At 56.7% G+C, this 56,130-nt stretch carries 59 protein-coding genes and 1 riboswitch (1 of these 60 only partly in view); of the genes, 4 read left to right on the plus strand and 55 right to left on the minus strand.

Going from position 1 to position 56,130, the window contains the following annotated elements:
• Positions 1–497: 497 nt before the first annotated feature.
• The 16 genes from ACQ4N8_RS01790 to ACQ4N8_RS01865 all read right to left on the minus strand — a co-directional run bounded on the left by ACQ4N8_RS01790 (position 498) and on the right by ACQ4N8_RS01865 (position 16,233).
• Positions 498–983, minus strand: coding sequence for a DUF5590 domain-containing protein (locus ACQ4N8_RS01790; RefSeq protein WP_430702602.1), 486 nt, complete (start codon positions 981–983; stop codon positions 498–500).
• A 318-nt stretch (positions 984–1,301) separates the two neighbouring features.
• Positions 1,302–2,600, minus strand: coding sequence for an amidohydrolase (locus tag ACQ4N8_RS01795; protein WP_430702603.1), 1,299 nt, complete (start codon positions 2,598–2,600; stop codon positions 1,302–1,304).
• The gene (locus ACQ4N8_RS01800) at positions 2,597–3,241 is read right to left on the minus strand and encodes a redox-sensing transcriptional repressor Rex (RefSeq protein ID WP_430702604.1); all 645 of its coding nucleotides are present in this window, start codon (positions 3,239–3,241) and stop codon (positions 2,597–2,599) included. Before ACQ4N8_RS01800 ends, ACQ4N8_RS01795 begins: the two co-directional genes overlap by 4 nt.
• Before the next feature lie 40 nt (positions 3,242–3,281).
• Entirely contained in the window at positions 3,282–6,137 is a 2,856-nt protein-coding gene (gene dinG / locus ACQ4N8_RS01805) for an ATP-dependent DNA helicase DinG (protein WP_430702605.1), read from the minus strand.
• 186 nt (positions 6,138–6,323) lie between these two features.
• Positions 6,324–6,953 carry a tetratricopeptide repeat protein gene (locus ACQ4N8_RS01810; RefSeq protein WP_430702907.1) on the minus strand — a complete coding sequence of 210 codons (630 nt, stop codon included), beginning with the start codon at positions 6,951–6,953 and terminating at the stop codon, positions 6,324–6,326.
• 310 nt (positions 6,954–7,263) lie between these two features.
• Positions 7,264–7,647 carry an aspartate 1-decarboxylase gene (panD, locus tag ACQ4N8_RS01815; RefSeq protein WP_430702606.1) on the minus strand — a complete coding sequence of 128 codons (384 nt, stop codon included), beginning with the start codon at positions 7,645–7,647 and terminating at the stop codon, positions 7,264–7,266.
• Positions 7,647–8,549 (minus strand): pantoate--beta-alanine ligase, encoded by a 903-nt coding sequence (gene panC, locus ACQ4N8_RS01820; protein ID WP_430702607.1) that lies wholly within the window; start codon positions 8,547–8,549, stop codon positions 7,647–7,649. The genes panD and panC overlap by 1 nt, the downstream gene beginning before the upstream one ends.
• On the minus strand, positions 8,546–9,424 hold the full coding sequence (gene panB / locus ACQ4N8_RS01825) for a 3-methyl-2-oxobutanoate hydroxymethyltransferase (RefSeq protein ID WP_430702608.1): 879 nt from the start codon (positions 9,422–9,424) through the stop codon (positions 8,546–8,548). The genes panC and panB overlap by 4 nt, the downstream gene beginning before the upstream one ends.
• 306 nt (positions 9,425–9,730) lie before the next feature.
• Positions 9,731–10,711 (minus strand): biotin--[acetyl-CoA-carboxylase] ligase, encoded by a 981-nt coding sequence (locus tag ACQ4N8_RS01830; protein WP_430702609.1) that lies wholly within the window; start codon positions 10,709–10,711, stop codon positions 9,731–9,733.
• Positions 10,689–12,116 (minus strand): CCA tRNA nucleotidyltransferase, encoded by a 1,428-nt coding sequence (locus ACQ4N8_RS01835; RefSeq protein ID WP_430702610.1) that lies wholly within the window; start codon positions 12,114–12,116, stop codon positions 10,689–10,691. The genes ACQ4N8_RS01830 and ACQ4N8_RS01835 overlap by 23 nt, the downstream gene beginning before the upstream one ends.
• A gap of 44 nt (positions 12,117–12,160) precedes the next feature.
• Positions 12,161–13,321 carry an N-acetyl-alpha-D-glucosaminyl L-malate synthase BshA gene (gene bshA, locus ACQ4N8_RS01840; RefSeq protein WP_430702611.1) on the minus strand — a complete coding sequence of 387 codons (1,161 nt, stop codon included), beginning with the start codon at positions 13,319–13,321 and terminating at the stop codon, positions 12,161–12,163.
• A 41-nt stretch (positions 13,322–13,362) separates the two neighbouring features.
• A complete protein-coding gene (gene bshB1, locus ACQ4N8_RS01845; protein ID WP_430702612.1) occupies positions 13,363–14,073 on the minus strand; it encodes a bacillithiol biosynthesis deacetylase BshB1 in 711 nt (236 codons plus the stop codon).
• The gene (gene mgsA, locus ACQ4N8_RS01850; protein WP_430702613.1) at positions 14,070–14,492 is read right to left on the minus strand and encodes a methylglyoxal synthase; all 423 of its coding nucleotides are present in this window, start codon (positions 14,490–14,492) and stop codon (positions 14,070–14,072) included. Before mgsA ends, bshB1 begins: the two co-directional genes overlap by 4 nt.
• Before the next feature lie 17 nt (positions 14,493–14,509).
• Positions 14,510–15,313: a 4-hydroxy-tetrahydrodipicolinate reductase gene (gene dapB, locus ACQ4N8_RS01855; RefSeq protein WP_430702614.1), complete on the minus strand. Its 804-nt coding sequence runs from the start codon at positions 15,311–15,313 to the stop codon at positions 14,510–14,512.
• Positions 15,314–15,333: 20 nt separating this feature from the next.
• Positions 15,334–15,867, minus strand: coding sequence for a tetratricopeptide repeat protein (locus tag ACQ4N8_RS01860; RefSeq protein WP_430702615.1), 534 nt, complete (start codon positions 15,865–15,867; stop codon positions 15,334–15,336).
• 57 nt (positions 15,868–15,924) lie between these two features.
• Positions 15,925–16,233: a nucleotide pyrophosphohydrolase gene (locus ACQ4N8_RS01865; protein WP_430702908.1), complete on the minus strand. Its 309-nt coding sequence runs from the start codon at positions 16,231–16,233 to the stop codon at positions 15,925–15,927.
• Between the two features lie 207 nt (positions 16,234–16,440).
• On the opposite strand from ACQ4N8_RS01865, the gene ACQ4N8_RS01870 reads away from it, so the two are divergent.
• A complete protein-coding gene (locus ACQ4N8_RS01870; RefSeq protein ID WP_430702616.1) occupies positions 16,441–17,310 on the plus strand; it encodes a YitT family protein in 870 nt (289 codons plus the stop codon).
• Positions 17,311–17,700: 390 nt separating this feature from the next.
• On the opposite strand, the gene ACQ4N8_RS01875 is transcribed toward ACQ4N8_RS01870, so the two are convergent.
• The 6 genes from ACQ4N8_RS01875 to ACQ4N8_RS01900 all read right to left on the minus strand — a co-directional run bounded on the left by ACQ4N8_RS01875 (position 17,701) and on the right by ACQ4N8_RS01900 (position 22,184).
• Positions 17,701–18,624 (minus strand): sporulation protein YpjB, encoded by a 924-nt coding sequence (locus ACQ4N8_RS01875; protein WP_430702617.1) that lies wholly within the window; start codon positions 18,622–18,624, stop codon positions 17,701–17,703.
• 56 nt (positions 18,625–18,680) lie between these two features.
• Positions 18,681–19,307 (minus strand): DUF1405 domain-containing protein, encoded by a 627-nt coding sequence (locus ACQ4N8_RS01880; protein ID WP_430702618.1) that lies wholly within the window; start codon positions 19,305–19,307, stop codon positions 18,681–18,683.
• Between the two features lie 94 nt (positions 19,308–19,401).
• Complete coding sequence (locus ACQ4N8_RS01885) at positions 19,402–20,277, minus strand: c-type cytochrome (protein ID WP_430702619.1); 876 nt, start codon at positions 20,275–20,277, stop codon at positions 19,402–19,404.
• 68 nt (positions 20,278–20,345) lie between these two features.
• Positions 20,346–21,017: a menaquinol-cytochrome c reductase cytochrome b subunit gene (gene qcrB / locus ACQ4N8_RS01890; RefSeq protein ID WP_016311825.1), complete on the minus strand. Its 672-nt coding sequence runs from the start codon at positions 21,015–21,017 to the stop codon at positions 20,346–20,348.
• Between the two features lie 16 nt (positions 21,018–21,033).
• Positions 21,034–21,576, minus strand: a complete 543-nt coding sequence (locus tag ACQ4N8_RS01895; protein WP_430702620.1) for a ubiquinol-cytochrome c reductase iron-sulfur subunit — start codon at positions 21,574–21,576, stop codon at positions 21,034–21,036.
• Positions 21,577–21,752: 176 nt separating this feature from the next.
• Complete coding sequence (locus ACQ4N8_RS01900; RefSeq protein ID WP_430702621.1) at positions 21,753–22,184, minus strand: DUF2487 family protein; 432 nt, start codon at positions 22,182–22,184, stop codon at positions 21,753–21,755.
• Between the two features lie 168 nt (positions 22,185–22,352).
• On the opposite strand from ACQ4N8_RS01900, the gene ACQ4N8_RS01905 reads away from it, so the two are divergent.
• Complete coding sequence (locus ACQ4N8_RS01905; RefSeq protein ID WP_430702622.1) at positions 22,353–22,832, plus strand: ArsR/SmtB family transcription factor; 480 nt, start codon at positions 22,353–22,355, stop codon at positions 22,830–22,832.
• Positions 22,833–22,933: 101 nt separating this feature from the next.
• Complete coding sequence (locus tag ACQ4N8_RS01910; protein ID WP_430702909.1) at positions 22,934–24,166, plus strand: MFS transporter; 1,233 nt, start codon at positions 22,934–22,936, stop codon at positions 24,164–24,166.
• 93 nt (positions 24,167–24,259) lie between these two features.
• On the opposite strand, the gene ACQ4N8_RS01915 is transcribed toward ACQ4N8_RS01910, so the two are convergent.
• The 11 genes from ACQ4N8_RS01915 to ACQ4N8_RS01965 form a co-directional block, all read right to left on the minus strand.
• Positions 24,260–24,445 carry an IDEAL domain-containing protein gene (locus tag ACQ4N8_RS01915; RefSeq protein WP_430702623.1) on the minus strand — a complete coding sequence of 62 codons (186 nt, stop codon included), beginning with the start codon at positions 24,443–24,445 and terminating at the stop codon, positions 24,260–24,262.
• Between the two features lie 218 nt (positions 24,446–24,663).
• A complete protein-coding gene (locus ACQ4N8_RS01920; RefSeq protein WP_430702624.1) occupies positions 24,664–25,170 on the minus strand; it encodes a gamma carbonic anhydrase family protein in 507 nt (168 codons plus the stop codon).
• Positions 25,171–25,314: 144 nt separating this feature from the next.
• Positions 25,315–26,403, minus strand: a complete 1,089-nt coding sequence (locus ACQ4N8_RS01925; RefSeq protein ID WP_430702625.1) for a DUF5302 domain-containing protein — start codon at positions 26,401–26,403, stop codon at positions 25,315–25,317.
• 113 nt (positions 26,404–26,516) lie between these two features.
• On the minus strand, positions 26,517–27,116 hold the full coding sequence (locus ACQ4N8_RS01930) for a histidine phosphatase family protein (protein ID WP_430702626.1): 600 nt from the start codon (positions 27,114–27,116) through the stop codon (positions 26,517–26,519).
• Positions 27,117–27,185: 69 nt separating this feature from the next.
• Positions 27,186–27,785, minus strand: a complete 600-nt coding sequence (locus ACQ4N8_RS01935; RefSeq protein WP_430702627.1) for a zf-HC2 domain-containing protein — start codon at positions 27,783–27,785, stop codon at positions 27,186–27,188.
• Positions 27,782–28,375, minus strand: a complete 594-nt coding sequence (locus ACQ4N8_RS01940) for an RNA polymerase sigma factor (protein ID WP_430702628.1) — start codon at positions 28,373–28,375, stop codon at positions 27,782–27,784. Before ACQ4N8_RS01940 ends, ACQ4N8_RS01935 begins: the two co-directional genes overlap by 4 nt.
• Positions 28,376–28,685: 310 nt before the next feature.
• On the minus strand, positions 28,686–29,396 hold the full coding sequence (gene thiE, locus ACQ4N8_RS01945) for a thiamine phosphate synthase (RefSeq protein WP_430702629.1): 711 nt from the start codon (positions 29,394–29,396) through the stop codon (positions 28,686–28,688).
• Positions 29,393–30,208 (minus strand): bifunctional hydroxymethylpyrimidine kinase/phosphomethylpyrimidine kinase, encoded by an 816-nt coding sequence (thiD, locus tag ACQ4N8_RS01950; protein WP_430702630.1) that lies wholly within the window; start codon positions 30,206–30,208, stop codon positions 29,393–29,395. The genes thiE and thiD overlap by 4 nt, the downstream gene beginning before the upstream one ends.
• The gene (gene thiM, locus ACQ4N8_RS01955) at positions 30,205–31,053 is read right to left on the minus strand and encodes a hydroxyethylthiazole kinase (protein ID WP_430702631.1); all 849 of its coding nucleotides are present in this window, start codon (positions 31,051–31,053) and stop codon (positions 30,205–30,207) included. Before thiM ends, thiD begins: the two co-directional genes overlap by 4 nt.
• A gap of 85 nt (positions 31,054–31,138) precedes the next feature.
• The gene (gene tenA, locus ACQ4N8_RS01960) at positions 31,139–31,846 is read right to left on the minus strand and encodes a thiaminase II (protein ID WP_430702632.1); all 708 of its coding nucleotides are present in this window, start codon (positions 31,844–31,846) and stop codon (positions 31,139–31,141) included.
• Positions 31,847–31,998: 152 nt separating this feature from the next.
• A riboswitch (TPP riboswitch) is annotated at positions 31,999–32,102 on the minus strand.
• A gap of 59 nt (positions 32,103–32,161) precedes the next feature.
• Positions 32,162–35,284: an alpha-mannosidase gene (locus ACQ4N8_RS01965; RefSeq protein WP_430702633.1), complete on the minus strand. Its 3,123-nt coding sequence runs from the start codon at positions 35,282–35,284 to the stop codon at positions 32,162–32,164.
• Between the two features lie 142 nt (positions 35,285–35,426).
• On the opposite strand from ACQ4N8_RS01965, the gene ACQ4N8_RS01970 reads away from it, so the two are divergent.
• Positions 35,427–36,356, plus strand: a complete 930-nt coding sequence (locus ACQ4N8_RS01970) for a helix-turn-helix domain-containing protein (RefSeq protein ID WP_430702634.1) — start codon at positions 35,427–35,429, stop codon at positions 36,354–36,356.
• A 778-nt stretch (positions 36,357–37,134) separates the two neighbouring features.
• Here ACQ4N8_RS01970 and ACQ4N8_RS01975 read toward each other — a convergent pair.
• From ACQ4N8_RS01975 to ACQ4N8_RS02080, 22 genes are all read right to left on the minus strand, one after another.
• A complete protein-coding gene (locus tag ACQ4N8_RS01975; RefSeq protein WP_430702635.1) occupies positions 37,135–38,229 on the minus strand; it encodes a prephenate dehydrogenase in 1,095 nt (364 codons plus the stop codon).
• Positions 38,230–38,265: 36 nt separating this feature from the next.
• Positions 38,266–39,363: a histidinol-phosphate transaminase gene (gene hisC / locus ACQ4N8_RS01980; protein ID WP_430702636.1), complete on the minus strand. Its 1,098-nt coding sequence runs from the start codon at positions 39,361–39,363 to the stop codon at positions 38,266–38,268.
• 40 nt (positions 39,364–39,403) lie between these two features.
• The gene (gene trpA / locus ACQ4N8_RS01985; RefSeq protein WP_430702637.1) at positions 39,404–40,225 is read right to left on the minus strand and encodes a tryptophan synthase subunit alpha; all 822 of its coding nucleotides are present in this window, start codon (positions 40,223–40,225) and stop codon (positions 39,404–39,406) included.
• Positions 40,222–41,421, minus strand: a complete 1,200-nt coding sequence (gene trpB / locus ACQ4N8_RS01990) for a tryptophan synthase subunit beta (protein ID WP_430702638.1) — start codon at positions 41,419–41,421, stop codon at positions 40,222–40,224. The genes trpA and trpB overlap by 4 nt, the downstream gene beginning before the upstream one ends.
• Positions 41,418–42,086 (minus strand): phosphoribosylanthranilate isomerase, encoded by a 669-nt coding sequence (locus ACQ4N8_RS01995; protein WP_430702639.1) that lies wholly within the window; start codon positions 42,084–42,086, stop codon positions 41,418–41,420. Before ACQ4N8_RS01995 ends, trpB begins: the two co-directional genes overlap by 4 nt.
• Positions 42,079–42,921, minus strand: coding sequence for an indole-3-glycerol phosphate synthase TrpC (gene trpC, locus ACQ4N8_RS02000; RefSeq protein WP_430702640.1), 843 nt, complete (start codon positions 42,919–42,921; stop codon positions 42,079–42,081). The genes ACQ4N8_RS01995 and trpC overlap by 8 nt, the downstream gene beginning before the upstream one ends.
• Positions 42,911–43,951 (minus strand): anthranilate phosphoribosyltransferase, encoded by a 1,041-nt coding sequence (gene trpD, locus ACQ4N8_RS02005; protein WP_430702641.1) that lies wholly within the window; start codon positions 43,949–43,951, stop codon positions 42,911–42,913. The genes trpC and trpD overlap by 11 nt, the downstream gene beginning before the upstream one ends.
• A 19-nt stretch (positions 43,952–43,970) precedes the next feature.
• Positions 43,971–45,533: an anthranilate synthase component I gene (gene trpE / locus ACQ4N8_RS02010; protein ID WP_430702642.1), complete on the minus strand. Its 1,563-nt coding sequence runs from the start codon at positions 45,531–45,533 to the stop codon at positions 43,971–43,973.
• A 397-nt stretch (positions 45,534–45,930) separates the two neighbouring features.
• A complete protein-coding gene (gene aroH, locus ACQ4N8_RS02015; protein WP_430702643.1) occupies positions 45,931–46,305 on the minus strand; it encodes a chorismate mutase in 375 nt (124 codons plus the stop codon).
• Entirely contained in the window at positions 46,298–47,401 is a 1,104-nt protein-coding gene (aroB, locus tag ACQ4N8_RS02020) for a 3-dehydroquinate synthase (RefSeq protein WP_430702644.1), read from the minus strand. Before aroB ends, aroH begins: the two co-directional genes overlap by 8 nt.
• Positions 47,401–48,570 carry a chorismate synthase gene (gene aroC / locus ACQ4N8_RS02025; RefSeq protein WP_430702645.1) on the minus strand — a complete coding sequence of 390 codons (1,170 nt, stop codon included), beginning with the start codon at positions 48,568–48,570 and terminating at the stop codon, positions 47,401–47,403. Before aroC ends, aroB begins: the two co-directional genes overlap by 1 nt.
• Before the next feature lie 103 nt (positions 48,571–48,673).
• A complete protein-coding gene (locus tag ACQ4N8_RS02030; protein WP_430702646.1) occupies positions 48,674–48,862 on the minus strand; it encodes a hypothetical protein in 189 nt (62 codons plus the stop codon).
• 4 nt (positions 48,863–48,866) lie between these two features.
• Complete coding sequence (locus ACQ4N8_RS02035; RefSeq protein ID WP_430702647.1) at positions 48,867–50,198, minus strand: hemolysin family protein; 1,332 nt, start codon at positions 50,196–50,198, stop codon at positions 48,867–48,869.
• Complete coding sequence (locus ACQ4N8_RS02040) at positions 50,191–50,376, minus strand: hypothetical protein (protein ID WP_430702648.1); 186 nt, start codon at positions 50,374–50,376, stop codon at positions 50,191–50,193. Before ACQ4N8_RS02040 ends, ACQ4N8_RS02035 begins: the two co-directional genes overlap by 8 nt.
• 177 nt (positions 50,377–50,553) lie before the next feature.
• Positions 50,554–50,721: a hypothetical protein gene (locus ACQ4N8_RS02045; RefSeq protein ID WP_430702649.1), complete on the minus strand. Its 168-nt coding sequence runs from the start codon at positions 50,719–50,721 to the stop codon at positions 50,554–50,556.
• A gap of 160 nt (positions 50,722–50,881) precedes the next feature.
• Positions 50,882–51,715: a CheR family methyltransferase gene (locus tag ACQ4N8_RS02050; RefSeq protein WP_430702650.1), complete on the minus strand. Its 834-nt coding sequence runs from the start codon at positions 51,713–51,715 to the stop codon at positions 50,882–50,884.
• Positions 51,706–52,149: a nucleoside-diphosphate kinase gene (ndk, locus tag ACQ4N8_RS02055; protein WP_430702651.1), complete on the minus strand. Its 444-nt coding sequence runs from the start codon at positions 52,147–52,149 to the stop codon at positions 51,706–51,708. Before ndk ends, ACQ4N8_RS02050 begins: the two co-directional genes overlap by 10 nt.
• A 109-nt stretch (positions 52,150–52,258) precedes the next feature.
• Positions 52,259–53,233: a polyprenyl synthetase family protein gene (locus ACQ4N8_RS02060; protein ID WP_430702652.1), complete on the minus strand. Its 975-nt coding sequence runs from the start codon at positions 53,231–53,233 to the stop codon at positions 52,259–52,261.
• Complete coding sequence (locus ACQ4N8_RS02065) at positions 53,230–54,096, minus strand: menaquinone biosynthetic enzyme MqnA/MqnD family protein (RefSeq protein ID WP_430702653.1); 867 nt, start codon at positions 54,094–54,096, stop codon at positions 53,230–53,232. Before ACQ4N8_RS02065 ends, ACQ4N8_RS02060 begins: the two co-directional genes overlap by 4 nt.
• A complete protein-coding gene (locus ACQ4N8_RS02070; protein WP_430702654.1) occupies positions 54,077–54,694 on the minus strand; it encodes a UbiX family flavin prenyltransferase in 618 nt (205 codons plus the stop codon). The genes ACQ4N8_RS02065 and ACQ4N8_RS02070 overlap by 20 nt, the downstream gene beginning before the upstream one ends.
• Positions 54,694–55,566 carry a UbiA-like polyprenyltransferase gene (locus ACQ4N8_RS02075; RefSeq protein WP_430702655.1) on the minus strand — a complete coding sequence of 291 codons (873 nt, stop codon included), beginning with the start codon at positions 55,564–55,566 and terminating at the stop codon, positions 54,694–54,696. The genes ACQ4N8_RS02070 and ACQ4N8_RS02075 overlap by 1 nt, the downstream gene beginning before the upstream one ends.
• On the minus strand, positions 55,559–56,130 hold the 3' portion of the coding sequence (locus ACQ4N8_RS02080; protein ID WP_430702656.1) for a demethylmenaquinone methyltransferase. The gene runs 157 nt beyond the window's last position; the window shows 572 of its 729 coding nt (coding positions 158–729); the start codon falls outside the window, past its right edge — the gene reads right to left on this strand; it ends in the stop codon at positions 55,559–55,561. Before ACQ4N8_RS02080 ends, ACQ4N8_RS02075 begins: the two co-directional genes overlap by 8 nt.

Below are 56,130 nucleotides of genomic sequence, written 5' to 3' on the forward strand. Positions count from 1 at the left end.
CTTTCATCGCATCGACTCTCCTTTCGGTCTGTACTCAAGACTTACGATTGTTCAGCCCTTCCGCTCGCCGTCGCGGCAAGCGTACGACTTCTCACAGCAAGCTTTACTCCATGTTTCGGATTTTTTTTCCTTCCTACTCCACGTCTGTGAGACCTCCCCGGGTAAGGGCGATAACTTTCCCCTCATCCATCTGCCACATCTACATGATGAGATTCGGGCAGTATTGGACTTTACTTTGACGTGCAAGCTCGTCCGTCTCATCATGCCTTATATGTGATTTCTGTTCGTCAGACCAAGGGTTTGCCTCCGGCTTCCTTCAGATTCGGCCTCGCGATCGACACCCTTGCCTTCAGCTAACAGTTCCTACTGCCAAGCCTGTAGCGGACTTTCACCGCCTAGTTATCAACCATGCCGGGCGCACACGCCCAAAAAAAGATGACTCCCGAAATATTTTCGGAGTCATCTTTTTTTAGGCTTGCGTCGATATATTATGAGCGTCAGCGGTTCGGCAAAGTGAAGACCTCCGGCAGCGCTGCGCCCGTGCTGAAGCTGAAAAACCGGTAATAATGATGATCCTTTTGCTTGTAGAACAGCTGCCATACCAGCTGGTCATTGTAGATGCCCGGAAGCAGCCGGACGATCGCGATCCCCGGCAGCGTGTCCTTGATGATGGCCCGCATCTGGCTTTCGGATTTGCCTTCCGACAGCATGCGTACCTCGGGGGCCTCGCCTTCCCGCAGCCACACCATCATCTCCGAACCCGATTCGTCTTGGCCCTGAACGACCCAGGTCACTTCATCCCAAACCGACTTCCATACTTCATCGCCCCGGACCAGTTCCGTCTCCTGCTTTGCCTGCTGGATGGCGGCTCGTTCGGCTTTCCAGGTATCCTCATGAATGTATATATAAAACCGGTGGAGGCCGATGAGCACGATCAGCAGGATAACGATGGAGAGCAGGATCCACTTCGTTCGCTTCCTCAACCTTCTCTTCCTTTCCAAATAATTCATACAAAACGGGATCAGGCAAACAAGCTTATTTGAAAGGCGTACGCTTAAACCAATTTCAAAAATAGGGGCATTTTATGGCTCTATTTGGCGCATCCAACGCTTTTCGAACCCAATAGCGGTATTCTTTGTCCTTATTTTTAAGGTGGACGGCTTTTTACCCCTGATTCCATCGTTTTGTCAGTAAATAAGGGCTAAAAAGGGCTCTATTTGTGCTAAAAGCCACTTTTCTTCGCAAATAAGGTCAAAATTTTCCTTTATTACCTCGCCCCATTGAGAGCGCCCCGCGAAACGTCAACGCGCCAGCAGCCCCTCAAACGCCGCCTGGGCGTCATGGCGGATGCGCTCCTCATCGAGCGTCAGGCAGGCCCCGTGCTTGACTACCTGCTTGCCGTTGATCCACACATGCTCCACGTCCTTCGGACCGGCGGAGTAAACGGCATGGGAAATAAAATCGGTTCGCGGCAGAAAATGCGCCTGCTCCGTATTCAAGGCGATAAAGTCCGCCTTCATGCCAGCCGCGAGTTTCCCCGTGTTTGGCAAAAAGACCGATTTCGCGCCGTATTCCGTCCCCATCTTCAGCGCTTCCAGCGCCGGAACCGCCGTCGGATCGCCGGAGACGCCTTTGTGGATCAGCGCGGCGAGGCGGACCTCCTCGATCATGTCGAGGTTGTTATTGCTGGCGGCGCCGTCCGTGCCAAGCGAAACGGTCACGCCTTTCTTCAGCAGCTCCGGCACGCGGGCTACCCCGCTCGCGAGCTTCAGGTTGCTGCCCGGGTTGTGCGAAATCGTCACCTGGTGTGCGGCCAGGATGTCGATTTCCTCATCGGTCAAATGCACCGCATGGGCCAGCAGCGTCGGCCGCGAGAACATCCCGAGGTTCAGCAGATGCTGAACCGGGCGCACGCCGTAATCCTTCACGTTTTGCTCGACTTCCGCTTTCGTCTCCGACATGTGCGTATGCATCGGCAGATCCAAATCATGCGCAGCCTGCACGAACTTCTCGATGAATTCCGGCGGACAGGTGTAAGGAGCATGCGGCGACATCATCGTCGTAATCCGTCCGTCCGCTTTCCCGTGCCAGTTCCGGGCATACGCAATCGCTTCGTTCAGCTTCTGCTCCTGCACTTCCGGCGGGCAGAGGCCGATGGCCCCGCGCATCAGCACGGCGCGGATGCCGGATTCCTGAACGACCTTGGCCACTTCATCCATATGGTCGTACATATCCAGAAAGGTCGTGGTCCCGCCCTTCAGCATCTCCAGCACGGACAAAGCGGTTCCGGAGTACACGTCGGCGGAGGTAAACTTGGCCTCCATCGGCCACATTTTGTCCTGCAGCCAGGTTTGCAGCACCATATCGTCCCCGTAGCCGCGCAGAAGCGACATGGCCGCATGGCCGTGCGTGTTGACCAGACCCGGAAGGAACAGCAGCCCCTTGCCGTCAAAGGTCTCCGCGCCTTCCACGCCCTCGGGGCGTTCTTCTCCAATGTAACTGATCGTTTCGCCTTCCACGAGCATATATCCGTGAATGACAGGACGGTTCTGATCCAGTACCGCGAAGGTCCCGTTTTTGATTAACCATTTGCGACTCATACGTTAGCGTGTTCCTTTCCGTCTCCCAGATAATAAGCCAGGCTCAGCAGGTCCGTCGTGAAGTCCGCGGCGTGAATCCGCACCTCCGGCGGCACCTTGAGGATCGTTGGCGCAAAGTTCAGAATGGCCCCGATTCCCGCCGCAACCAGTTGATCCGCCACGCGTTGGGCCTCAAAGTCCGGCACCGTAATGATCCCGATGCGGACATGCTTCTCCCGCACCGTCTCCACGAGCTCTTCGATCGGCTGGATGGTGATATTGTTAATCTGCGTGCCGATCTTCGCCGGCGAAGCATCAAATACCGCCACGATCTTCATATTATCCTTCAAATAGGCATTATAATTCGAAAGCGCGTGGCCCAAGTTACCTGCTCCGACAAGCGCCACGTTGATTTGCTGATCAAGGTTCAGGATTTGCTGGATTTTCTCGATCAAGTAGGCGACGTCGTAACCGATGCCTTTGCGTCCAAAATCGCCGAAATAGGCCAGATCCTTGCGAATTTGCGCCGGATTCAAATCCAGCTTCTGCCCCAGCTCCTGCGAGGATACCGTCGGTACCTCCCGGCGGCTCAGCTCGTTCAGAAACCGCAGGTAGACCGGCAATCGGCGAACGACGGCGTCGGAAATTTTTTCTGACTTCATATTAGTTCCCCCTATTCTTCACACGAATATATGAAACGGTTCATTCGTCGGCTTTCAACCATTCCGAGATCCGCGGCACCATCTGTCCCATCGGCATATGCTCCATCTTCGGCCCGGGCAAGGAATACAAAAAATATTTCCCGTAGTAGGATTCCAGGATGCGGGTATCGTAAACAATCACGATGCCGCGATCCTGCGAGGAACGGACCAACCGTCCAAACCCTTGCTTAAAGCGAATTACCGCCTGCGGGACAGACAGCTTCATGAAGGGATTCTTCTTCTCCTTCTGCAGCCGCTCGCTTTTCGCTTCGACCAATGGATGGTTGGGAGGCTGGAAGGGCAGGCGAACGATCGCCAAACTCGTCAGCGCTTCGCCAGGAATGTCCACGCCTTCCCAGAAGCTGCTCGTTCCCAGAAGGACGGAAGCGTTCTGCCCTTGGAACCGCCGAGTCAGCTTGGTGCGGCTGCCGCTGTCCATACCCTGTCCGATGACGGTGATGCCCTGCTGGGACAATCGCTCCTTCAGCGGATCATACACCTGGCGCAGCATCCGGTAGGACGTGAACAGCACCAGCATCCGTCCCTGCGTCGCCACGGCCGCATCCGCAAGCGATTGCACCAGCGTGCTCACGAAATGATCGTCTCCCACGCTGCCTTTCACGCTGGGAAAATCCCGCGGAATCACGAGCAGCGCCTGATCCCGGTAATTAAACGGCGACGGAAGCATGGCGGTAATCAGCCTGTCCTCGTCCGCTGCCTCCGACAAGCCCAACTGCTCGATCATATACTGGAACGATTTATCGACCGATAACGTGGCCGAGGTCATCACGACGCTTTTCTTCCGATCGAAGAAAAACTCCTTCAGCTGCGCGCTGACGTCAATCGGCACCGCGTACATTTGCAGCGAACGGCTGCGATAGTTGCCGTTGGCCTCCATCCAGTAGACCGTCTCGTCGCTCTCCAGCTTCATAAAGAATCGCAGCGCTTCGCGTTCGCTCGCCAAATCCTTGAACAGGCCGCTGATGTCCGTCAGCAAGCTTTCGGCGGCGTAATCGTCCTGCTCCTCGCGAATTTGACTGAGCATCCGTTCCCCCTTGCGGAGCACGTCGCCCAGCGAGACGTAAATCTGGTTCTCCAAGACGGCAAGCGTATCCCAATCCTTTGGCCTCTTGTCCGGTAATAACCGGTACACGAATTGTCCGGGATCGCCCGGCGCGGCATCGCTCCGTTCCGGCATCAGACTGAACAGCAGCTCGCTCAGCTTGTCCCAGCTTTCCTTCACATCCACCAGTTCGGGATAAATCCCGTCGATGATCGAGCACCATTCCGCCGCCTTCTCCCCGGCCGAAGCCTGCAGGGCGGTACGGAGGTTGGCCAGTTGCCCCGTCTTGCTGTCTTTGAACAGCCGGGTTAAGGTGTGAATTACCGTAAAATACTTCATATGAATGCCCAAATGCTTGCCGGCCACATCCTCCAAGTGATGGGCTTCGTCGATTACCAACCGCTCGTAACCCGGCAACAGTTGGTGACCTGCCTGAATGTCCGTAAATAACTTGGAGTGGTTCGTCACAACGACATCCGCCACACCGGCTTCATGCTTGGCGCGATGATAGAAGCATTTGCGGAACCAAGGGCAGGAGCGGCCCAGGCAGGAATCCGATTCGCTGGCGACTGTCTCCCAAAAATCGCCGCCGCGGTTCCCCAGGTTCAGTTCCTCATCGTCGCCGTTCGTCGTTTGCGTCAGCCACACAATCATTTGCGCGGCCGTCATCACCTCTTCTTTAGGTGTACCGAAGTCTTTCCTATTTATTTTATGTTCAAATTTGCGCAAGCACAAATAATGTTGCCTTCCTTTGAATACGGCAGCCCGGAAAGGAAACGGCACGACCTCGGTCAACAGCGGCACGTCCCTTTCCCTAAGCTGCTCCTGCAGGTTGATGGTATGGGTGCTGACCATCACCTTTTCTTCGTTCTTTACGCTGTGATAAATCGCCGGCAGCAGATAACCCAGCGATTTGCCGGTTCCGGTTCCCGCTTCGAGCAGCAGATGCTTGTCTTCGTCAAAAGCCCGCATCACCTCGTGCAGCATCATATTCTGGGCTTCCCGCTCTTCATACAGCGGCAGGCGTTCGCGCAGCCGTTCACGGACCTGGTCCATAAACTGTTCGAAGGTCACGTCGTCGAGCGGATTCCCTTCCATCGGGTCCCGCGGCGCTTCGATATCCATCCAATCCTCCGCCTGCAGCGCAAACTGGCGGTAATACGTATAGCCGTCGTCGCTTGGCAGCGCCTCGCGTTCCTTCTCCTGCACCATTGCGTCGAAAAACCAGCCCAGGTCGCTGTCCTCGCCGGCGAATAAATCGGCCAATCGCTGCAAGGTGAGCAGCGGAAGCTGCACGCATTCCTTCAGACACTTGAGGAAAATGAGCGCCGTCGCCAACGCATCGCTGTCCGCCTGGTGCGGACGGTCATGCTGCACTTCGAACTCGGCGGCGACGAGTCCCAGCTGATAAGAGGTCAGCGAGGGAAACAGGATTTTCAGAAAGTCCATCGTATCGAGAATCCGGCCCGTAAACGGCAAATAGCCCGTTTTGTCCAAAGCGCTCTGCAGGTAATTGAAGTCGAACGCCACATTGTGTCCGACCAGCACCACATCGTTCAGGAGCGGTACCATGTCTACCATCACTTCGTCCAATTCCGGAGCGTCCTTGACGTCCTCTTCCGTAATCCCGGTCAATCCCGTAATAAACGGAGGGATGGGTATCCCCGGTTTGACGAAGGAATGATACACTTGCGAAATCGTCATATCCGGTTCTATAATGGCAAGTCCTACTTGAATGATTTCGTCGGAGGACTGGTTACCCGTCGTTTCAAAATCGAGTACGGCATATTTCATTTTCTTTTAAAAGTTCCCTTCTTCCAGTCTCTCTACAGCATAACAGAAGATAGCCCATTTGAAAATTAATACAAATGAATCTGTAATTTAAATCACAAAATAAATAAAAGAAGCGATGCGCCGCACCGGGGCGGTTGTTCGCATCGCTTCCTTTGGGATTGAAAATAGTGCGAAACCGAAAAGCAGCTACAATAATGAGGTCAATTCATTGCCATAATGCAATTTCCCCTTACTATGCAGGCAAGCCTCCAGATTGGCTAAAGGCTCGGCCAGGGACGGATCGCTGTGATGAGCCAAGGTAAAATACTCCTTCGCTTTGGCAAATATCCCTTTTTGCGCTTCGATGCAGCCAAGAGCGTTGTAAATAATGGAGCGCATCCGTTTATTGCCCGCCTTTTCCAGCACAAGCCAGAAATGTTTGGCGGCTTTCTCGTTATGCTCGAGATGCAAATGGCACATCGCCAGATAGGTCCGGCCCAGCACGCTGTCCGGAAACTGCTTCATCACCTGTTCAAACTGCTCCAAAGCTTGGGGAAACATCAGCAGTTTGTAGTACCCCTGCCCTTTAACGAAAATTGGCGAGTCCAATTCGGGAAGCTCGGGAGCGTCCCGGGCATCCAGATTGCCGAAGGTTTGGCGGATATGCCCCATCTTCTCTTCGAAACAAAGCCATTCTTCAATGATACCGTCGCTCATGTGCTTGAGGAGATGCCATTTTTGCGCAAGCTCCTGCTTTTGGACGCCTTTGGCCAGCGGATATTTACGGGAAATTTCATCCAACATCTCATTCATTTCCGCAAAAACATGCTGAAACATCATTCGCATCCCACCCTTAACGAAAATGAAATCAGTCCGAGCCTTACGTACATTTTTTGTTTCGGACGCACATTTCATTCCCGCAGGGAGGAATTGCATAGTCGGCTTTTGCCGAAGCACAATTTAAATAAGTGATCAAAAAGTCGACTTTTCAGCACCGAGAAGGTTGGGTGAAGCTTAGGGACTGAGTAGCGCAGCGTAGCTGGAGGCTACGTGAGCAACGGAAGGCCCGGCTGAATTCAAGATTCGACGTCGAATCTGCTTCCGTGCTCAACTTCGTGATCAAAAGTTGACTTTTTGACTTCCACTATTAGCGAATCATTGCGTGCAGCTCTTGGCTTGCTTTCTCCACGGGACGATTGTTCTCGTCGACGAACACGACCGTCGGTTTATGGCTGCGTACCTCTTCCGGCGACATTTGCGCATAGGAAATAATGATGACGTTGTCGCCCGGTTGCACGAGACGCGCCGCCGCGCCGTTCAGGCAAATGACGCCGCTGCCGCGAGGCCCCGGAATCACGTACGTTTCCAGACGGGCACCATTGTTGTTGTTGACGATTTGAACTTGTTCGTTCTCCAGCAAATCGGAGGCTTCCATCAGATCCTCGTCGATCGTGATGCTGCCGACGTAATTCAAATTGGCTTCCGTTACGGTTGCGCGGTGGATCTTCGATTTCATCATCGTTCTATACATCAGTCCATCACCTTCTTGGTTAAAATGACGTTGTCGATCAGCCGGGTCGAACCGAATTTTACAGCTACGGCGATCAACACGTTTCGTTCGCGGCCGTCTGCATCCAGGCGGTCCGCATCGGCCAGCGGCATCAGACCCGGGAAATCGGCGATCTCCACGTAATCGATAACCGCGAGCGGCTCGGCGCTGATAGCGCGCCGAAGATCGACGCGGAGCTCGCCGGCGGTAACATGCTCCATGGTTTCCGCGTGGGTCTGCGCTTCCCGAAGGCTTCGGGACAAGACCAGGGCCGCCTGCCGCTCCTCCGCGCTCAGATAAACATTGCGCGAACTGAGGGCGAGCCCATCTTCTTCCCGGACGATCGGGCAAGGGACGATATTCACGTCAAGGTTGAGATCCTGCACCATTTGCGCAATGACCGCTACCTGCTGGGCGTCTTTTTGCCCAAAATAAGCCTGGTCGGGCTGCACGATATGAAGCAGCTTGCTGACGACGGTCGTAACGCCGTCGAAATGCCCGGGCCGCGACGCGCCGCACAGGCGCTCCGTCAGCTCCGATACCTTCACTTTCGTCTGCGTCGTTCGCGGATACATCTCCTCAACGCCGGGCATGAACGCGATGTCCACGCCTTCCCGTTCGGCAAGGGCCAAATCCTTCTCGGGATCGCGCGGATAACGCTCATAATCTTCCCCCGGCCCGAATTGGATCGGGTTGACGAAGATGCTGAGCACGACGAGGTCGTTTTCCGCCCGGGCTTTTCGCAGCAGGCTGGCATGACCCTCATGCAAATACCCCATCGTCGGCACCAACGCCACCTTCAGTTCCTTGCCTTGTCTTGCTGCCGCAAACCGCGCGTCCTTAACCCATTCCCGGACCGCACGAATTTCCGTAAAGGTCTTCATGGCCGTGCTTCCACCTTTCCCTTGCCGTAAAGCGTATCGAGCGAGTCCTGCACGCCTGCTTCCGCCCGGAATACGTGCTCCTCCGCAGGGAATGAGCGGTTCTTGACGTCCGACACGTACTCCGAGATGCCTCTGCGGATTTGCGAACCGATGTCGGCGTAGGTTTTGACGAAACGTTTGTCCCGGTAGTCCGGGCTATATTTCAGCACATCGTGGTAAACCAGCACCTGGCCGTCGCAGCCGCGGCCCGCTCCGATCCCGATCGTCGGAATGGAAAGTTCCCTCGAGATGGCGGTCGCCGCTTCTTCGGTCACCAGCTCCAGCACGACGCCAAACGCGCCGGCGCGCTCCAGGGCCTTGGCATCCTCCATCAACCGCTTGGCGTCGGCGCGGTCCTTGCCCTGCACGCGGTAACCGCCGATCTGGTTGACCGACTGCGGCGTGAGTCCGATATGTCCCAGCACGGGAACCCCGGCTTGCACGATGGCTTGCACGGCCATGGCGATTTCGGCTCCGCCTTCCATTTTGACGGCGTGGGCATGCCCTTCCTGCATCAAACGGCGTACGTTCCGCAGCGTTTCATCGATGCTTCCGTGATATGTCATAAACGGCATGTCGGCCACGATGAACGTGTGCTGCGCGCCGCGGGCAACGGTACGGGTATGATACACCATATCGTCCAGCGTTACGGGGATCGTCGTATCGTATCCCAGTACAACGTTGCCAAGCGAGTCGCCGACCAGCAGCAGATCCGCGCCCGCTTCCTCGGCCAACTGGGCCGACGGATAGTCGTACGCCGTAATCATGGCCAGCGGCATGCCGTCCTGCTTCATTTTTTTCATTTTCACGATATTCAATGCTTGTTTTCCTGCCATTTCATCCATCTCCTCCGGTTTGCCCATCGTGCGGCTAAGGAAAGAAAAACGCGCACAACAAAAAAAACCTTTTAGTTTGGCACTAAAAAGGTCCGAAATCCAAAGAAGGAGTCGCTTTCTTCGTCCCTTCTGTCTCGGTCCTCTTCGGCTCAGAGCAGAATCCAACGTAACTTTAAAGAGGTTGTTCAATAAGCCAACTTATTGAACTCGCACTTATAAAAAACCTCCGACCGGCGCCCGGAGTGCAGTTCGGTCTACCGCCGATACCGCCTCCTGTGCACAGTATAACAAATTACGTTACTTTTTTCATCCGCCAAGTTGTACTTCTCCAGAAAAAATCGTGAAAACTTTTCCGGCATGATCCTCCAAGAGGAGCGCGCCGTTCGGATCCAGGCCGGTAGCCAGCCCCGTGACGTCTCCGTCCGGCGTTTTTACGGCGATTTGCCGGCCCAAGGTCACCGATAGCGCCTCCCATAAATGACTGACCGGGGAAAAGCCTTCCTCCATATACAGCTCGTACAGCTGCTCCATTTCCGTCATGACGGCCCCGATCAGCTCCGCGCGGTCGATCCGCCGCCCGCTTTCGATTTGCAGTGATGTCGCTACGGACTTCAATTCGGCTGGGATGTCCTGCGCCTCCAGGTTCACGTCGATGCCGATGCCTGCAATCGCATACCGGATCAATTCGTCTTCGGCGATCGATTCGACGATGATACCGCACAGCTTGCGTCCGTTCACCATCAAGTCATTGGGCCACTTGATGCCGGCATCGACCCCGCTCGTTTTGCGCACCGCACGGCAAACCGCGACCGCGGTGAGCAGCGTCAACTGCGAGGCAATCGACAACGGCTGCCGGTCGGGCCGCAGCAGCAAGCTCATCCAAATGCCTTTGCCGGGCGGGGAGTACCAGCGCCGGCCTTGACGCCCGCGTCCCGCCGTCTGTTCCTCGGCCAGGACGAGCGTGCCGTGCGGCGCACCTTCCTCCGCCAGCCGGCGCGCTTCCTCCTGCGTGGAGACGACCGATTCCAGCAGCTTGAGCCGCTGCCCGAACGTTCGGTTCCCTTGCAGCGCATGCAGCAATCCGGCAAGGTTCAGCTTGTCCGGCTTGCGGGTCAAGCGGTAACCCCGGCGCGGGGCCGACTCGAACTCGTAGCCCTCTTCGCGCAGCTTGGCGATTTGCTTCCATACCGCCGTGCGGCTGATCGACAGCCGGCGGCTTAGCTCCTCGCCAGATATATATTGCCCCGGATGCTCCAGGAGCATGTCAATCAATCGGTTTGCTTCCATCTTCCTTCACCATCGCTTCCACATGATCCAACAGCACTTGCCGTTCGTTGGGCAGCTCGCCGACGGCGACCGCCAGCAGCAGTTCTTTCATCAACTCGCCGAGCCATGGGCCGCCTTTGCGCCCGGTTATCTGCAGCACTTCGCCGCCATTGACGGCAAGCTCGGGCAGCGTATGTAGGGGCACTTCGCGATGCCAGCCGGCCGCAAGCTCCAGCAGCGACAGGGCGGCCTCCCGTTGCGCAACGCCAAGCGCGGCCGTTTGTAGCATCGCCCGCTGGCGGAGCAGCCATAACGCGGCGGTCTGTCGGCCGAACGCGACCTGCAGGCCGATCCAGCCGCGCCGCAGCTGCGGCTTGCCCAGCGCCTCGGCTTGAGCGGCTTGCCACGCTTCGTCAAAGCGGACGATTCCAGCCGCTTCTTGAGCGGTCTGGTTCGGAAACGTCCAGCTTTTGAGCAGCGGGGCAGCTCCCTCGCCGGGGGCGCCCAGGCCCTGCAGCAGCAGCGACCAGCGCAAGGCCGACGGCTCCGCCGGGAGCAGCGGCAGCGCGGCGAGCAGGTCGCGGCGCGGAGCGCGCTGCAGCAGGCGCCGCATCAGCGCCGCTTCGGCGCTATGCCCCGAAGCGGCCGGCGCACCCGCTCCCAGGGGCGCATCCCCGGCGGCGACCCTCGGCCCGCTCTCCTCCTGCGGTTCCGGGAGCTCCTGCGCCGCCTTCGCGTACCGCAGCAGCCCGCTCCGCTCCAGCAGCGCCAACCCGCGCAGCGGATCAGCGCCCAGCACGATCTTCTCCAGCTCCATGCGCACCCGCTCCGTCGCGATATAGGCGAGCTTGTCCCGGCCACGAAGCAGCGCCTTCCACAAGCTCTTCACCGGCCGGAACCCGAACGCCGCAGCGAACCGGATCGCCCGCATCATGCGCAAGGCATCTTCCTCAAAGCGCTCCTCGGCCACGCCGACGCAGCGGATCAAGCCTCGCCCAATGTCGGACCGCCCCATAAAAGGGTCGGTCAGCTCCCCTTCGATTCCCCTGGCGATCGCGTTCATCGTAAAGTCGCGGCGCTGCAAATCCTCTTTGACCGCGTCGACAAACTCCACCGATACGGGTCTGCGATGGTCCTCGTACCGGGATTCCTTGCGGAACGTGGTCACCTCGAATGCATAGGGTTCCATGAGCACCGTCACGGTGCCGTGCTGAATGCCCGTCGGCACCGTCCGGTCGAACAGGGAGATGACCTCCTCCGGTTTGGCGGAGGTGGCGATATCCATGTCGTGAACCGGACGGCCCATCAATTCATCACGCACGCAACCGCCGACAAAAAAAGCCTGGTACCCGCCGTCCAGCAAGGCACGCAGCACTTTTTCCCCCTGATCGAGCATCAGGGGGTCTACCTGTCTCCAACGATTCATATCTCACGGACACCTCCAACCTGGGGTTCATCCACCTAGCTATATTAGCTGCAAGCCGGGTTCAACGTCGGCAACTGGCGGTTCAACACGCGGTAATAAATCTCCTCGTACGTCGAGGTCGTCAATTCGCTGCTGAAATCCGTTCTAGCCCGATGCAGGCACGCTTCGCGGACCCGCGCGGATAGTTCCGGATTTTTGAGCAGGGTCAGGCAATGTTCCGCCATCTGCTCCGTATCGCCGATCGGCGCCAAGAATCCGGTTTCGCCATGCTTCACCAGCTCGGGAATCCCGCCGGCGATCGTACCGACCGTAGGCACTCCGCAAGCCATCGCTTCCAGCGCCACCAGTCCGAAGCTTTCCTTCTCCGAAGGAAGCAAGAGCACATCGGCCATGCTAATGACATGGGCGATATCATCCTGCTTGCCGAGAAAATGCACCCGGTCGCTGATGCCCATATCTTTGATTTTGCATTGGATTTTCGGCAAATCCGGCCCTTCGCCGACAAACAACAATTGTGACGGAACTTCCTGGTTCACAAGGTGAAAAATGTCAACGACATCGCCGACCCGCTTCACCGGCCGAAAATTCGATACATGCATCAATACTTTTTCGCCCGGTGCGGCAAAATCCATCCGGCAACCTTTGGCGTCCCGCGGGTAGTACACCCGCTCGTCGACGAAATTGTACGTCAGGTCGATATCCCGGACAATATCGAGGACTTCCCTGGTTTCGCGCATCAGATCGCGCGAGACCGACGTCACCGCATCGCTTTCGTTGATCGCCAGCCGAATCAGGTCCTTCAGCGATTCGTCCTGCGCCAGCACGGTAATGTCCGTCCCGTGAAGCGTCGTCACGACCTTCAAGGAGTCGCCGACCATCTGTTTGGCCAAAAAGGCGCAAACCGCGTGAGGAACCGCATAATGGACGTGAAGGATATCGAGCCCTTCGTTTTTGGCCACTTGGGCCATTTTCGTCGCCAGGGATAAATCGTAAGGCGGGTAGCGGAATACGTAGTAATCGCTGACTTCAACTTCATGATAAAAAATGTTCTTATGGTAACTTCCCAAACGAAAAGGGACGCTATGCGAAATAAAATGTACCTCGTGGCCCTTTTCAGCCAGCAATTTCCCCAGCTCGGTGGCCACAACCCCCGATCCGCCCAAGGAAGGATAACAGGTAATGCCTATTTTTAAAAATGGGTCCATTTGGTGGGGGCCTCCTTTATGATGTAGTTCCCTTGTTCAGCTTATGAGCGAAGGGACCCGAATAGATGTACCGGAAATGCTGTTTTTGTCATGAAGCCTTCGGCATATGGGATCAAGCTGCGCTGCCCGATCAAGGAATCCCGGGCCTTCACCCGTTCGACATATCCCTGGTTTAGCGGTGTTTGCGCGATATCCTCTCCCGAAGTTTGCTCGAATTGGGAACGATAACAGCGAAGGGCCTGCTCCTTCAGGTCATAGGTTGCGCTCACATCCACCACCAGGTCCGGCGTTTTCCAGTCATTGATGAAATAGAAATAAAGCTCCGGCACCGGCACCGCCGGCTTGTCCAGCATGTATCGCCGCAGCTTGGCGTTAAACGCCGCCGCTTCCACCAGCTTGCTGCAGGCGATATGGTCGGGATGGCGATCCTCCCAATAAGGCGCAAACACAAGCCTGGGCGCAAAATCGCGTATCACCCCGGTTACGGCGGCAATCTGTTCCTCCGAGCCGGTGAGTCCCCGGTCCGGCAAACCCAAATTCAGGCGTGCCGCCAACCCCAACGCCTTGGCAGCCGCATCCGCTTCCTGCTTGCGGAGAGCGGGGTTGCCGTTCGAGGACAGCTCGGCCTCCGTCAGATCGCAGAGGCCGACGCGGTATCCTGCCGCCGTATGCTTGGCGATGGTCCCGGCCATGCCGATTTCAGCATCGTCGGCATGCGCGCCGAAGATCAAAATATCGAGCGGGCGGTTCATTTCGTGAGCCCCGGCTTGTGCATCTCTACCAGCTCGCGCCAGCCGAAATCGCCGCGGTCCAGCGCTCGCACGAGAATTTCCGCCGTGGCCATATTGGTGGCCACCGGAATGCCGTGCACATCGCAAAGGCGAAGCAGAGCGGTGATGTCGGGTTCATGCGGTTGCGCCATCAGCGGATCGCGCAGGAAAATGACCAGGTCCATTTCATTTTGGGCGATCAGGGAGCCGATTTGCTGGTCTCCGCCCAGCGGCCCCGAAAGGAAGCGATGGATGGTTAAACTGGTGTTTTCCATGATTTGCTGGCCGGTCGTCCCGGTGGAATACAATTTCTTGTCCTTGAACACATGTTCATAGGCGATGGCAAAATTGACGATATCTTCTTTTTTACGGTCATGAGCGATAAATGCAATGTTTAACATAAGCCTGATCCCCTTTATTAATCCATAAAATGGTCGAACCCGTAAATCATACCTTTGCACTCCAACACTTTTTTGACGGCCAGATTCACGCCCGGCATATACCCCGCCCGTTCGTACGAGTCATGGCGGATCTTCAGCGTTTGGCCAAAGCCGCCGAAAATGACCTCCTGCTGGGCAAATACGCCCGGCAGACGTACGCTATGTATCCGGAATCCGTTATAATACCCACCGCGGGAGCCTTCGATCGTCTCCTCCTCGTTCGGGTTCCCCTGGCGCAGCTCCTGACGGTTTTGCGCGATCAGCTCGGCCGTCTTCACCGCGGTTCCCGAAGGAGCATCCAGCTTCTGGTCGCCGTGATATTCGATGATTTCCAAATGGGGGAAATACTTGGCGGCCTGCGCCGCAAACCGCATCATCAAGATGGCCCCGATGGAAAAGTTCGGCGCGATCAATCCGCCGATCCCCTGGGCATGGCACTGCTTGTCCAGATCCTCGATTTGCTCCGGGGTAAATCCGGTCGTGCCGACGACCGGAGAAACGCCGTACCGGATCGCCAGCTCGGTATTGGCATAAGCGGACTGCGGCGTCGTAAAATCAACCAGCACCCGGGGCTGCGTTTCGGCCAAAGCGCTCTCCAGATTTTCCGAAAGCGATACGCCGCAGGCCGGCAGCCCGACCATCGTGCCGGCATCCAGGCCGGGATCCGACAGGTTCACGGCTGCCACCAGCCGGAGCTCCGGATCCTGAAGCACCATTTTGACCACTTCCCTGCCCATTCTGCCGGCGGCGCCGGCCACGGCTACTTTAATAGGTTCCGACATCATAAATCTCCTCGCATTCTCTACTGTGATGAGTGATCGATCTTCGACTTGAATCGTTGTTCCATTTCTTTGAGCTGCTTCGCTACGGCGTCGTCCAAAGGGAGCGCGGACGCTTCCCGAACGGCCTGCAGCGCCGATTCGTACCATTCCAGCTCGCCGTAAGCGATCGCCAGCCACACCTGGGCATCCACCGACAACGGATCGAGCTCCACCGCCCGTTTCAACATGCGCGATGCCGGCTCCGCCGCCGGTTTCCGTTTGCCGTCCGTCTTCTCCAGCTGCTTTCTGGCCATGCGGGTCAATTCCATGGCCTGCAGGCGGGCATCATGCAGTTTATATTCCTCCTGCGCGGGATCCAGTGCCGCGGCCAGGCGCGCATGCTGGAGCGCTTTATCCAGCCGGCCGCTGCGGGCGCAGGTGATCGAGTAACGATAGTGCACATCCGCGTGATCGGGCTGGATCGCAAGCGCCTGCTCGAACCAGGCGAGCGCTTGCTCGAAATCGTTTTCGTAGATGCTTCGGTAAGCTTTTTGCAAATAATCCTCCACCTTCATCTGCCGTCCCCCCCTTACTGTAGGGATGATCATACTAACAGCATATGAAGGATAACCCTATTCGGTGTCCTTTTTCGTCCACCGGTCCGCATCGCGGGTCGCAAACTTATGCATCACCTTATCATGGGCCGCCGTTAAATCGATGCCCAGCGAATTGGCGAAGCAGATCGTGATGAATAAAATGTCGCCAAGCTCAAGCTCGATGGAATTATCGGGTTCATCCGCTTTTTTCGGCTTCTCGCCGAAGGTATGGTTGACCTCGCGGGCCAGTTCGCCCACTTCCTCGCTCATTCGGGCCAGCATGGTCAAGGGGCTGAAATATCCCTCTTTGAATTGCGATATGTAACGGTCTACTTCGCGCTGCATTTCCGCGAGAGATTTGTCTTTGAATGCTTCCAAGCGCCAGTCCCTCCGTGATTTTTGTCCCGTTTTTCCCTATGTTATCGTAAGTAAGGGGTGAAAACAAATCATTTTTTAATCCCCGCGGAAAAAGGTATACTAGGAGAGGCGGTACAGGCCGATGGATCATTGTTGATGTTTGATTCTAATTTCGGGACAGGTGAGGGACTTTCTATGGCTTCGGACAAATTGACCGGTTTTATCAAAACGCTACTGCCGATCTTGCTGGGCACCGCGATATACGCGTTTGGACTACTTTATTTTATATTACCCAATCATCTGATGGAAGGCGGGGTCACCGGCATCACGCTGCTGCTGAATTATGCGTTTAACATTTCGCCGTCGCTTTCCAACCTGCTGCTGAACATCCCGCTGTTTCTGCTGGGCTGGAAAATCCTCGGCGGCCGGCAAATCATCCTGACCGGGATCGGGATCGGGTCGCTGACCTTTTTCCTGTGGTTGTTCGAACGGATGATCAAAGGCGGTTGGATTTTGCCGTTCGTGACGGAGACGGATTATATTCTGGTCTCCTTATATGCGGGGGTAACGCTCGGGGCGGGGCTCGGGATCGTCTTCCGCTTCGGCGGCACGACCGGGGGCTCGGATATCGTCGCGCGGATCCTTGGACGCAAATACGGGTTCAGCATGGGACAGGTCATCCTGACGCTGGATATCGTCATTATCGGGTTATCGTTGTTCTATATTAGGAAGGAAAATATTTTGTATACGCTGGTAGCGGTGTTTATCGCCTCCAAAGTCATCGATTTTATTCAGGAAGGCGCTTATTCCGCCAAGGCGTTTACGATCATCAGCGACCATGCGCCGGCCATCGCCGACATCATCACCAAGGAGATGGATCGCGGCGTCACGCTGATCCCGGCGGTCGGCGCCTACTCCAAGCAGGCGAAACATATGGCCTACTGCGTCGTATCGCGGCAGGAAATCCGGCGGCTGCAGGGCATCGCCAAATCGGTGGACCCGCGGGCGTTCATCATCATCAGCGATGTGCACGACGTGCATGGGGAAGGGTTTAAGGAGGAGTAAGGGCCATCGAACAACACGTGCGGATTCCATATGGTTTACGTATGGAAAGGAATTGGGTATGGAGTGGAACCCCATACCCATCTGCTTCTGATATCGCCTTATAAATAGCGGTAAATTATGGCCTTATTCTATTGGAAAAGACCCTATCTCGATAAATTGGGGACATTTAGGGCCTTATTTTCTATCCATCCTTCAATTTCCCCCGTTCTAAAGCGTCCATGGAGAAAATAAGACCATTTCATTCCCTTATTGTAGCGAAATCCGAGGAATCCGTACGAATAAGGCCATTTTTCACCTCTATTCATTTCCGGTCGGCTCCGGCCGGCACCATTCTGTAAGGTCACATCCCCATTGGGTCTATTGGGCTCACGGTCCATCAAAGGCCTTGACCTACAAACGATACCGGTACGTCTCCTCCTCGCTCCGTTTCACCGACTTGATCGATTGCGCGGCGCGGTATTTGCGAAAGCCCGTGTAGGCCAAAGCGAGCACGATCCATAGTCCGATCAAGCCGCTCCAATACCAAGGGCTGTCAAAGCCGGTAATCGGCAGGAACACGGGCTCGTCTCCCCGGCGGCCGAACAACCCCTTCAGCGCGCCTTCGCCCTGTGCAATGGCACTCTTTAATGCTCCTTCATCCCAGGTTTTGTCGCCGCTTAATCGTCCGGCATACGACAACCAGGACTCGAATTGGCGGATGTCGGAAGGCGCTCGCCGGATGACGGCGGCCGGACGGATGACCTCATAATGGCTTTGCAAAGCCTGAAAAGCCGCACGAAGCTCCGCCGGTTTGCCCCCGGCGCGGGCTTTCTCCATTTGCAGCAGATGATCGGCCATTACTTTGTAGTACTGCTGCCATAACGCCTTGTCCCGATGCAGCAAGCTGTTGACGGCCAGCCGCAGACGTGCCGAGGATTGAGCCCACTCCTCCGGAACGGCTTCGGCCTTGACCAGCGTCTCTTTCGCATCCATAATGCTCTCGGCCAGCGCATGAATGCCTTCGACGGACGTCAATCCTTTAAACGACACGCCCTCAAGAGCGGCAATCAGGGCGTCCATATCGGCCAACGCCGCTTGGGCGCTCCCCTCCTGCATATGAGTATACAGCCGCTCCGACGCGGCCTCGAGCTGCTGCAGCCTTGCATTTCGTTGCTGCTCCGTTAAGGCGGGCGCGGCCTGCGGCTGCTTGCCTTCTTCCTTCATTTGGGCCGTTCCGGCGTCCTCCGGCTGCGCCAATGCCGCCGTATGGCATAGCAGCAGCGACAAGACGACGGCCAATGCGGACAAAGCCCCTCTTCTCCAAAACGTTCTCACGGACATCCCTCCTTACCAACATGGTATGGCAGGCTGTCCAACGTTAGAACCTCAAGTCAGGCCCTTTTGGCTCCCCGCAGCGCAAGCCAACCGGCAACAACGCTGGCCGCCGTCAAGGCCACGGTAAATATCGTCACCGCGGGCACGTCGTCCCATAACGTTTGAGGCAGCCACGGATATACCTCAAAGGTATAATCCACGGTATCGTTCAGCAGCGTCCAGGCCCCGGCACCAAGCAGCATCAACGAACCGAATTTGTACAACCGCACGAACAGCAGCGCTTCCACCGCCATAGCCAGATGGGAGGCTACAAGCATCCAATCTTGCCATACAAGCTCCCCGCCCTGAAAAGCTCCGGCAAAAATCATCGAGACGGCCCATACTCCGTATTTTACGCTCGTCACGACGGCCAGTCCCTCGATCAGGGTACGGATACGATAGAACTTTCCCAAAGCCTTCGGAAACAACAAGAACAACAGGGTCAACGTAAAAAAGAGGCTGGCCGTCGGGCTGTCCGGCACAAAGATAATCTGCCAATGCGGGTGTTTCCCCCAAGTGTCCAGCAGTTGGGCATCATACCAGATGTAACCGTAGACCGTTCCGAGCAAATTGCATACGAACAGGGTCCATAATATGAAGCGGGAGGATAAAAAGGACGTGCTCCAAAGATACGATAATTTCAACGCAGGTTCCCCTTCCTTCAGCGGCCGATCCAACCGGATTGCAGTTTAAAAAACCTGATCGTCATGACGATCAGGTTTTCACATACTTCCTATATTACTGTTCCGTTTTTTGTTTCGCAAGCCACTCCGCCAAATGATCGATGTCCTGATCCGTCAGGCCGGCGTTGATGGCCGCGTCGTACATCGGAGGCATCTTGCCGTTATAGCCTTCTTTAATGATCGACAGGATCGCTTCCTTGTCATGCTTATCGCCGACGCCGCGCAGGGACGGACCAGCGGCACCCTTCAGATCAGCCGCATGGCAGGATACGCAAGTCGCTTTCTTGTAAGTCTCCATCGCCGGATCATCCTTATCCACGATGGCGACTTCCTCCTGCTTGGTAGCATGGGAGGTCGGCAACCCTTTTTCGCGGTTCTCGCGGGCTTCCTCTTCCCGCTGAATATGCTCGGGCACCTGTCCCGTCGCTTCCAGCTCATGCTGGTAATGCGTCCAGGCAAAGTTCGTCAGATAGACGACCGATGCAAGCGATAGAAGCATCAGCGATGAAGCGATCGGACGCTTGTAGAAACGGCGTTCCTTGCCCCGATCGAGAAACGGCGCCAGCAGCAAACCGCCGAACGCGACGCCCGGTATGCCTAGCGTGCCGAGCACGACGTAATCCCCGGAGGCATACGGATATTTCAAATATTGATACAGAAACAGGAAATACCAGTCCGGCATCGGAATGACCGAAGCGGTAGGATTTGCCGGGAAGCCGAGCGGGGCCGGTTCCGAAATGGTGAGCACCAGGAAGCCTACAAGCACTACGACGCCTACCATCCATTCTTTCAGCAAAAAGTTAGGTATGAACGCTTCCGATTTTCCCGGATAGGCCGTATAGTCCGGAGGCGTGATAAATCCGTTGCCCTTGCGGACGCGGGAATCTCCGACATAGACGACTTTTTCCTTTGATTTGTCATTGTGAGCCATATCCTTTTCGCCTCCCTTCTCTATAGAGGTAGTTCAAACTCGTATCCTAAAGATGGTTCAGCCGCTGATTACAGCGGACCGGAAATCCCTTGTCTGCGGATCATGATGAAATGACCCACCAGAAGAATCAAGAGTACGGCCGGAAGGAAGAACACGTGGATCGCGAAGAACCGGGTTAAGGTTTCCGCGCCGACAATCGTACCGCCCTGCAGCAATTCCTTGATGACCGGACCGAGCACCGGAACCGAGTTGGCGATTTCCAAAGTAACTTTCGTGGCAAAGTAAGCTTTGTTATCCCAAGGCAACAGATAACCCGTCAAGCCGAGACCGATCATGACGAAGAAAATCAACATGCCGACCACCCAGTTCATCTCGCGCGGTGCTTTATAGGAACCGGTAAAGAATACGCGAAGGGTATGTAAGAACATCATCACGATAACCAAGCTCGCCCCCCAGTGGTGCATCCCGCGGACGATTTGGCCGAAAGCGACCTGCGTCTGCAAGTACTCCACGCTGGCATAGGCATTAATAATATCGGGCACGTAATACATCGTCAGAAACATCCCCGATAAAATCTGGATGACCGTAATAAAAAACGTCAAACCGCCGAAGCAATACACAAACGCGGAAAAGTGATGGGCCGGGTTAACGTGCTCAGGAACCTCGTGGTCGGCCACATCCCGCCAGATCGGCGTGATATCAAGACGTTCGTCAATCCAGTTGTACACATTTTTAAACATCCGAATCTACGCCTCCTTATTTCACGATCGTATTCGGGACGATATCCCCCAAATACACCCAGTCGTCTTTCACCATGACCTTGTATTCATCAAGCGGTTTTGGTGCGACGGCCAATTGTTTGCCTTCCTTCGTATAGTGCGCTCCATGGCACGGGCAGTGATATTCGTTCGGAAAATTCTGGTCATTATTCCAGCCGACGGTGCATCCCAGGTGCTTGCAGATTGGTGAAAGCGCATAAATATTTCCGCTCTCGTCTTTACGAATCCAGGCCGTAAGCGATGCTGTACTGGAATACCAGCCGTCCTGCTGCTTCAATTCAAAAGAAAATTCCTGCGGCTCGCTCGTGATTTTGCCGGCTTCCACCACTTTAACAAACGTGCCCTCGCCTTTTTTATGCAGAATGGGATCTACGGCAAAACGAACCATGGGAAGCGCTACGCCACCCACCATAAATGCAGTGGCGCCCCCAAGCGTGTATGTAAGAAATTGCCGACGGGACATCTCTTTGCGAATGGGCGGTTTATGCGAGGATTCATGCTGGTCGTGCTGATTGCTCATATGTCTTCAACCCCCTTTGCCAAGCAATTCTTTCTGGCGTTTCAATGACAATAATCACATTATCATGTAAGACATATTAATAATATATTAGCGTTTTAAGAGCGTCAAGAATTTGACACATTTTTTTCCGCGTCAGAAAGCCTGTTTATCCTCAAAGTGTCGATATTTTGTCACATTCATCTTCTTGCTTCCGACTGCCATAATTGCTGGATTTTGGCCTTAACCTGTCCTGCCGGATGCGCTCCGCCAAGTCCCGAAAAACGTTGCGGCGTCACGATCAGGTCGGCATCCGGCAGCTCGTCGTCGGACCATTCCACATCCGCTGAAATCACGATGGCATAGACGAAGCCGCCCGACTTGACATTTCGGCACACCTCATTCACTAACCCGGCCAATGAGGGCGCGCCGTATTGAAAAGACGGGTACGTGACCACTCTTCCTTTGAAAGGAAGTTCCACCCAGTCCAGGATATCCCTAAGTCTTTCCAATTTTTCCGTAACTTCATACGGAAGCTCCCGTCCCGATAATCCCGTCACCGGAATCAGGCAGGTATCCAAATAAGGACGAAGCTCTTCCCATGCAGAGGCTTCCAGTTCGCTGAATTTCATCTTAAATCCCCTTTTCCTTCGGATGTCTTCCCATTATATACACGGATCATTGACAAATCCATCCTCGTCGGCATACAATCAATCTGGAATCCAGATCGTACTGGAATTTAGATCGTTTCAGTTTGCAGATTGGGCTGTGATCTGCGTTTTTGCAAAGGAGGCGTACCCATGAGCGCACAAAGACCCACCCCAATGGCGATCAACGCCGAACAAAGCAAGCTCCTAGAGAGCGCATTGCGGATCAAAATCATGAATGTGCTGGCGGACGAGCCGCATACCTCAAAACAAGTCGCCGATCTTTTGGGCAAAACCCCCGGCAATGTGCACTACCATATCCAGAAACTTTACGACGGCGGGCTGCTCGATCTGGTCAAAACCCAAACGGTCGGCGGCGTCGTCGAAAAGTACTACCGGTCCAAAGCCACCTATTTTAAAGAAGAGCAATTCAAGGAATTCGCGTTCCTCGAAGGGGATCCGCCTTACCGGGCTGCCACCCGGCTGCTGCTGTCGGCCGGCCAGCGCCAGGCTTTCATCGACGAAATGGATGCATTGATCCGCAAATGGGAGTCGATGGATACCGATGGAGACGAATATGGCGTTCTGTTCACTTTGGGCCGCGTGCAGGAAAGCGACCCTGCCTCCGAATAAGGGATTAAGGCGCATTATATTTCATTTTAGGAGGCATAACGTTTATGGAATTGGAAACTTCACAGCCGGAATCCGGCGCAGCCGCGAAGGCAAAAACAAGCATGTTTGGCCAATTTGCCGAACCGTTTCGCAAATCGAAGCCGTTTCCCTATTTGTGGCTCGGGCAGCTGATCTCCTTCCTCGGCAGCTCCGTCACCATGATTATGTTGCCGGTCATCGTCTATACCATTACCGGCTCTACCACGACGATGGGCTTGATTATGGCGGCATATATGCTCCCCAACATCATCATGCTCCCGATCTCCGGTATGCTGGTGGACCGCTATAACCGGACCCATCTGATGCTGCTGACGGACTTTCTCCGTTTTTTGGTCATGGTCGCTTTGGCCAGCTTGCTTTTTGCCGACGCCCTAACCATCCAAACGCTGGTTATCCTGGTCGTGTTGTACGGGTTGATGGACGGCTTGTTTCAGCCCGCATACGCAGCAACCCGAGCTGCCGTCTTTACGCCGGAAATCCGCAACTCCGCCAATGCGCTGACGCAAATCAGCAACCAGGCCGTCCGCCTGATCGGACCTTCGCTGGGCGGGGTGCTGGTTACGTTTTTTTCCGCCGGCTGGGGCGCAGCGCTGGATGCGCTGACTTACGTCGCTTCGTTCATTTGCCTGTTCTTGCTGCGCAAGCTCATCCCCTATCAGCCCAAAGCCGCCAATCCGTCCGAGGGAGCTTCCGGCCTAGGTACCGACTTCAAGGAAGGCCTGGACGTGTTGAAAAGCAAGCCTTGGCTCTGGATCACCATCCTGGCCTTTTCCCTGGTTAACATCTGTTTCGGCGCGGTGGTGACCGTCGTCATTCCATGGCTGTTCAAAATCCATTTGGAGTTCGCGCCATACGTTTACGGGATCGCCGTGACCTGCGCGGGAGGGGGGGCCATCCTCGCCGGGCTGCTGTTTGGTGCGAGAAGGCAATGGCGTCGCCGCGGCCTGCTCGCATACGGCGGAGCCCTGTTAAGCGGCATCGCCCTTCTTCTCATGTCCGTCACGACTTCAGCCGCAGGGTTGTGCGTATTGTTCGCCTTGGAGGGGTTTGGCCTGATGATGTTCAGCCTGATCTGGGAAACCAGCATGCAGGAGCTTGTCCCGCAGGAGGCGTTCGGCCGCGTCGCCAGTCTCGATATGCTCGGCTCGTTCGCCCTGCTCCCGATCGGCTACATCCTGATCGGTTGGTTGGCCGACCTGATCGGAGGAACCCAAACGATCGCCTGGTTTGCCGGAATCGGCTCCCTGGCCGTTCTTGCCGTCATGTTTACGCCGGCCATCCGAAAGTTCGATTGATGTCGTCGGAAACGTCGGTACCCTCCGCTGTCCACGCAAAAAAACCGTCCCATCCGTTCATCGTGGCGATGACCGGGCGGGGCGGTTTTCTGTTTAGCGCTCTTCCAATGTCTTCAGTTCATCCGTCAGGAGCCGGAAGGCAACCTCGTCGCCCTTCGCCAAGGCGGTGTCAATCTCGCTGTAGATTTGTTCCGAGCGATGCTTCCGGAGCGCTTCGTCCCATATCATTTCCGCCGCCAAACTGAGCATTGCTTCATAAGTAACCTTCATCTGATCCATAGGATGCACCTCCAAACCTTGGTTAAAAATTTAAATGTGGGTTCAAAAAGTCGGGTTTTGAGCACCGAGAAGGTTGGATGAAGCTTAGTGACTGAGTAGCACAGCGTAGGTGTAGCCTACGTGAGCAACGGAAGGCCCGGCTGAATTCAAGATTCGATGTCGAATTCTCTTCCGTGTATAAGCTTCGTGATCAAAAGATGACTTTTTTGAACTACTGCTTAAGAGATCCTGTATTCCTTTCCTTTGGCCACATAACTTTCCGTCGTCCGACGCATCCGCTCTAAATCGTCTTCGGTCAATTCCCGTACGACTTTGGCCGGCGATCCCAAGGAAAGGGTATAGGGTGGAATGATTGTATTTTCCGTGACTAACGAACCTGCTCCTACTAAAGCATATTCACCGATGTCGGCACCGTTTAGGATAATCGCCCCCATCCCGATTAATGTGCCCTTGCCTATCCGGCATCCGTGGATGATCGCGGCATGGCCCACGGATACGTCATCGCCTACGACGAGCGGTTGGGATGTGTTGACATGACCGATAGCGCCGTCCTGGATATTGGTCCGGTCGCCGATCACGATCTCGGCCAAATCTCCGCGGAGTACGGCATTAAACCAAACGCTCGACTCACTGCCTATGCGGACGTCGCCGATCAGCTTGGCTCCATCCGCGATGAACGCGCTGCCGTCAACGATCGGCAGCTTGCTCTGATAACGAAACAACACGGTAAATCACTCTCCCCTGCTTGAATTGCGAGTGATTGTATCAATCCCGCGAGCCGTTGTCAACGGGCTTTCTGTCCTTGTTTTTCGGCCATCCAGACCTGGTGTTTGAACTCTTCTTATGTAAGCTCAGCATTCCGGGGTAACTCAAGAGTGCTGCAGCTGCTGAACAACCGTTTTGCCGAATGGGGTGGCTTGCACGTAGCGCTCCTGCCGCTCATCCTCGCCGAGGCGAACCATGCCGAGATGCAGCATCATTTGCAATATCCGTTCCTCAAAGATCGAGGCCGGGGTGTCGTAATAAAACGGTTTGATCAACGTCTCCACTCGTCCGAACAGCGAGGATACGGTCACCCAATCTTTCGAGCAGCGTTCAGTCCAATAGACTAACGAAAGCAAGTTAGGAATCGGCCCTTTATATATTCTTAACCAAAAGCGGACTAACTGTATCATGGGTTCGCGGCGGCCTTCGGTCAAACAGGCTTTTCCGGTTTCCGTCAGTTCCAACTGATTGTTGCTCTCCTGAAGGAGCCGCGAATGGTAGGCGTAATCATATAGCAGCGCAAACCGGTTCGGATAATCCTTGAACCTCCGGCCGTACCCGAATCGCCAGCCTTTGCCGACCAAACTCTCGGATACATGGAGCGATTCCATAATTTGCATCTGGTTTCGGCGATACATGATTCCCTCGCTGTTCAAGGGAATCTCGTTCCGGGATACGTACTGCAACAGCAATAGCAAATCCGCGGACATCATGTCCGGCTCCTCCCGGTACATCGGCGGCTCGGCCACAGCCGCTTTCACTTCGGCTGCAAACCGTCGTTCGAGCGCTTCCCGGAAACGGCGTTTCAAATCCTCGGGCACCTCGAACAGATAACGGGTATGTTGGGTCGTCCCGTTAAACAGCCATCCGCGCTGCCTAAAACGGGCGATCATTTCCCGCGGGCTTTCCCGTTCCTTGGCATCCTCCGTAAACCGCGAGCCTTGCGCGCAAGCGACCAACTCCTCCAGGCTGAACTGACGGCGTCCATCGAATAGCAGGGTATTCAAAAAACGCAAGTCCTCCAAACTCATCCCGCTGACATGCCGTTCAATAAAATCTCGGCGGCCTATCGTTTGCAGGATGGATTGAATCAGCTCATGCTTGGAATGTCCGCTGCATTGGCATTCGTAATGATCCGCTATTCTGCTAAGCTGTCCGATATCGGCATAAGTGAGCATATCCGCCAGATTCATAGTTTACCGCCTCGCCGTTTTAATCCCATTATGGGACGGTTTTCCGGCATTTATTCCCGGAACGCCAAATTATGCCTAAAAAAAGGCAAAAAAATAACCCGGCCTAAGCCGGTTTACTTCGTGTCCTCGATCATTTCTTGCAAATGACGAGTACAATTATATAGAAGCATCTCCCAATCCTTGCTCGTTCTCTCTAAAATCGTGAGTGATAGATTGCCGATTCGCTCGTTGTATTTCTGCTGATATAGGGCGATATACAGCTGCGCCAGCAAGCCGCCGTGCGATACGACCAGGACGTTGCTTTGCGTATAACGCTCCGCCAAATCGTTCATGAACGACAGCGCCCGCGCGCGGATCGCTTCATCCTTCTCCTGACCCAGCTCGAGACGATCCCAATCCTTGCCCCATAACGTCTCTCTTTCTTCTGCGGTTAATCCTTCGACCTGGCCGAATGACCGCTCCATCAGCCGCGAATCGGGATCGTACAGCGGTATATCCAATGCCTCCGCAAGAATGGCTCCGGTTTCCTGGGCTCGCGACAATCCGCTGGTGATGACAAAATCCCAGCGATGCTCGCCGTCTTCTTTCAACCTCCCGGCCAACTGTCTCGCCTGCCGCCGTCCCTCTTCGTTCAATGGAATATCGCTTTGGCCCTGAATTCGCCCTACCGCATTCCAGTCGGTCAATCCGTGCCTAATTAACCCAACGAGCATAATCATCCTCCTTATGAATATGAAAAACGCTCCGCCCGCTCCGGAAGCGGAAGAAGCGTTTGTACAGGTTTATCTTCGCGTGCGCCGGATCCCTTTCCAGGATACGAGCGCCAGCAGCATGCCGGCCATCGACAGCACCATCCAATATTGCGGATAAGCCGGCCCCATCTGCACGGCGAACGGCTCAACGATTCCCCGCGAAACCGTAGGCAGGGCAAACGAAAAATCGTCGTACATTTCCGCTTCCGAATCCGCGGCCGCCACGGCTGTCGGAAGAATGCCGGTCATCGGCTCGGCCGCTTCGCGGTCCGCTGCGGGATCCATCAGCAAGAACACGAAGCTGCATAGGAACACGGCCAGGAACGTCGCCGCCCAAAACACGATACGCTGGCGGAAACGCCGGGTCACGCCGCGTTTGACATCAGGGGCTAGCCATGGCGATTCCGCATAAATTCGGTCCATGACCCGACGGTTTACCGCTTCCGCCTGTTCCTCCGTAACTTCGATCGGTATGTATTGCAGCATATCCATGCTTTCTTCCCATTGCAGGTATTCAGCCGCGCAAGACTCGCAGCCCAAAAGATGCCACTCCAGCATTCGTCGCTGAGGATGTTGTTCGGGAAGATCTCGCGTCAATCCGAACAATTCTTGGGCCTCTCTACAATTCATCTGCTTTTCATCCCTTCGTAATGCTCGTAGATGGGTTCATAAAAGTAGGGTTCAAGCTGACTCTTTACGCTGCTGCGCGCCCGGAACAAAAGCGACTTCACGGCACTGACGCTTTGTCCCAAAATGCTCGCAATCTCCTGGTAATCCAGCCCGTCGTATTCGCGTAAAATCAAAGCGGACCTTTGCTTCTCCGGCAGATTGTTGATCGCTTCCCTTACCATACCCACCTTCTCGTTCCGCAGAACCGCTTGCTCCGGAGCAACTTCGAGGGGAGCTATCGGAACGTACCCGCTTTCGTCCAAAGGGACATTGCCGTTTCTCTGTTTGCGGAGTTCGCTAAGCACCGTGTTGCGGGCAATCGTGTATAGCCAGGTTGAAAAAGAAGCGTCTACCTCCCGGAAGGAGTGCAAACTGCGAAATGCTTTATAGAACGTTTCCGAGCATAAATCTTCGGCGAGCAGCTCCAAATGGGCGCTCTTTAACATGTGATATACGAAGGCCAATATCTTCCGCTGATACCTTCGCATCAGCTCCGAATACAATTCCGTATTGCCTTCCTTAATCTCACGAATCATTTGGGAATCCGTCATTTGGGTGCGATCCTCCTCGCGCTTCCATGGGCCTCTTCCCGTTCGATTCATACACCAATTATTACCGAACAGGGTCCGAAAAGTTGCGGTCATCTATGTAACTTTTATTAAGTAATCATCAATATCAGTACCGAAATTACCAGCTTAGCCAAAGTTCGATCATATTATACCATAGGAGATGGATTTATAAAAACATCCGATCAAGCGTAATTCATGGCAAAAAACGAATAAATACCGCGGCTTCTTTTCCAGCGGATGCAGAAAAAGGCAGGCCGCGCGCGCTTCAGAGCGGCGGACTGCCAACTGCCATCTATTGAATCAAACGGGCCATCGCGGATGCACCGGCCAATGTTTCGGCCGCCAAGCGGACGTCGTCCGCCTGCGTGATCGCCGAGATTACCGCGACCCCGTCGGCCCCGGCACGGACGACCTCGCCGGCCAGCCCGGCGTTAATCCCGCCGATGCCGACCAGCGGTACGGCGATGCCGCGATCGCGCAGCTCGCGGATGATCCCCGGACCCTGCGGCACTTTCGCGTCCGCTTTCGAGGCCGTGGGATAAATCGGCCCGACCCCGAGGTAATCGGCCCCGTGCCGGATCGCGGCCTCGGCTTCGGCGTACGTATGGGCGGAGACGCCCAGGATGCGGTCGCCGATCCGGGCGCGGACCCGGGCGGCCGCCTCGTCCTCCTGGCCGACGTGCACGCCGTCGGCACCGATGGACAAGGCCAGTTCCACGTCATCGTTGACGATGAACGGAACGCCCCGGCTTCGGCAAGCCGTTTGCAGCCGAAGCGCAAGCTGCCGCAGCGGTTCTCCGGTCAGGGCGCCCGGTCCCTTCTCGCGGAACTGCACCAGCGTGACGCCGCCGGCCAGGGCTTCCTCCACGACGCGCAGCGGCTCGGTCCGGCAGTTTGCGCTGCCGATGACCAGGTACGCCGCCAACCATCCGCGCATGCGGGCTTCGGCGATGCGCCCGCCTCCATTCCCGAGGTCTGCGTTGTTCCGATCGCCCCCGCTCATCGGAATGCCCCTTGCAGACGGCGATACGCGAAGTGGTTCGTCGGGCCATGGCCTTGCCCCAGTCCAAGCTCCTGTTCGATCGCCGCCTGAATGAACGCCCGCGCGGTCCCCACCGCCTGCAAAGCGGGAGTTCCGTTGGCCAGTTCGGCCGTGAGCGCAGCGGAGAACGTGCAGCCCGTCCCGTGCGTATGCCGCGTCGGAATCCGCCTTCCGACCAGCTCGGTAAACTCGGCCCCGTCGTAGAACAAGTCGATGACCTGGTCCCCGCTATCGGCATGCCCGCCCTTAATGACGACTTGCTGCGCGCCGAAGCCGCAAATCCGTTTAGCCGCCTCGCGGCGATCCTCCATGCTGCGGATGGAGAGACCCGATAACGCCTCCGCTTCGGGAATGTTGGGCGTGACGATGTAGGCCATCGGCAGCAGCAGTTCCTTCATGGCCTGCACCGCTTCCGGCTGCAGCAGCGAAGCTCCGCCCTTGGCGATCATCACCGGATCGACGACGACCCGAGTCCAGCCGAAGGCGCGGATCCGCTCAGCCACTGCGTCAATGATGCCTGCGCTAAACAGCATTCCCGTCTTCAGCGCGTCCACGCCCAGGTCCGAGCCGACCGCCTCGATTTGCTCGGCCGCCGCTTCCGGCGGCAGCGGGTACACGTTCGAGACCCCCAGTGTGTTCTGGACCGTGATGGCGGTTATCGCCGACATGCCGTATACGCCAAGCTCCTGGAACGTTTTGAGGTCGGCCTGGATGCCGGCCCCGCCTCCGCTGTCCGAGCCGGCGATCGTCAGCGCCCTGGCGATTCGGCTCATCCGAGCCACCACCCTCCAGCGCCGGCCGCCTGCATCTCGCTCACTGCGGCATGGCCCTTGAGCGAATGGGGATGCAGCTTCGCCAGTTCGTCCAGGAAGGCGATCTGGAAGCTGCCGGGGCCGGCGGCCGCCGTGCGCTCCGCGGCGCGGGAGGCGGCGGCGCCGTAGAACGCCAGGCCGGCGGTTCCGGCCAGCAGCAGGTCGCGCTCCACCGCCGCGAAAGCACCGAGCACCGACGTCAGCAGGCAGCCCGTGCCGGTCACCTGGGTCAGCAGCGCGTCCCCGCCGCTGACGACCCGGCACAGCTTCCCGTCGGTGATCACGTCGTCGCGGCCGGTGATGGCCACGACCGTGTTCAGCGCCCGCGCGGCGCGCACCGCCAGGTCGGCCGTTTCGGCGCCCGCGCCGTCGCCGGCGTCCACACCCTTGATCTCGCGGACTTCGCCGACGAGATGGGCGATTTCCGCCGCATTGCCCCGCAGGAGCGACACCTTCACCTCGCGCAGGATGCGCAGCGCCGACTCCGTGCGGAAGGCCGTCGCTCCCGCGCCGACCGGATCAAGCAGCACCGGCACGCCGTAATCGTTCGCCGACTTGCCGGCGAGGATCATCGCCTCCACCTGCGGGGTCGACAGCGTGCCCAAATTCAGGACGAGCGCGCCGGCGATCCTCGCCATGTCGGCCACTTCCTCGGGCGCGTAAGCCATGACCGGCGATGCTCCCAGCGCGTACAGCCCGTTCGCGGTAAAGTTGGTGACGACCACGTTGGTCATGTTATGAACGAGCGGCTTCGCCTGCTGCACTTTCGTAAGAAGATCGGACAATTCTTTTTCCAACAAGCTCATGGATCTCAGCCTCTTTCCGGATTAGGATGAATAAGACGTTATGATAAGAAACGAGCGTATAAGGACATGGGTACCCGCCATACCGTCAATGAATATGCAACGTGTCCGTGCCGGCGGACCGCGCAACCGGGACCGGCCACTCCTCCAGCCGATAAGCCATATCCCAGAACAGATATTCGAGCTGGCAGCTCTTCAGGAAATGGTCGGCCATGGTCCGCCGCTCCGTTTCCGCGGCCGTCTCCGCCCACCGGTCCAGCGCCTGGGCGAACCTCTCCGTCACGCCGCCCGCACGGCTGCCGTAAAACTGCATCCACTCGTAAAAAGGATGCTCCGGCGTCGGCTTCACTTCATCCAGCAGCTTTTGGCCGATTTCCAGATACGTCCACGGGCAAGGCAGCAGCACGGCGAAAATTTCGCCCAAGCTCCCTTCATGCGCAACCGTCAGCATATGCCGGATGTAATGATGCGCCGACGGGGCGAGCGGAAAGCCCTGCATATCCTCGAATTTCACCCCGGCGATCCGGCAAAAATTCTGGTGCGGATGAATTTCGCTGTTCAAAATAAAACCGATTTGCTCGTTGAACGTGGCGATTTCCTCGCGGGTCGTGCTTTTGGATATGGCGATGCCGTAAATCCGCATGTACGCGTTCAAATACTCGAAGTCTTGCTTGACGTAATGAATCAGCTGTTCCTTCTGCAAATCCCCGCTGGCGATCCCTTTCACGAACGGATGTTCAAAAATCGCCTGAAAAATGTCGTCCGCCTGCCGGCGGAGCTCCTGCGAAAAGCTCATCGTACTCCCACCTCCGTGATATGTTCAGGAAATCTCCCACCGGGATGGAACGGCGAACCCGCACCGAGCCGCGCAAAAAAGCCGCTCCGTAGAGGGAGCGGCTTGATATGACACATCCTGACGCAAAGCAGCGCGCAGGTAGATGCTGATCATCGGGGCCGGCTCCACTTTCCTACGCTAGTATGAACTAGATCAGGTTCAAAGGGTCCAAGATTTGCTCTTGTCTCAGCCGTTCACGGCGCCCCTAGTGGATTTCCTATGCAATTCAATTATTACTGTACCTAGATCTGCCTGAGATGTCAATTCTCAGCAGCGTTACTTCAAGCGCAACCGGACCGTTTTAATTTCATACGGTGAGACGGACAGCTCCAGGGCGGCCTCCGTCGGCTCCCCCACCGGGCGCTCCATCAGGTCGGTTTCCTGCCAGCTCGCCACCGGCAGTCCGCAGTCCAAGCGGACCGAACCCCGCCCGCCTTTGAATTCGTGGAAGCGGACGATCAAGCTGTCGTCGTCCTCGGCTTTTTTCACTGCGTCGATCACGATATCCGCGCTGCCGCTCGGGGCTACCAGTGAGAACGAAGGGACGGACGACTGGCCCGGAGTGGCGTAAACCGGCTGATTCAACAGGGAAGCCGCTTGCACCGTACCGCCCTCGGACCAATGTCCCGCATGCGGGTACAGCGCATACGTAAACGTATGCTCTCCGCGATCGGCTTGCGGGTCCGGATAAGTCGCCGATTTGAGCAGCGACAAGCGCATCACGTTGTCCTTGATGTCATGGCCGTATTTGCAGTCGTTCAGCAGGCTGACGCCGTACCCGTGCTCCGACAGATCGGCCCATTGATGCCCGACCGTCTCGAACCGGGCAAGATCCCAGGACGTATTCCAGTGCGTCGGCCGCTTGACGTTGCCGAACTGGATGTCGTAGGTCGCCTCCGTGGCCCGCACGTTCACCGGAAAAGCTACCTTCAGCAACTGCTGGCGTTCCTGCCAATCCACGCGCGTCCGGAAATCGATTCGCCGGTCATCGGCATAAACGATCATTTGCTGGCTGACCGTCGAGCTCATATACGACCAAGTAAAGGACACGACGGTGTGCAGCGCATCGGATGTCACTTGGCATGACGTAAGCTGCTCCACCTCACGCTGCTTCTCCTGGTAAAAAATATCGATATCCCAAGCCTCGAACATCTTCGGCTTGTCTTCGAACACCTGCAGCACGTTTCCGCGCTCTCCCGGGGCCAAGACCTCGCGTCCGGCGCCCCGGTCGAAGATCGAAGTCAGCTGCCCGCGCTCATTCCACTCCAGCTTGTAGATCGGCGTTTCCAGGCCGCTTGGCAGCACCTTAAACGGACTGCCCGCCGCCGTTTCGACCTGTCCCTCGCTGCGCCGGATCATGGCGAAGCCTAGCGGCGGCACGTTTTCCGCCTTCACCCAAAGCGTCGTGCCGTCAAACTCGGACTCAAGCGGCCGTCCTTCGGCATCCGACCAGCGCGCATCGGCGATATCGCCGCCGGCTTCGATGGCCACGAGCCCGCTGTACGGCCAGGAGGACGGATTCCAGACGGTGTATGTATCCTCCTTGCCGCTCGTCAACGCTTCGATCGCCTGCTCGCGGCATTCCTGCAGCAGCGTTTCGGCCCGTTCGTATTCCAGCTTGGAGTCGCGGTACACTTCGGGAATCGACGAACCCGGGATGATGTCGTGGAACTGGTTGCGCAGAATCGTTTTCCAGCTCTCGTCCAGTTTAGGTTTCGAATAAGTCTCCCAATTTCCGCCGCTTAGCAGCGCCTGCAGGCTCAGCAGCCATTCGGCGTCCCGGGACAGCAGCTCCAGCTTGCGGTTCATCTTCTTGTTGTAAGCCTGGCTGGTGTAGGTTCCCCGATGGTATTCGAGATAAAGCTCGCCGTCCCAGGTGTGAATGTACCGGTCCGCGGCTTCCACCGTCTCGTGCAGCTTGGCGAAAAACTCGTCCGCCCGGCCGGTCACGACCTGCGGCAGTCCCGGCATTTCGTCGAGCCGACGGCGCAGCTCCAGATGCTCGCGATTCACGCCGCCGCCCCCGTCCCCATAGCCGTAGGACAACAGCAGTTCCTTGTTGACTTCCTTATCACGGTAAGTTTCCCAAATCCCCTGCACGCTGGACGCGTCGACTTGGCCGTTGTAGGTGTACCACCAGTAATTGCCGTCCTGAGGCGTCGTAATGAAATGCGTCAGCACTTCGCTGCCGTCGATGCCGCGCCATTTGAACGTGTCATGCGGCATCCGGTTGTATTGGTTCCAACTGATTTTCGTCGTCATGAACGTATCGATGCCCGACTTGCGCAAAATTTGCGGCAGCGCCCAGCTGTACCCGAACACGTCCGGCAGCCACAAATAGGTGCATTCTTGCCCGAACTCCTCCCGCAAGAACCGCGTGCCGTAGAGCAGCTGCCTTACCAGCGATTCTCCGCTCGTCAAATTGCAGTCCGCCTCCAGCCACATGCCGCCGGCCGCTTCCCAACGCCCTTCCTTGACGCGTTCCTTGATCTGCTCGTACAGCTCGGGATAGTCCTGCTTCAAATAATCATACAGCTGAGGTTGCGTTTGCAAAAACACGTATTCCGGGAACATCTCCATCAGTCGAAGCACGGTGCTGAAGGAGCGTGCCGCTTTTTCCCGGGTATGCTTAAGCCGCCACAGCCAGGCGACGTCGATATGCGTATGACCGATGCAGTGTACCGTCACCGGCGACGACTTCTTCATTGCCGAGACCACCCGGGTCAACTGCTCTTCCGCTTCGGTCAGCGAGGCGTAAAACGAGGCCGAGCCCGGCGCGGACCAGTCGATCTTCAGGAACGCGCGATCCAGCGAAGTTAGCAAATCCGTGCGTTCCGGGGCATTTTTCGGCAGTACCTCTACCGTCTGCATCACGGCGCGGGCCGTGTAATACAAGCGGTCGACCGTTCCGTCCAGCCAGGCGATGTCCGCCCGCTTCAGCCGGTGCTCCTGCACCTGCGGTTTGCCGCCGCCTTCCAGGCCGGACCATAAACGGAATTGCAGCAGCACCTTCGTACCGGCAAGTTCTTCCGGAAAAAACACCTCCTGGTGGTTCATATCCACGCCTTGAAACGGTTCCCCGTTCACGTACAGCAGCGATTCGAAGCCCGAGTTGTTGCCTCCGCCGGTTTTGCCGAAGTCGAACACGCCGACGACACGCCGGCCCTTCCAGGCCGCCGGAATGTCCACGGCCGTTTCCAGCCACAGATAGAGGTCGCGTCCCTCCCACCGTTCCTTCGGCTGCATCGCGGACCACTCCCCGTCCTGGGGCGGTCTGGCGCCGATGCGCCCTTCCTCGTCGATTTGCGCCCGAAACGACTCCACTGGCGCCGCATCGCGGTAACGGTAGGCTTCAAGCTCGCGAATTCGCGCGTTTAATTTCTCTTCCGTCCAAAACATAAATCGGGTTCCTCCCTGAAAGTGAGTTTTACCTTCCCCCTCATTTTGCGATTTGGGCTCCTTGAAGTAAATTACTTATCCTCATCACTTTTTGTCCTATTATGATATGATGAAGTCACAAAGACAAAAGGAGCGCGCGGTCATGGATTTGAAGAAATGGAGAACCGAACTGGCTTCCGTCCTGAACGGACTATGCGGCGAAATCATCGTGAGCGATGCGGTGATCGATTGGGTCGATATCGTGATAGAACAAACCGGCGGCTCCGGCAAATGCCCGGCGCACGCCCATACCTGGTACGAGTTCAACTACGTGCTGTCCGGGCAAATGCAAACCCGCTTCATCGATCAGGACGTGATGGTGCATGAAGGGGATTTTTTTCTGATTCCGCCGGGAATGACGCATTCGCACGTCTACTTTCGGGACCATCCGCACGAAGGTATCTGCCTGCGCTGGCGGATTCGCCCGTTGAACGGCGATAAGGTGGCAGCTGCGCCCGCGCCTGCCACTCCCGTGGAAGATAACCAAAGCTTCTACCGCAGACTGGGCCGGCTGAAGGACTGGCCGCCCGGCGCCTACCGCGACGATTACGGCATCCGTACGCTGCTGCTGCAGCTCTTTACCGAAGCCGGCGGCGGGCGGTCCCCTCTTTACCTGCAGCTGCAACTGATGCAATTTTTGGAGATACTGACCCGGGTTACGGCCAATCACGCACCTACACCGGCTGCAGAGGCACGGGCGCGTGACGCCTTGGTCCGCAAGGTGGAGATATACTTGGAGGACTTTCGCGGGGAACGGCTGAACGTGGAGGAATTAGCGGCGTCCCTGCACATGAGTTACGGCCATTTGTCCCGCCTGTACAAGCAAAAAACGGGCCGCACCCTTATCGAAGAAATGAACCGGATCCGGCTGGCCAAAGCCTGCGAGCTGCTGCTGCAGCCATCCCTGCTCGTCAAGGAGGTCGCCGCGCAATCCGGCTTTCCCGACATTTACTACTTCAGCAAAGCCTTCAAGCAAAAATACGGCGTCAGCCCGCAAATTTTCCGGAAGCAACAGGCGGGCGCGGTGAGGTAGGTCCCGAGGGTGGAGGTTGTCGGGGTGAAGCATTCGCGGCGTGGTTGATGCGGAACTGGAAACCCGAGTGGAGATGAACGGGTAGGAAATTTGCAGGCGTGGCGCTGTGGCCGCGGAGGCCCGAGTGGAGATGGGGAGAGGGAGGCAGCCCGAAGTGAAGGCTGGCCCCTTCCTCCATCAGAGCCGCCGTCTCCCCCTCAACTCGTCAGCGCCGTTCTTTTTGCGAATATACCGTACCAGCACCGTCTCCGCTAACGAAACTGTAAAACGCGAAATGCCCCTCCTCCGGCCGGTTCTCATTCTAACGAACTCAGTACACGTTACTTACTCAATAACCAACCTTTCCGGGACCGTCTAGGCCAAATAATAATTTCTGAGTTCGTTAAGCCGGTCGACCCGCTGTTATTAGTCGAATAAGGTTTTCTCGGTTCGTAAGACCACCGCTTCCGCTCCTCCGCCTTGCATCAAACCCAAACTCAATAAATTCCCAAACACGATAAAATCCCAAACCACCAATATCCAAAAAAACGCAAAAAAAGACCGCTTCTTTCGAAGCGGTCCTTGCTCACTCACGAGCAAGAAGTTATTGGATAGGAGTGGAGAGAAACCATACTGTACTTTTATTATATGTATACGTTTACATTATGTCAACACATTTTTTTAGCGCTTACATTTCCTGCTGCTAGGCCACTTTGGCCTTGCTCGCCGAATTCAGGATTCGATGCCGATTCCGCAGCCTCGAGTCCGCTTCGCCATCAGGAACCGAGATTAATCTGCCTCAGACGTAAACGATATGTCCGAGCGATTGCAGATGCTCTTTCGCCCGCTCCATTTCGGCCTCTTGGCGGAAAGACAAGCGCAGCACGCCAGGGACGTCCTCGCGGCTTTCGATGATTTGCATGTTGCTCAGGTTGATGTGGCGGAGGCCAAGCTCGGTGGCGATTTGGCCGATGATCCCCGGCGTGTCGGGAACGTCGATATAAATATCGAACAGCGAGGTGATCGCCCCTTTGCGCCGTTCCGGCAGTTCGCCGCGGAACTGGTTGGCCTTTTGGAAGGCCTCCTCGATCCCGCCCCCGTTTTGCTCCTCCAGCAGCGTAATAAAGCCGCCGATTTCCCGGTTCCAATCCTTCAGCAAACCAAGCAGCACATCGCGGTTGCTGAGCAGAATATCCCGCCAAATCAGCGGATCGCTGGAGGCGATCCGCGTGATGTCGCGGAAGCCGCCGGCGGCAAGCATGCGATACAGCCCGTTGCCCCCGTTGTAATCGCGCACCTGATTCACCAGCGCAACCGCAATGATATGCGGCAGGTGGCTGATCGCGCCGACGATTTGATCGTGCATGGCCGGATCGACGCGGACGATTTGCGCTTTCGTGTAAGCCAAAAGCTGCTCCAGACGCAAATAAGCCTCTTCCGGAACGTCGGCGGACGGGGTCAGCACGTAATACGCGTTCTCGAACAGCAGGGAAGATGCCGCCTCCACCCCGGAACGCTCCGAACCGGCCATCGGATGGCCGCCGATGAAATGGATGCCAGGACGGGCGATTCTCGCGGCGCAAGCGGCCACCGCCGCTTTCGTGCTACCGACGTCCGTCACGATGCAGCCCGGCTTCAACGGAAGCTTGGTCAGCTTCAATAAATACTCTTCCAGCTTGCCCACAGGCACGCACAAAAAAATAAAGTCGGCATTCGCCGCCGCCTCTTCCATGGACAGCGTCGCAGCGTCGACGACGCCGCGCTCCGCGATGCGTTTCAAGGATTCGGGACGATGGGCGTGGCCGACCACCGTGATCCCGGGCTTGCCTTTCAGGCAAAGCGCCAGGGAACCTCCAATCAATCCAACGCCAAATATGGCAATTTTCGTTGTCATGTTTTCTCACTCGTTTTCTGCGAATAAATTATGGAATCAGACCCGCGCTGCAGATTTGCCGAGCACTTGCTCCAAGGCAGCAACGAATTTGGCGTTTTGCTCCGCCGAACCGACGGTCACCCGCACATGATTCGGATATTTCGGAAAACCCGCGCGCACGATGATGCCCAACTGCAGCAAGGCCTGGAACATTTCGCCGCCCGGACGCTTCACGTCGACCATGATAAAGTTGCCGTGCGCCGGAAAATAACGAAGCCCCAAACGCTCAAACTCGCCGTTCAAATAGGTGATGCCGTCGCGGTTCTTGCTCCGGCAGTCGGTTACGAATTGTTGATCCGCCAAAGCCGCTTTCGCTGCAGCCTGCCCGATCCGGGACGTATTAAACGGCTCGCGCACCTGATTGATCAGCTTGATCACGCCAGGTTGGCCGACGCCGTAACCGATCCGCAGCGAAGCGAGCCCGTATATTTTCGAGAACGTCCGCAAGACGACCAGATTCGGGTATTGGCTCAGCAGCGTAATCCCGTTGGAATAATCCGTATCGGTAACGTATTCGGCATAAGCCTCATCCAACACGACAAGCACCTGCTGCGGCACCCGATCCAAAAAGGATACCAGTTCGTCGTGAGGAACGATCGTCCCGGTCGGATTGTTCGGATTGCAGATCCAAACGACCTTCGTCTTAGGTCCAATGCGGCCCAGCATCGCCTCGAGATCATGCGTGCCTTCCTTGAGCGGCACCTCGATGCTCACCGACCCTTCGATGTCCGCGTTGCTCTTGTACACGCTGAACGTTTGGTCGGCCATCACCGCCTCGTCCCCGGGCAAGAAAAAAGCGCGCGCGATCAAAGCGATGATTTCATCCGAGCCGCAGCCGAAAATGATTTGCTCGTTCTTCACGCCCAGCCGTCCGGCCAGCGTTTCGGTCAGTTCCGCGGCGCTGCCGTCCGGATACAGGCTGAGATTCGCCAGTTCCTGCTCGATTGCGGCGCGGACGCGCGGGGAGCAGCCGTACGGATTTTCGTTGGAAGCCAGCTTGATGACTTCCTCGAGCCCTAGCTCTTTTTTGACTTCTTCAATCGGCTTGCCGGGCTGATACACCGGCAAATTCACGATTTGGGGTTTCGGCAACATGCAATGAATCCTCCTTGTATCGAACTCTGTTCCAGCGATGTTATATTCTCAATTGTGCCACAAAGTCACGAATTTGCAACAATCCCTGTTCACGGGTCGACTTATTCGCCAATAGCGGCAGGCTATCTTCGATTTTGCGCACGATCGCGCTGCCGACGACCGCGCCGTCGCAAATCCCGGCAAACCGCTCCACCTGTTCCCGGCTCGAAATGCCGAAGCCGACGGCCACGGGCAAATCGGTTTGGGTCTTAACCGAAGCGATGAATTCATCCACCTGCGCGTGAAAAGAAGCCCGCTCCCCGGTAACGCCCAGCGAGGAAACGCAGTAGACGAACCCCCGGGCCCGCGACAGGATCTGCGCGATCCGGCCGCTGGACGTCGGCGCGACGAGCGGTATCAGCTGGACGTTAGCGGCATCCGCCAACGCCAGCACCTCCTCCGACTCTTCGAACGGCAGGTCGGGAATGATCAACCCGCTGATCCCCGCATCCGCAACCTGCGCAAAAAAGCGCTCCAAGCCCAGCTGCATTACGGGATTATAGTACGTAAACAGGACGAACGGCAGGCGGATGCCCCGTTCCCGGGCCGCAGCGGCCGTCCGGATGCAGGAATCGACCGTGATCCCGTGAACCAGCGCCCGCTCCGAAGCTCTCTGGATGACCGGACCGTCCGCGAGCGGGTCAGAGTAAGGAACGCCCAGCTCCACGATATCGGCGCCGGCCTCCTCCAATAAGGTCAATAGGTCGAGCGTCGTTTCCGGGTCGGGATCGCCGACCGTTATAAACGGAATTAAAGCCGTTTTCCCCGCCGCCTTCAGCTTGGCAAACGTTTCGTCCAGCATATTGGCTCCCGCCTTGCTCATATTGCTTCCCCGCCTTCCGTATATGCCATGATCGATTCCACGTCCTTATCGCCGCGGCCGGACAAGCAAATGACGACCAGGTCGTCGCGGTTCATGGCGGGGGCCATCTTCACGACCTGGGCCACCGCATGCGCCGATTCCAGCGCCGGGATGATTCCTTCGGTCCGGCTGAGCAACTGCAGCGCATCCAGCGCTTCGCGGTCGGTAATCGGATAATAACGGGCGCGCTCGATGTCCTTCAAATAGGAATGCTCCGGACCGATGCCCGGATAATCCAGCCCGGCGGAAATCGAGTGGGCCGGCTGCACCTGGCCGTGTTCGTCCTGCAACAGATAGCTCATCGAGCCTTGGAATACCCCTTTGGTCCCCTTGGTCATCGTGGCGGCATGGAAATCGGTGTCGATGCCTCTCCCTGCAGCCTCCACGCCCACAAGCCGCACCTCCTTGTCTTCGATGAAAGGATAGAACATGCCGATCGCGTTGCTCCCGCCGCCGACGGCGGCGACGAGCATCTGAGGCAGCCGTCCTTCGGCTTGCAGTATCTGCGCCCTTGTTTCGTCGCCGATAATGCGCTGGAAATTCCGCACCATCATCGGATACGGATGCGGGCCGGTCGCCGACCCGAGGATGTAAAACGTGTCCTGCACGTTGCTGACCCAGTAGCGCAGGGCCTCGTTGCAAGCATCCTTCAACGTTCGCGTGCCGGACATCACCGGAATGACTTCCGCTCCGAGCAGCTTCATCCGAAAGACGTTCAGCTGCTGGCGTTTCGTGTCCTCCTCGCCCATAAATACCTTGCACTCCAGGCCGAGCAGCGCGGCGACCGTCGCGGTAGCCACACCATGCTGGCCGGCGCCCGTTTCGGCGATCACTTTTTGCTTGCCCATTCGTTTGGCCAGAATTCCCTGGCCGATGGCATTGTTGATTTTATGGGCGCCCGTATGGTTCAAATCCTCGCGCTTCAAATAGATTTTCGCCCCGCCCAGGTGCTCGGTCAGACGTTCGGCGTAATACAGCGGCGTCTCCCGCCCGGAATACTGCTTCAGCAAATAGTTGATCTCCTGCTGAAAATCGGGATCATCTTTGTATTTTAAATAGGACTCTTCCAGTTCGATCAAAGCGTTCATTAGCGTTTCCGGCACGTAGCGACCGCCAAAAGGGCCGAACCGCCCCTGCTCATCCGGTACCTGCTTCATCTTCCCTTCACCCTCTCTACGAATGCTGTCACTTTCGCGATATCTTTAACGCCGTCGGTCTCCACGCCGCTTGATACGTCAACGCCGTCCGGCTGCAGCGCCCCGATCAGGTCCCCTACATTGCCGGGGTGCAGCCCGCCGGCGGCAAGGAACGGAATTCCCCGGTCCCCGGCCCAACGACGGTACGGCTCCGCGGCCGACCAGGCAAAGGTAACGCCCGAGCCTCCTCCGTACTTCGGATCGTACGTATCGACCAGCAGCCCGTCCAGAACGCCGTCATAGGCGTTCAAAGCCGCTCCGCCGTGGACCGTGCCATCCGCTTTCACGGAAAAAGCCTTAAAGATGTTGACGCCAAAAGCGGCCTTGACTTCGCGGCAGAAGAACGGGCTTTCCGTGCCGTGGAGCTGCACGATATCCAAGGGCGCTTGCCGCAGCACTTCGCCCAGTTCCTCCAGGGTGGGGTTGACGAACACGCCAACGCTTTGCGGAACCGCCCCGCCGCTCCATTCACGAAGCACGGGAAGCAGCTCCGCTGCCCGGCCGCCGCTGATTTGGCGTTTGCTTCTCGCAAATACGAAACCGACATAATCCACGGGTAAGTTCTTCATAGATTTTAGCACTTCAACGCTTTGAAGTCCACAAATTTTTACGGCTACTTCATCCATGGTACGGCGTCCCTTCCGGGATTTTCCCAGACGTTTCTGCCCTACGCACCGGAGGACCCATCAGCTCTTCCACCGCTTCGCCGACGTACTCCCGGCGCATGAAGGTTTCGCCGACCAGCACGCCATGCGCGCCGCTATTCTTTAGATAGGCGATATCTTCTCGCGTCCGGATCCCGCTCTCGCTAATCAGCGTCACTTGCGGCGGTACCAGCGCGGCCAGTGCGGCCGTCGTTTCCAGCGACACCTCGAACGTCCGCAGGTTCCGGTTGTTAATGCCGATCAGCTCCGCCGTTCCGAGCGCCAGAGTGCGCTCCAGTTCCTCGGAGTCGTGGACTTCGACGAGCGCATCCAGTCCCAGCGCCTTCGCCAACGCCAAATAATCGCGCAGCTGCCGATCGCTCAGGATAGCCACGATCAACAGCACGGCATCCGCGCCAAGCAGCCGCGCCTCGTAAATCTGCCGGGCGTCGATCACGAAATCTTTGCGCAGGAGCGGTACGCTTACCGCTTCGCGGATCGCGCTCAAATACGAAGCGCTGCCCTGGAAATAAGTTTCATCGGTCAACACGGAAATGCAATCCGTCCCCGCCGCTTCATAATCCTTAGCCAACTCCGCCGGATGAAAATCCGGACGAATCAGCCCTTTGGACGGCGACGCCTTCTTCACTTCGGCGATCAAGCCCATTTCGCGCTTTCGTCCTGCCGCCAGCGCGCGGTGAAAACCTCGCGTCCCGGCCAACTGCGCGATGCGCCGTTCCGCATCCGCCAAAGACAAGGTTGCCGCCAATCGTTCGACTTCGCCTTTTTTCGTTTCTACGATCCGCTCAAGATACATAGCTTAATTCCCCCGTCGTTTGAATAAGCTGCTCCAACTTGCCCAGCGCCTTTCCCGCGTCGATCGCTTCCGCGGCAATGGCCACGCCCTCGCGAACGCTGTCCGCCAGGCCGGCGACATAAACGCAGGCTCCCGCATTCGCCAAGACCACATCCCGGTATGCGCCTTTTTCTCCTTGCAGCACACGATTCACGATGGCGGCATTCGTCTGCGGATCGCCGCCGGTCATTTCGCCGATCGGATACGTGCGCAGCCCCAAATCCTCCGGCTGCATATCGTAGGTGGTCACGACGCCATCCCTCAATTCGGATACCCGGGTCGGCGAAGAAATGCTGATTTCGTCCAACCCCTCCCGGCTGCTGACGACCAGCGCCCGTCTGGAGCCCAGCTCCCGCAGCACTTCGGCGATCGTGGCGGTTTTGCCGCCGTCGTAGATGCCCAGCACCTGACGATCCGCGCCCGCCGGGTTGGTCAGCGGGCCAAGCATGTTGAACACCGTCCGGATGCCCAGTTCTTTGCGCGGACCGGCCGCATGCTTCATCGACGGATGGTACAGCTGCGCAAACATGAAGCAAATGCCGATATCGTCCAGGCATCGTTTGGCTTGGGACGCGTCCAGATGGATGTTCACGCCAAGCGCTTCAAGCACGTCGGCGCTGCCCGAGCGGCCCGAGGCCGAGCGGTTGCCGTGTTTGGCCACCCGCACCGATACGGATGCGGCGACGATCGCGGCCGTAGTCGATACGTTGATTTTATGAATTCCCGATCCTCCGGTGCCGCAGGTATCCAGGAGTTGCCGCGTTTCCGTATCGATCCGGCTGGAGGCGCCGCGCATCGCTTCCGCAAAACCAGTGATCTCCTCGACGGTCTCCCCTTTGATCCGCAGCGCCGTCAGCAGGCTGCCGATTTGCGCCGGCGTCGACTCGCCGTTCATGATCGCCTGCATCATCCCGCGGGCTTCGTCCCGCCCCAAATTTTGCCCTTCGATCAGGCGGCCGATTCCGGCCTGTACCGTTTGCAGTCCCGTCATTGTTAATTCGCTCCTCTCTTTATTTTCCCGGGGTATATTCGAACAGATAGTCCTGATTAATGACGTCGTCCGTTTGGACCGCGGGCGGAAACATCAGCTCGGCGGTGCGGATCGCCGTCAACAGCGCCTTGGCTTTATTCACCGACTCCTGGTATTCGTTCTCCGGGATGGAATCCCACACGATCCCTCCGCCGGCTTGCACATACGCTTTGCCCCGCTTGAACACGATCGTACGGATCGTGATGCAGGAATCCATGTTCCCTGAGAAGCCCAGATACCCGATCGCCCCGGCATACGTGCCGCGCGCTTCGCGTTCGAGCTCGGCGATGATCTCCATCGCCCGCAGCTTCGGCGCTCCCGAGACCGTCCCGGCCGGCAGGCAGGAGAGGAAGGCGTCGAAGAAGTCTTTATCGGCCCGCAGTTGCCCCGACACTTTGGAGACCATATGCATCACGTGGGAATACCGTTCAATCTCCATGTACGATTCGCATTTCACGCTGCCGAAATCGGAAACCCGGCCCAAATCATTGCGGCCCAGATCGACGAGCATGAGGTGCTCGGCCCGTTCCTTGTCGTCCTGCAGCAGTTCCGCCTCCAGTGCCAGGTCGGCCTCCTCCGTCGCTCCCCGCGGTCTCGTTCCGGCGATCGGGCGGGTCTCCACCCGGCCGTTCTCCACTTTGACCAGGGCCTCCGGAGAGGTCCCGACGATGATCTCTTCATCCAGCTTGAGGTAATACATGTATGGCGAAGGGTTTAACGTGCGGAGCACGCGGTATACATGAAGCGGATCAACCTCCGTTTCGATATGGAACCGTTGGGACAATACCACTTGAAAAATATCGCCCGCGCGGATGTATTCCTTCCCTTTCTCCACATTCGCTATAAACTGCTCCTTCGTCAGGTTGGAACGGACGTCGCCGAGATCGGTTACCGACGGCATCGGCCGGCGGTTGAAGCTTTCCCCCGGACCTTCCTGCTGCAGCAGATCGGCCGCTTCATCAAGCCTCCGTTCCGCCAGTGCATAGGCTTCGCGGATATCCTCGTCGCGGTCGCCCGCTTTCACATGCACGTTGGACACCAGCAGGATCCGCTGCTTCACGTGGTCGAACACGATCACCTGATCGCAGAACATGAATTGCATATCCTGCATGTTCAAATCGTCGACCCGATGCGCCGGCAGCTTCTCGTAGTATTGCAGCAGATCGTAGCCGAAAAACCCGATCGCCCCGCCGGTAAACGGCGGCATTTCCGGAAGCTTCGGACTGCGGTATCCCCGCAGGATCGCCTTCAGCTCTTCGAGGGGTTTCGTCGAGCGCAGACGCTCTTTGCCGCCCTCGCGTTCGAGGACGACCTCCCCCTTTTTCGCCGAGATCATCAGGAACGGGTCCGTGCCGATGAAGGAGTAACGCGCCCATTTGCTGCCACCCTCCACGCTCTCCAGCAAAAATGCCCGTTCCCGCTGGGCGATGCGGCGAAAAATCCGGATCGGCGTCTCCATATCGGCGAGCAGCGTGCGGGTGATCGGTATCAGATTGTACTCGTTCGCCAAAGCAATGACCTGTTCTACTTGCGGGGTTGCCATGTCTTTCACTTCCTTTTCGAATGGTTTTAGCCAAATAAAAAAACCTCTACCGAAGTAGAGGTTCTGGATTTGCGGTTTATCAGGGAATGCCGTGGATCCGAGAAATCGCGCCGCGTCAAAAACATGCCTCGCCAAATCAGGTTGCATGCAGCGGGTATCCATCCCTGGAGGAAGGACCACACCGGCACCCTGGCTTTGCAGGCCGATTGACACCTATCGCGCAAACGGAAACAGACCATTCGCTCAACTAAACTCTGCTCATCTCAACTATTCTCTACTCAGCTCTAATGACCTAATCTTGAATCCCATAAGCTCACTAAACTAAAAATCTTAAAATTACTATACCTTATCGTTTACCCGTTTGGCAACCCCCGGTTTGCCGTCTCCGGCTCTCCGCTTAAGATCCGGAGACGCTTAAGTCGGGGCGCAGGCTCTTGGCCTCGTTCAAATACACATGCTTCATGTCCCTTTGGCCCTTGTTGGTATTGACCTGAATCAAAAGGCGAATGCATTGGGTCAAGGCGCCTTTGACGGGAATTTCGGTGGAGCACATCAAGGGGACCATATCCCAGCCGTTAAGGCCGCGGATGGCTCGCGCCGGAAAGGTCGCATCCAGATCCGGCGTAACCGTGATCCAGACGCTGCAAATATCCTCGGGTTCGATTTCGTTGCGTTCCACGATTTCCTTCAGCAAGACGGCCGTGGCTTCCAAAATATCCTGTTCCTCGTTGCGGGACACCGTCGTCGCTCCGCGGATTCCTCGGTTATACATGCGGTTCCTCCTCTTTCAGTTCGGCGATGACCCGGCGCACCTCGTCCAGCGTCACGTCGGACACGATCTCCACCTGCCCGAGGGCCACCGGCAAAATAAACACCATTTGCTGCTCCTTGAACTTCTTGTCGTGCATCATGGCCCCGATCAGCGCGTTTTCGCTTAAATGGCCCGGCATCGCGGTCGGCAGCCCAAAGCCCTGAAGGACGGATACCGTATCCTCGTAAATCGAACGGTCCCTGCCCCGGTTAACCGCCAGCTTCGCCGCCGCAGCCATTCCGACCGAAATCGCTTCGCCGTGCACGAACTCGCCGTATCCGCCGATCGCTTCGATCGCATGGCCCAGCGTATGGCCCAAATTGAGGATCGCGCGGAGGCCTTGCTCCCGTTCATCCACCGACACGACCTGGGCTTTGATGGAGCAGCCTTGCGTCAGTCCATAGGACAACGCCTCGGGATCTAGGGCCAGGAGATCGGCCGTATGCTCGCGGCACCAGTCCGTGAAGGCCGCGTCCCAGATCAAGCCGTGCTTGATCATTTCCGACAATCCGGCACGAACGTCTCGCGGCGGCAAGCTTTGCAGGCTGTCCACGTCATAGAGCACCATATCCGGCTGATGGAACGCGCCGATCATGTTTTTGGCCAGCCGATGGTTGACCGCCACCTTCCCGCCGACGCTGCTGTCATGCGCCAGGATCGTCGTCGGCATCTGCACGAACGGCACGCCGCGCATATAGGTCGCGGCCACGAAACCGGCCAGATCGCCTACCACCCCGCCGCCCAGCGCTACGACTGCCGAACGGCGGTCCAAGCCGCCTTCGATCGCTGCGGTCATCACTTCCTCGTAGACGTCCAGCGATTTGGATTTTTCGCCGGCTTTGACGACCTTGCTGACGGTCCGGTAGCCTTTGGCGTGCAGCGAAGCTTCGACGGTGGCCAAATACTTCGGAGCGACATGCTCGTCGGTCACGATCAGCACCGGACTTTTGGCGGTCAGCTTATGCTGTTCGAAAAACTCGCCCGCCTTGCCAAGCAACCCGCTGCCAATATAAATCGGATAGGAACGTTCGCCCAAATCCACCCGCAGCGTTCTCATCAGTAATTCACCAATTGCGCCAGGTAGCCCTGGTAATTCCGCTCGATCTCCTGAATCGAGTCGCCGCCGAATTTCTCCAGGAAGGCTTTGGCGATTTCCCAAGCCACGACATGCTCGAGTACGACGCTTGCCGCTGGCACGGCGCAAGCATCCGAGCGCTCCACTTGTGCGGCAAAGGCTTCGCGGGTGTCGATGTCAACGCTTTGCAGCGGCTTGTAAAGCGTCGGAATCGGCTTCATGACGCCGCGCACCACGACCGGCATCCCGTTCGTCATGCCGCCTTCAAAACCGCCAAGCCGGTTGGTTGCCCGGTAATAGCCGCGCTCCTGGCTGTACAGGATTTCATCGTGGACCTTGGAGCCCGGCAGGGTGCCGGCTTCAAAGCCGATGCCGATCTCGACGCCCTTGAACGCATTGATCGACATAACCGCCTGGGCGATTCGCCCGTCCAGCTTGCGGTCGTATTGCACGTGGCTGCCGAGTCCGACCGGCACGCCTTCCACGATGCATTCGACGATCCCACCGATGGAGTCGCCCTCCTCTTTGATTTTGTCGATGTAGGCTTCCATTTTCTTCTCCGTATCGCTATCCGCTACGCGGACCGAAGAAGCTTCGGTCACCCGCGCCAATTCGGCTAACGGCAGATTGTGCGCAGGCGCTACGATCTCGCCGATCCGGATCACATGCCCGGCGACGCGGATGCCAAACCGTTCGAGCAGTTGCTTGGCCACCGCCCCGACGGCCACGCGAATGGCGGTTTCCCGCGCGCTCGACCGTTCCAGCACGTTGCGCAGATCCTTCAAGCCATATTTCAATCCGCCGTTCAAATCGGCATGTCCGGGACGGGGACGGTGCACTCTGCGCTTCTCCTCGTCGGTGCCTTCGACCGGTTCGATATTCATGATTTTCTGCCAATGCTTCCAGTCGTTATTCTCCACGACCAGCGCTACCGGCGCTCCGGTCGTATAGCCGTGGCGTACGCCGCCGACGATTTGCGCGGTATCTTTCTCGATTTGCATCCGACGGCCGCGGCCGTATCCTTTTTGGCGGCGGGCCAGCTCAAAATTGAGCGCCTCGAAATCAAGCTGCAAATGGCTCGGCAATCCCTCGATAATCGCAGTCAACTGGGGACCATGCGTCTCCCCGGCTGTTAAGTAACGTAAACTCATGATGTTGCGTTCCCCCTTTAAACTGTTAAACTGTAAAGAGCTAAAATCCGATCATATCTTTGCTCATTATAATATTTATCGCTGCATTCTGTCACGTGGTGATTCAACATTGCGGGAATTTCTTCTTCCTCTCCGCCCGGCGGTGGCGGATTGGATAAAAATCATAGTGCGCTTGAAGGGCTGCCGCGAAATCAACCTCGACGGCTTCGATTCGCAGTGGTGGATATTTCTGCAAAAAAACGAAAGCTAACCAGCCGGATAACAACTCGCGCGCTTGCCCGCCGCCAAACATTGTTTTAACCCTCCTGCACCGCATCTCTCAATACGGGCGTATCGTTTTTCTTGGCGACCGCCAGCTTGCGGATGCGGTGCTGCCCAACCTCGCGTACGGCGAATACATATCCGCCGTATTCGAATTCCGGCTTCTCGTGGATCGTCGGAATGCGTTTGAGCTGCCCGATCATAAATCCGCTGAGCGTATCGAAATCCTCCAGAGGCAACGAAATCCCCAATACGTCCTGGGCATCGTCAAGGGACATCGTCCCGCTGAATAGATAACTGTCCTCCCCGATCCGCTCGAATTCCAGCTCCTTCTCATCATGTTCGTCATAAATGTTGCCGACGATTTCCTCGAGCAGATCTTCCATCGTAACGATCCCGGCGGTACCGCCGTATTCGTCCACGACGATGGCCATATGGATGCGGTTTTGCTGCATCTCCTCGAACAGCTCATTGGTTTTTTTCGAGACCGGAATGAAATAAGGCGGAGTCGCCAACTCCTGCAGATTCCAATTCTCCTGCTCGCCGTTCCGCAAATAACGGATCAGGTCCTTGCTGTGCAAGATCCCGATCAGATTATCCACCGTATCCTCATATACGGGAAAGCGCGTATACTGCTCCTTGTCGGCGATTTCCGCCACCGTGTGCTGGTCGGCATCCACGGGGATGGCTACCACATCGATCCGGTGGGTCATAATATCGGACACGGTCAGATTGTCGAAGTCGAAAATATTGTTGATCATCAGCTTTTCGCTCGGCTGGATCGTCCCCATTTCCGCTCCCGTATCCAGCATCATGCGGATTTCCTCTTCGGAGACCTCTTCATCGTTGGCATTCGGATCGATCCCGAACAGACGGACAAGCAGGTTGGTGGATGCGGTGAGCAGCTTCACGAACGGCGCGGTAACCTTCGACAGGACCGACAACGTCGTCGCCGCGAACATCGCCATTGCTTCGGCTTTTTTCATCGCTACGCGTTTGGGAACCAATTCGCCGAGGACCAGTTGGAAATAGGAAAGCAGCAGCGTAATGACGACCAGCGAGATCGTGCTCAGCGCGTTAGGCGGAATCGGCACCCCGATTCCAGTCAGGTAAGCGGCCAGCTCGCCGGCAAAGCTCTCCCCGGCAAATGCACTGGCGAAAAATCCGGCCAGCGTGATCCCGATCTGGATCGTCGCGAGAAACTTGCTCGGTTCCCCCAGCAAACCGACGATCACCTTCGCCTTTCGGTGGCCTTGCAGGGCCATCGCTTTCATTTTGTTATCGTTCAGCGAGATCAAGGCAATTTCCGATGCGGCAAAAAATGCGTTAATCAAAATTAGAATAAGAATAATCAATATCTCAAACAAAAAAGCACACCTCCAGAAATTTTCCCGGTTTAGTTTGCGGTTCCCTGGCTGCGCCTATGCGCAAAAAGGCATAACCCGCCGTCAAAAGCCTGACGCAGGTTATGCCTATAATCCATCGGGAATTACCGTTATTCAATTGGTTCAAGCGGCTACTCTCCGGGTCGTCCAAATCACTCATGAATGAAACCTCTTCCTGACATAAACTTAGCCATATTATATGGAGTAACTGCGTCCGATGTCAAGAATGCCGGGCTGCCCGGAACGGCAAAAAGCGCCGTTCTCCCCGCCCGCAAAGGCGGAAATCGCGACGCAGGCCCCAACCAACCGTCACCCGTTCTCCCGTACCTTCAGGGCCTTAACCCGAAGCCGGCTGGTTATCCAAGGCGGAAGGGCGCCGCGGATCCGCCGGGAAGTCCTCGAGCATTCGCTTCAGGTGCGAACCTTCGATTCCCAGCACTTGCGCGCACTCCTGCGGCGTCAGAAATCCCCGCCGGTAAGCTTCGATCACTTTTCGCTTGTCCATGACCTGACCTCCAATGACCTTATGGTCCAAGTATAGGATAGATCAAGTTGGATTATACAATCCGGCTTCATCCAACCTTCTCGACGCTATGAAGCCGATAATCGGCTTCTAGTATCACGAAGCAGCTCTGGGAAGCGTAGTACTTGCCAGCGATAAACTCCTAGGCTTTCTTGCGATAAAAGAACGTGTCCGCCGCTTCCAGATGATATTGGCCCGGGGAGAAAATTTGCTCCGTACTGCCTACGAACAGGACGCCGCCGGGACGGAGCGCCCCGGAAAACTTGTGATAAAGCCCTTGCTTTGCTTCTTCCGTGAAATAAATCATGACGTTGCGGCAGACGATCAGATCGAAACCTTCCTCGAACGAGTCGAGCAGCAGGTTTTGCTTCTTGAAGGTGACCGCCCTTTTCAGCTTGGGATCAAACCGGAACATCGCCCCCTCCGGCGAAAAATACCGGTCGGCCACATCTTTCGGCACATCCTTGAGCGAGCGCTCCAGATACAGGCCTTCCTGTGCCTTGGCAAGCGCCCCGTCATCGATATCCGTCGCCAGCAAATAGGTGCTGGGCAGCAGCCCAAAATCCGCGAGGATCATCGACAGCGTGTAGGGCTCTTCGCCCGTGGAGCAAGCCGCGCTCCATACCTTGAGCTTCGCCTTGCCCGCCGACAGCTCCGGCAGCACCATGTCCCGCAGGACTTCCCAGCGGTTCGGGTTGCGCCAGAATTCGGACACGTTGATCGTCATCTTGTCCAAAAACTCATAAAACAGCGGCTTGTTGCTCATCATCGCCGTATAAAAATCCGCAAACGTGGCATAGCCGCTTTTGTTCCGCAGCGTCGTCAAACGCCGCTTCATTTGCGCTTCCTTGTATTGGGCCAAATCGATGCCCGTGCTTTTTTTGATGCTCCGGATAAAACCGAGATAATCTGGATCCGCTGCCGTCTCTGCGTTGTCTGCCCGTGGAAGATCGGGGAATGTCCGGTTTATATCCATGGACTCACGCTTCGTTCGTACTTCACGAGCTCTTGCGGCGCGAAGAAATTGGCGATTTCCCGTTCCGCGCTTTCCGCTCCGTCGGAACCATGAATCAGATTAAACGGTGTATGGGCGGCAAAGTCGCCGCGAATCGTTCCGGGAAGCGCCTCCGTTACTTTCGTCTTGCCGATGACCATGCGGGATAAAGCAATGACGTCATCGCCCTCCCATACCATGGCGAATACCGGCCCGGAAGTAATGAAGCCGACCAATTCGTCAAAAAAAGGTTTTCCCTCGTGCTCCGCGTAATGCTTTTTCGCCTGGGCTTCTGTGACCTGGGCCAACTTGCCTGCGACCAGTTGAAAACCTTTATCCTCGAACCGGCTGATGATTCTGCCGACCAGCCCGCGCTGCACACCGTCTGGTTTAACCATTAAAAACGTTCTTTCCATGGTTCCCCTCCCGAAAATAATCAACATCGAGTAATGAAACAACGCCCTTTTTGTTCCAAGAAGGCGGTTTCACCTGCATTTTACCAGAAAAAAGCGAAACCGTTAAGCTTCAATAGGAGCGTTTATTGACGAAGCGGGCAATCTCCTGCAAATGAGCCCGCGGACCCTTCTCCGGCAGGCCCTCCAGGGCTGCCAGCGCTTTATCGATAAAGCGGTCCGCCAATGTCTCCGCCCGCCCTATTCCGGGGCTGGTATGGATCAACTCGATTGCCCGCGATACGTCCCCACTGCCGTCGCCGGCCTGAATGCCGCGAATTTCCCGCAGCAACGGCTCCCGGAGCTTCGGCTCCTGCAAAGCGAAAATGACCGGCAACGTGATATTCCCCTGCCGCATGTCGCTGCCCGGCGGTTTGCCGATCGTCTTCTCCGTTCCGAGCAAGTCCAGCAGATCGTCGCGGATCTGAAAGGCCATGCCGACATTGTATCCGTATCTATAAAGCAATGAGTTCACTTTGGCCGGAGCATCCGCCGCCATCGCGCCCAGTTGACAACTGATGGCGATCAGCAGCGCCGTTTTGCGGCGAATCCGCAGCAAATAATTTCTCGCGTTCTGCTCCGTGTTGAAGAAATCGCGGATCTGCTCCATCTCCCCGATCGACATCTGCACCATCGCTTTGGCCAAAATCCGGTGTATGTACGGGTTCCCAAGCTCCGAGACCTGCATCAGCGCTTTGGCATAAATGTAGTCGCCGGTATACATGGCGATCCGGTTGTCCCATTTGGACTTGACGGTCGCCTTGCCCCGCCGCGTATCGGCATCGTCAATGACGTCGTCATGCACAAGCGATGCCGAATGGATCAGCTCCAGCGGTACCGCGATATGTTGCAGCCTGCTTAAATCGTATTGCCCGAACTTGCCGCCCAGCAGCACGAAGATCGGACGCAGCCGCTTTCCCCCTGCCTTCAGAAGATGCAGGGACGTTTCGCTCAGCAGCTCATCATCGCCATCGATGCTCCGGTACAGCTGCTGCTCGATGAAATCCATATCTTTTTTCAGTGAGCCGAAAATATCCAATAGTTTCATTCTTTCACCCGTGTCAGCGAATTGTGACTCCAAATCTCCATCTCTACCCGATGCTCCAGCAGGCCCATTTCGTAGGCGTAATCAAAATATAAACCGAGGCCTTGCCGGCGCTGCTCGCTAAAATCATAACACAAATTTCCAAAATAATGCCGCCAATATTCCTCCGTTCCGCCAAGCTCGCGGCAAGCCCTCGCCACGAGAGGGGTCAAATCGCTTAGGCTTTTGTGCTTACTGGCCGAAAAAGCCGACGTTACCTCGGACAAATAGTCGCCGTTCGCCTCGGCGAACGACTTCTGCACGGCCCACACCGCGAAGGTCATACCGTAACCGGTCCATCTTTTCCAGACTTCCCCCAAATCCGTGACGATATAACCGCGGTCGCGCCAGGAGGCCTGGATGGCATGGTCGCCGATCAATAAGGCCGCGTCGCTTTGTTCCATCATGGCGTCCAGATCGGGTTCGCTGTCCCAGTAGGTCGGCTGGCCGCCGTAGGCTTTTTCCATAATGATCTTGAGCAGGTTCACGGAGGTGGCCGACGTATTCGTCAGCGCGATTCTCCCTCCGGCGATTTGTTCCGGCGGCTTCCGCGAGAAGAGCAGGATCGAATTGACCGGGCCGTCCGAGCTTACGGAGAGGTCCGGCAGCAGCATAAACCGCTCCGAGCCGTAACCGAAAGCAAAAGAAGACACCGGGGAAATATCGAGCGTCCCGCCGAGCATGCGGCGATTGAGCTTCGAAGGTACCTCGGTGACCAGTCGGCTGGCCTGCGGCAGGTTTGCCGCGTCGAAATAATGGAATACGGGCCATACGTTGCTGTATTTGATTTGTCCGATGAGGATGTCGTCATTCTCCCGGTTGTTCATTGTGATCCCCCCATCTTCGGAATAGGGCGTGCTCGATCCCCAAGTTATCGAGAACTTTGCCGACCAAAAAAGCCACGAGGTCGTCGATCGATTGCGGCCCGAAATAAAACGCCGGCATCGCCGGGATGATCCGCACGCCCAGCCGGGCCAGCTTCAGCATGTTCTCCAGATGAATCGCGTGCAGCGGCGTTTCGCGCGGCACCAGCACCAGCGGCCGGCCCTCTTTCAGCATCACGTCCGCCGCCCGGGCCATCAGGTTGTCGGAGGCCCCGCTGGCAATGGAGGACAAGGTCCCCATCGAGCAAGGCATCACGATCATGCCATAGGTGAGAAAAGAGCCGCTGGCGATCGAGGCCCCGATATCGGCGATCGGATGATACATCAATTTCCCCGGAAGGCTGCCGAACTTGTCGCGCAGCATCTCTTCGCGGTCGGTCGTATTCCAGCCCAGTTCCTCCTTGATCACTCGCCAGCCGGCATTGGAAACGACAAGGTGTACGAGAAATTCCATTTGCAGCAGCGTCTCAATCAGCTTGACGCCGTAAATCGAACCGCTGGCTCCGGTGATGCCCACTACGATCGTTTTTTTTCTGTCCATCAGGTATGACGCACCACCAAATCAATCAAAGTGAAGGAAAAGACCACGATGCTTAGCACGCCGTTCATAGTAAAAAAGGCGGTTTGCAGCCGGCTCAAATCGCCCGGCGAAACGATATGGTGCTCGTAGAACAAAATCATATATGCGATGATCATGCCGGCAATGTACCACCAGCCGAGGTCCGTCATCAACAGCAAGGCGATGAAGCCGAGCGCGGTAATGATGTGGAAGGCCTGGGCAATCTTCAGCGATTTGGCCACGCCAAAACGGACAGGTATCGAATAAAGTCCCTCTTTCGTATCGAACTCCACGTCCTGGCAGGCATAAATGATGTCAAAACCGGCGATCCAAAACGTGATGGTCGCGAAGAACACCATGGCGGTCCAATCGACTTTGCCGGTTACGGCCGCCCAGCCGCCCAGCGGGGCGAGCGCGATCGTCAAGCCGAGCACGATATGGCACATCCAAGTAAAGCGTTTCGTATACGAATAAAAGACCAGCATAACGACGGCAATCGGCAGCAGCTTTAACGCGAGCGGGTTCAATTCGGCCGCCGCCCAAAACAATAGCGCGAAAGAAGCGAGGACGAATACGACGACTTCCCCGATTTTGAGCAGGCCGGCCGGAATGGCGCGGTTTGCGGTGCGAGGGTTCTTGGCGTCGCTGACCCGGTCGATCAGCCGGTTCAGCCCCATCGCCGCGCTGCGGGCGCCGAACATGGCCAGTAGCACCCAGCCGATCTGTTCCCAGGACGGCAGCTCGTGGTTGATCGCTTCGGCCCCCAGCAAGGCCCCCATGAAAGCGAACGGCAAGGCGAATACCGTGTGTTCAAACTTGATCATTTGCAGGAAAACGACGATTTTCTTAACCATGATGCGTCTCCTTCGTTCCGATGTGCAAGGCGGCGATTCCGCCGGTCAAAGGATACGCTTCAACCTGGGTCAATCCGGTTTCCCGGAATATCCTTGCAAGCTCCGGACGGCCGGGAAATTGCGCGAGCGAATCCGGCAGCCACTTGTATTGCTCATACCGTTTGGCTACCAGCTTACCAAGCATCGGAAGTACTTTTTGAAAGTAAAAATAATAAAGTCCCTTGAAAGGCTGCCAGGTTGGCTTGGACAATTCCAGGCAGACGACCATCCCTCCCGGCTTCACGACCCGCTTCATTTCCCGCAGCACCTGGTACAAATCGGGCACGTTGCGCAGCCCGAAACCGATGGTGGCGTAATCGAACGCGTCGTCGGCAAACGGCAGCTCCATGGCGTTGCCCTGAATCAAGGTAATTTTCTGCTCGAGCTGGCGCTCCCTCACCTTGCGGCGGCCGAATTCCAGCATGTTCTCGCTGAAATCGAGCCCTGTAATCGGTCCGCCGCTCGCTTCGGCCATGCTGACCGTCCAATCGCAGGTCCCGCAGCATAAATCGATCGCCGTGTCCC

Origin of the sequence: Paenibacillus macerans (genome assembly GCF_050565405.1) — a bacterium.
Lineage (GTDB): Bacteria > Bacillota > Bacilli > Paenibacillales > Paenibacillaceae > Fontibacillus > Fontibacillus macerans_B.

Coding starts and splice junctions, on each gene's coding strand:
- ACQ4N8_RS02030 (WP_430702646.1), bottom strand. CDS start 48,862: ATGTTTGGCGGCGGGCAAGCGCGCGAGTTGTTATCCGGCTGGTTAGCT.
- ACQ4N8_RS01995 (WP_430702639.1), bottom strand. CDS start 42,086: ATGGATGAAGTAGCCGTAAAAATTTGTGGACTTCAAAGCGTTGAAGTG.
- trpC (WP_430702640.1), bottom strand. CDS start 42,921: ATGTATCTTGAGCGGATCGTAGAAACGAAAAAAGGCGAAGTCGAACGA.
- ACQ4N8_RS01905 (WP_430702622.1), top strand. CDS start 22,353: ATGAGCGCACAAAGACCCACCCCAATGGCGATCAACGCCGAACAAAGC.
- trpB (WP_430702638.1), bottom strand. CDS start 41,421: ATGAAGCAGGTACCGGATGAGCAGGGGCGGTTCGGCCCTTTTGGCGGT.
- thiD (WP_430702630.1), bottom strand. CDS start 30,208: ATGAGCCGAATCGCCAGGGCGCTGACGATCGCCGGCTCGGACAGCGGA.
- ACQ4N8_RS01930 (WP_430702626.1), bottom strand. CDS start 27,116: ATGCTCGTTGGGTTAATTAGGCACGGATTGACCGACTGGAATGCGGTA.
- bshA (WP_430702611.1), bottom strand. CDS start 13,321: ATGGACCCATTTTTAAAAATAGGCATTACCTGTTATCCTTCCTTGGGC.
- ACQ4N8_RS02040 (WP_430702648.1), bottom strand. CDS start 50,376: ATGAGTGATTTGGACGACCCGGAGAGTAGCCGCTTGAACCAATTGAAT.
- mgsA (WP_430702613.1), bottom strand. CDS start 14,492: ATGTTAAACATTGCATTTATCGCTCATGACCGTAAAAAAGAAGATATC.
- hisC (WP_430702636.1), bottom strand. CDS start 39,363: ATGTTGCCGAAACCCCAAATCGTGAATTTGCCGGTGTATCAGCCCGGC.
- thiE (WP_430702629.1), bottom strand. CDS start 29,396: ATGAGCGGGGGCGATCGGAACAACGCAGACCTCGGGAATGGAGGCGGG.
- ACQ4N8_RS01965 (WP_430702633.1), bottom strand. CDS start 35,284: ATGTTTTGGACGGAAGAGAAATTAAACGCGCGAATTCGCGAGCTTGAA.
- ACQ4N8_RS01940 (WP_430702628.1), bottom strand. CDS start 28,375: ATGACGGATTCCCAAATGATTCGTGAGATTAAGGAAGGCAATACGGAA.
- ACQ4N8_RS01900 (WP_430702621.1), bottom strand. CDS start 22,184: ATGAAATTCAGCGAACTGGAAGCCTCTGCATGGGAAGAGCTTCGTCCT.
- ACQ4N8_RS01860 (WP_430702615.1), bottom strand. CDS start 15,867: ATGAAGGTGGAGGATTATTTGCAAAAAGCTTACCGAAGCATCTACGAA.
- panC (WP_430702607.1), bottom strand. CDS start 8,549: ATGAAGACCTTTACGGAAATTCGTGCGGTCCGGGAATGGGTTAAGGAC.
- ACQ4N8_RS02050 (WP_430702650.1), bottom strand. CDS start 51,715: ATGGATATAAACCGGACATTCCCCGATCTTCCACGGGCAGACAACGCA.
- aroC (WP_430702645.1), bottom strand. CDS start 48,570: ATGAGTTTACGTTACTTAACAGCCGGGGAGACGCATGGTCCCCAGTTG.
- thiM (WP_430702631.1), bottom strand. CDS start 31,053: ATGAGCTTGTTGGAAAAAGAATTGTCCGATCTTCTTACGAAAGTGCAG.
- ACQ4N8_RS01795 (WP_430702603.1), bottom strand. CDS start 2,600: ATGAGTCGCAAATGGTTAATCAAAAACGGGACCTTCGCGGTACTGGAT.
- ACQ4N8_RS01975 (WP_430702635.1), bottom strand. CDS start 38,229: ATGACAACGAAAATTGCCATATTTGGCGTTGGATTGATTGGAGGTTCC.
- ACQ4N8_RS01895 (WP_430702620.1), bottom strand. CDS start 21,576: ATGAGCAATCAGCACGACCAGCATGAATCCTCGCATAAACCGCCCATT.
- ACQ4N8_RS01835 (WP_430702610.1), bottom strand. CDS start 12,116: ATGAATCGTTGGAGACAGGTAGACCCCCTGATGCTCGATCAGGGGGAA.
- ACQ4N8_RS01910 (WP_430702909.1), top strand. CDS start 22,934: ATGTTTGGCCAATTTGCCGAACCGTTTCGCAAATCGAAGCCGTTTCCC.
- tenA (WP_430702632.1), bottom strand. CDS start 31,846: ATGAGCTTTTCGCAGGAGCTCCGCCGGCAGGCGGACGACATTTTTCAG.
- ACQ4N8_RS01970 (WP_430702634.1), top strand. CDS start 35,427: ATGGATTTGAAGAAATGGAGAACCGAACTGGCTTCCGTCCTGAACGGA.
- dinG (WP_430702605.1), bottom strand. CDS start 6,137: ATGAAATATGCCGTACTCGATTTTGAAACGACGGGTAACCAGTCCTCC.
- ACQ4N8_RS01925 (WP_430702625.1), bottom strand. CDS start 26,403: ATGAATCTGGCGGATATGCTCACTTATGCCGATATCGGACAGCTTAGC.
- trpE (WP_430702642.1), bottom strand. CDS start 45,533: ATGGCAACCCCGCAAGTAGAACAGGTCATTGCTTTGGCGAACGAGTAC.
- ACQ4N8_RS02075 (WP_430702655.1), bottom strand. CDS start 55,566: ATGGTTAAGAAAATCGTCGTTTTCCTGCAAATGATCAAGTTTGAACAC.
- dapB (WP_430702614.1), bottom strand. CDS start 15,313: ATGTCGGAACCTATTAAAGTAGCCGTGGCCGGCGCCGCCGGCAGAATG.
- trpD (WP_430702641.1), bottom strand. CDS start 43,951: ATGACGGGACTGCAAACGGTACAGGCCGGAATCGGCCGCCTGATCGAA.
- aroB (WP_430702644.1), bottom strand. CDS start 47,401: ATGAGAACGCTGCGGGTGGATTTGGGCGAACGTTCCTATCCGATTTAT.
- ACQ4N8_RS01830 (WP_430702609.1), bottom strand. CDS start 10,711: ATGGAAGCAAACCGATTGATTGACATGCTCCTGGAGCATCCGGGGCAA.
- ACQ4N8_RS01870 (WP_430702616.1), top strand. CDS start 16,441: ATGGCTTCGGACAAATTGACCGGTTTTATCAAAACGCTACTGCCGATC.
- bshB1 (WP_430702612.1), bottom strand. CDS start 14,073: ATGAACCGCCCGCTCGATATTTTGATCTTCGGCGCGCATGCCGACGAT.
- ndk (WP_430702651.1), bottom strand. CDS start 52,149: ATGGAAAGAACGTTTTTAATGGTTAAACCAGACGGTGTGCAGCGCGGG.
- aroH (WP_430702643.1), bottom strand. CDS start 46,305: ATGTATAACCGAGGAATCCGCGGAGCGACGACGGTGTCCCGCAACGAG.
- trpA (WP_430702637.1), bottom strand. CDS start 40,225: ATGAGCAAGGCGGGAGCCAATATGCTGGACGAAACGTTTGCCAAGCTG.
- ACQ4N8_RS02060 (WP_430702652.1), bottom strand. CDS start 53,233: ATGAAACTATTGGATATTTTCGGCTCACTGAAAAAAGATATGGATTTC.
- ACQ4N8_RS01800 (WP_430702604.1), bottom strand. CDS start 3,241: ATGAAGTCAGAAAAAATTTCCGACGCCGTCGTTCGCCGATTGCCGGTC.
- ACQ4N8_RS02070 (WP_430702654.1), bottom strand. CDS start 54,694: ATGGACAGAAAAAAAACGATCGTAGTGGGCATCACCGGAGCCAGCGGT.
- ACQ4N8_RS01885 (WP_430702619.1), bottom strand. CDS start 20,277: ATGGCTCACAATGACAAATCAAAGGAAAAAGTCGTCTATGTCGGAGAT.
- panB (WP_430702608.1), bottom strand. CDS start 9,424: ATGGCAGGAAAACAAGCATTGAATATCGTGAAAATGAAAAAAATGAAG.
- ACQ4N8_RS02065 (WP_430702653.1), bottom strand. CDS start 54,096: ATGAACAACCGGGAGAATGACGACATCCTCATCGGACAAATCAAATAC.
- ACQ4N8_RS02045 (WP_430702649.1), bottom strand. CDS start 50,721: ATGGACAAGCGAAAAGTGATCGAAGCTTACCGGCGGGGATTTCTGACG.
- panD (WP_430702606.1), bottom strand. CDS start 7,647: ATGTATAGAACGATGATGAAATCGAAGATCCACCGCGCAACCGTAACG.
- ACQ4N8_RS01915 (WP_430702623.1), bottom strand. CDS start 24,445: ATGGATCAGATGAAGGTTACTTATGAAGCAATGCTCAGTTTGGCGGCG.
- ACQ4N8_RS01810 (WP_430702907.1), bottom strand. CDS start 6,953: ATGTTTCAGCATGTTTTTGCGGAAATGAATGAGATGTTGGATGAAATT.
- ACQ4N8_RS01935 (WP_430702627.1), bottom strand. CDS start 27,785: ATGAATTGTAGAGAGGCCCAAGAATTGTTCGGATTGACGCGAGATCTT.
- qcrB (WP_016311825.1), bottom strand. CDS start 21,017: ATGTTTAAAAATGTGTACAACTGGATTGACGAACGTCTTGATATCACG.
- ACQ4N8_RS01865 (WP_430702908.1), bottom strand. CDS start 16,233: ATGCAGCGCGAAGTAGACCGTTACATATCGCAATTCAAAGAGGGATAT.